Genomic DNA, 55383 nt, shown 5'->3' on the forward strand with positions numbered 1-55383 from the left:
ACAAGCCCTTGAATTGACCGGCCAGCGCCGATTCGAACATGTTGGGAATGCGCAGGCCCGGGTCGGGTTGCAGCGTGACGTTCCAGGCATTCTCGAACTGAGTGCGCACAACTTCGTTGGAGATGTGGCGATAGCCCGGCAGTTCGTGGGGGAATGAGCCCATGTCGCAGGAGCCTTGCACGTTATTCTGCCCACGCAGCGGATTGACGCCGACGCCTTCACGGCCAATGTTGCCGGTGGCCATGGCCAGGTTGGCGATGCCCATGACGGCGGTGCTGCCCTGACTGTGTTCGGTGACGCCCAGCCCGTAATAAATGGCGGCGTTGTTGGCGCTGGCGTAGAGGCGGGCGGCGGCGCGAATGTCGGCGGCGTTCACACCGCAGATGAGGCCCAGTACTTCCGGCGAATTCTCTGCGCGGCTGACGAATTCGCTCCAGCGGGCAAAGTCATTGCCTTCGCAGCGGGCGTCAATGAACGCCTGATCGAGCAAGCCTTCGGTGACGATCACGTGAGCCAAGGCGTTGAGCATGGCGACGTTGGTGCCCGGACGCAGCGCGAGGTGAATCTTGGCCCGGCCATGAACCGAATCCACCAGATCGATGCGCCGTGGGTCGATGACGATCAGTTGAGCGCCTTCGCGCAGGCGGCGCTTGAGTTGGGAACCGAACACCGGGTGGGCGTCGCTCGGATTGGCGCCCATGACCAGAATCACATCGGCTTTCATCACCGAGTCGAAGCTCTGGGTGCCTGCCGATTCGCCCAGCGTCTGTTTAAGGCCATAGCCGGTTGGCGAGTGGCAAACCCGCGCACAGGTGTCGACGTTGTTGTTGCCGAACGCCGCGCGCACCAGTTTCTGTACCAGGTAGGTTTCTTCGTTGGTGCAGCGGCTGGAGGTGATGCCGCCAATGGAATCGCGGCCGTACTTCTGTTGCAGGCGACGCATTTCGCTGGCGGCGTAGGTCACGGCCTCGTCCCAGCTGACCTCCTGCCACGGGTCGCTGATGTGCTTGCGGATCATCGGTTTGGTGATGCGATCCGGGTGGGTCGCATAGCCCCAGGCGAAACGGCCCTTGACGCAGGAGTGGCCATGGTTGGCATGGCCGTTCTTGTCCGGGACCATGCGCACCAGTTCATCGCCTTTCATCTCGGCGCGGAACGAGCAGCCCACGCCGCAATAGGCGCAGGTGGTGATGACGCTGTGCTCCGGCTGGCCTTTCTCCACCACGCTTTTTTCCATGAGGGTCGCGGTGGGGCAGGCTTGCACGCAGGCGCCGCAGGACACGCACTCCGATTCGAGGAAGTTGTCGCCACCGGCGGCGGACACGCGGGATTCGAAGCCGCGTCCAGTGATCGTCAGCGCGAAAGTGCCCTGGGTTTCTTCACAGGCGCGCACGCAGCGGCTGCAGACAATGCACTTGCTCGGATCGTAATCAAAGTACGGGTTGGACACGTCTTTCTTGTCAGCGAGATGGTTTTCGCCTTCGTAGCCGTAGCGCACTTCCCGCAGGCCCACCTGGCCAGCGACGGTTTGCAGTTCGCAGTTGCCGTTGGCCGAGCAGGTCAGGCAATCCAGCGGGTGATCGGAGATGTACAGCTCCATGACGTTGCGGCGCAGCGTCGCGAGTTTCGGCGTCTGGGTGTGGACGGTCATGCCTTCGGTGACCGGCGTGGTGCACGAGGCCGGATAGCCGCGCATGCCTTCGATTTCCACCAGGCACATGCGGCAGGAGCCGAACGCTTCGAGGCTGTCGGTGGCGCACAGTTTGGGAATGGTGGTGCCCATCAGCGCGGCGGCACGCATGACGGAGGTGCCTTCAGGCACGCTGATACGTTGGCCGTCGATGTTCAGGGTGACCTGCACGCCGCTGTGGCGGGCGGGCGTGCCTAAGTCGGCGTCGGTTTTCGGGTCGAATATCGTGATCATTGCTCGGCCTCCGAGAGTTGCAGACCAAAGTCGGCAGGGAAGTGCTTGAGCGCGCTGGCGACGGGGTAGGCGGTCATGCCGCCGAGCGCGCAGAGCGAACCGAATTGCAGGGTGTCGCACAGGTCTTTGAGGATGATGGCCTGTTGATCCCGCCCGTTCTGGTCGGGCGCGGCCAGCAGCCGGTCGATCACCTCGACACCGCGGGTCGAACCGATACGGCAGGGCGTGCATTTCCCGCAGGATTCTTCGGCGCAGAATTCCAGGGCGAAACGGGCCATGTGGGCCATGTCCAGGGTGTCGTCGGCCACCACCACGCCGCCGTGACCGAGCATCGCGCCGATGGCAGCGAACGCCTCGTAGTCCAGCGGCGTATCGAACTGTGAGGGCGGCACCCAGGCGCCCAGCGGGCCGCCAATCTGTGCGGCTTTCAGCGGACGACCACTGGCGGTCCCGCCGCCATAGACTTCCACCAATTCCCGCAAGGTCAGGCCAAACGCCCGCTCTACAAGGCCGCCGTGGCGAATGTTGCCCGCCAGTTGAAACGGCATGGTGCCGGTAGATCGGCCCATGCCGTAATCGCGGTAGAACTGCGCGCCCTTGGCCAGAATCAGCGGCACCGACGCCAGGGTCAGCACGTTATGAACCAGGGTCGGCTGGCCGAACAGCCCTTTCAGTGCGGGGATCGGCGGCTTGGCACGCACCAGCCCACGTTTGCCTTCCAGTGAGTCCAGCAGCGCGGTTTCTTCACCGCAGATGTACGCGCCTGCACCGACCCGCACTTCCAGATCGAACGCCAGGCCGCTGCCCGCGACGTCGTCGCCGAGGAAGCCAGCGGAGCGGGCAATCGTGATGGCTTCGCGCAGGGTGGCGATGGCTTGGGGGTATTCCGAGCGCACGTAGATATAACCGAAATTTGCGCCCACCGTGATGCCGGCGATGGCCATGCCTTCTACTAATAAGAAGGGGTCGCCTTCCATCAGCATGCGGTCGGCGAACGTGCCAGAGTCGCCTTCGTCGGCGTTGCACACCACGTATTTCTGCGCGGCTTGCGTGCCCCGGACGGTGCGCCATTTGATCCCGGCAGGGAAGGCCGCGCCGCCGCGACCGCGCAGGCCGGAGTCGAACACGGCCGTTGCCGTTTCGTCGCCACCCACGGCAATGGCGCGGGTCAGACCTTCGAAACCGCCGTGGGCCTTGTAATCCTCCAGCGACAACGGCTGAGTGATCCCGGCGCGGGCGAACAGCAGGCGTTGTTGGGTCTTCAGATAGGGCAACTCTTCCACCAATCCCAGAGACAACGGATGGCTGGAGGGATCGCCGAGCAGCGCGTCGAGCACGCCGGGGACGTCATCTTCCGTCAGCGGGCCGAAACCGAGGCGGCCTTGCGGGCAGTCCACTTCAAGCAGCGGTTCCAGCCAGTAAAGGCCCCGGGAGCTGGTGTGGTGTAAGTCCAGCGGCAGGTTGCGTTCGCGCGCTTCGCTGGCGAGGGCCACGGCAACGGCGTCCGCCCCCACGGCGCGGGCCACGGAGTCGGCGGGCAGGTATAGACGCGTCATTGTGCGTCCTCCCGGCACGTGTCGAGCAGGGCATCCAGACGTTCGGCACTGAGCCGCGCGTGCAGTTTTCCGTCCAGCTCCAGCGCGGGTGAGCACGCGCAGGCGCCCAGGCAATACACGGGACGCAAGCTGATATTGCCGTCGGCGCTGCTGCCGTGATCGTCCAGTTGCAGACGGTCGCGCAACTGCGCCGCCAATTGCTCGGCCCCCCGGCTTTTGCAGGACTCGGCCCGGCACAGGCGCAAGATATGGCGCGCAGGCGGAACGGTGCGGAAGTCATGATAGAAACTGATCACGCCACGCACTTCCGCCTGGCTTTGGTTGAGGGCGTGGGCTATGTCGGGGATGGCGGCGTCGGGGATGTAACCGATGCCTTCCTGAATCTCGTGGAGAATGGGCAACAGTGCACCCGGAGAGCCTCTATGGCGCTCCAGCAGGCTGTTGACCATGGGCAGAATCGACATCTGGTCAGGCATACAGCATTCCTCACGGTCACGGACGAACCAGATGGTTGTCGGTTGTCCGAAAGTGTGGGCTGCGGCGCATGTACCACGTCACGGGCACGTGGATTTTCAGGCCGAAGCCAGGGCACCCTTGTCGGGCATCTTGTTGTACCCGGCGCGATCTTTGTCACGCCCTTGGTCGGGTATGGAACGCAGCTTGGCATGCCGTTTTTGAATTTTTCTTACAAAAGCGACGCGGCCCGTTCTTTTTGCGACTGGATGGAGTTTAGACGCTGCCGGTCAATCCGGAGGGCCTTTCTGTGACCGCGCTCAGCGTGGCTTCCAACCGTTCCAGCAACAGATCGGCATGGTTGCGCTGGAACACCAGTGGCGGACGGATCTTGAGGACGTTGGCGGCGGGGCCGGTAGCGCTGATCAGCACCTGCCTGCGGCGCATGCCATTCACCGTCGCTGCCGCAATGCGGGTGGCGGGGGATTGGGTAGTGCGGTCTTCCACCAGTTCGACGCCGAGAAACAGGCCCTCGCCACGCACATCGCCGATCACTTCGAAGCGCTCGGCCAAGGCTTGCAACCCGCGTTTGAGGTAGCCGCCCACGTCATGGGCATTGGCCTGCAGATTCTCGTCGCGCAGCACGCCGAGCACCGCGTGCGCGGCTTTGCAAGACACGGGATTGCCGCCGTACGTATTGAAATAGCGCTGCTGACGGCCGAACTGGTCGAACAGCGCCGAGCGGCCCACCACGCCTGCAACCGGGTGGCCATTGCCCATGGGCTTGCCCAGGGTCACGAGGTCCGGAATCACGGCGTCGTGCTGAAATCCCCAGCGCTGCGCGCCGGTGCGGCCGAATCCGGGCTGGACTTCATCGGCGATGTACAGGCCGCCAGCTTCGCGCACGCACTGAGCGGCAGCGGCCAGTTCGCCGTTGGACGGAGAAAACACACCGTCGCTGGAAAAAATGCTGTCCACCATCAACGCCGCTGGCTGGATGCCGCGAGCCCGCATGTCCGCGAGGGCGGCTTTGACGCTGGCCACGAAATGGTTGCCGCGATACGAATCCGGCGGATCGAGCAAGCGCACATGGTTGGCGGTAGGCAGTCCCGTGGCCAATGACGGCGAAATTTCTGCCAGCGCGCTGGTGACGCCGTGATAGGCCCAGCGTGTCACGAGAATCCCCGTGCCGCCGCTGTGACAGCGGGCGATGCGCAGCGCGAGGTCATTGGCCTCGCTGCCGGTGCAGGTCATGGTCAGGTTGTTCAGGGACTCGGGAAACTCGCTGAGCAAATCTTCGGCGTAGTCGACGATCGCCGGGTGCAGGTAACGCGTATGGGTGTTGAGCTGCGCGCTCTGTTCGGCAATCGCCCGCACCACCGCCGGGTGGCAGTGGCCCACGGAAGCCACGTTGTTGTAGGCGTCCAGAAAGGGCGTGCCGTTCTGGTCGAACAGCCAGACGCCTTCGCCCCGCACCGGTGCGAAGGGTTCTTCGTAAAACAGGCGGTAGCTGGCGCCGAGGGCATGCTCGCGGCGGGAAAGCAGGTCGGGACTCATGCGGCCTCCGGTGTGCAGGCATTGATCAGCGCTTGGGTCAGTTGCCCAGAGGGCAGGGCGACCAGCGATTGCAGGTTGCGCCAAGTGGTGCTGAGGTTGCGCAGCACGTAGGCGCGGTTGTCCGGGTACAGGCTTGCTCGCCATTGGGCGATGGTGATCGCCATGGCCATGCGCATGGCGATCAGGTCGCCGAGGACTTCAAGCTCTTCGTGCAGCAACGGAATGCGTCTGGAGTAGGCAGCAGTAAAGGCCTTGATTTGCCAGAGCGGGTCGGCGGCGTCGGCGTCGAACTGGTACGACAGCGCGGTGCCCAGATCATTGATAAGGGGGGCGTACAGGGCGTCACCAAAATCGATGATGGCCGTCACTCGGGTGCCGGTCGCGGCATCGAGCATGACATTGTGCGGGTTCAGGTCGTTATGAATAACTTGCGCGCGCAGCTTCGCCAGTCGAGGCTTCACGTGGGTTTCGTGGCGGTCCATCAGCGCGGTCACCAGCGGTTGTTGCGCGGCGTCCAAGCAGTGCAAGTGAGGGCGGGTGCGTTCGGCGTGGCCCACGTCCCACAGCAGATTGCGCTGCGCACCGGGGTGCTGGAAGTTCTTCAACGCCAGATTGACGTCCGCCAGGATCGTGCCCAGCTGATGCATCAGCGCAATACTGGGCGTGCCCTGATTCTGCGAAACGCCTTCCAGGTAGCTCACCGTGCGTACGGTGAAATGCTGTTCACCGACCCGCACGCAGGGCTCGAACTCACCGTTCAATGCCGCCAGCACGCGAGGCACCGGAAGGTGGGCGCCATGGCGCTCGATGTGCAACAGGGCCTGCGTCTGGAAGTGGGTGACGCTGGAGCTTTCCGCTGGATTGATGACTTTCAGCACGTACGCGCCCCGATCGGAGCGCACGAGAAAATTCGCGTCCCGTTCCCCGTTCAGCGGCTGAATCGTCCCGTTCAGGCCGTAGACCTGCGCGGCCATTTCCAGCGTTCTGCGTTCGTCCACCTCGGGCGCTTGGGTCGTCATGAGCTTCGCGCAGGAGACGTCAGTCATCACTCCTTCAGACATGCTGGCCACCGTTGACGTGGATTTCCGAGCCGTTCACGTACGACGCGCCGCTGGTGCAGAGGAAATACACCAGCGACGCGACTTCTTCGGGCTTGCCCAGGCGGTGCATCGGCACCAGCCGCTCGACGATGTCAGCGGTGCCGGGGGAGAGGATCGACGTGTCGATCTCTCCCGGCGCAATGGCGTTGACCCGTACGCCGTGACGACCGAAGTCGTAAGCCATTTCCCGGGTCAGGGCCGAGAGGGCGGCTTTCGACGTGGAATAGCAGACCCCGGCGAACGGGTGCACTTTCGAGCCGGCAATCGAGGTGACGTTGATGATGCTGCCTTTCGCGGCTTTCAGCTCATCGAACAGGCCCCGCGCCAGCAACGCGGTGGAGAACAGGTTGACGTTGAACACCTTGACCCAGGTCGCGTAGTCGGATTCCAGAACGCCCATTCGCGCACCTTCCGGGCCTTTGGGTGAAATGCCGGCGTTATTGACCAGCGCGTCCAGGCGTCCACCGAGCTTGTCCTTGATCATCGCCATGCTGTCGCTGACGCTGTCGATGTCTTCCAGATCGAGGTGAATGTGGTTAAGCAGGCCTTCTGCCCACGGGCATTCCGCGACCCAATCCTGCCGGGATGCGGTGAAGATTTCCCAGCCAGCGGCGTGGAAATGCTTGACGGTGGCGTGACCAATACCGCGGCTGGCGCCGGTCAACAGAAGCGTCTTCTTGGCAGTCATGATGGTCTCTCCGTGGCTATGAAGTTTGATGCATCATGTTTTTTCGCCGAGTGGCGTGTCAATAGGTCTTCGAAAATGATGTTACTCGTCGAGCGCTTCCTGACTGACGGCGATGAATTCCAGCATCTTCTGGTTGCCGTCCATGATGTCGGTCTGAATCGCATGTCTGGCGGCCGCTGCATCCCTCTGGCGAAGAGCGCCGAGCACTTCCACGTGATGTTCGATGGCCATGGTCAGGGAAAAGTGGGCGTACGCCTGGGCGATCAAAGGGCCTGCGCGCATCCACAGGCTGTCCAGATAACCCCGCAGCAGGGGCATTCGCGCCGCTTCGGCGATCAAAAAGTGAAACTCGCTGTTGAGTCGCAACGCTTCGGGCACGTCATGCCTTTCGATGGCCTGAAGGTTGAGCTGGATGTTGGTGTCGATGCGCGTGATGTCGGCCTCTGTGGCCACGTTGGCAGCGGCCTCGGCGCCGAGGCCTTCGAGGTTGAAGCGCAGGGTGCGGATTTCCAGATACGCCTCGCGATCCAGCACCGGAACCCGAATGTCCTTCGGGGTCTTGAGCACCAACGCCTTCTCCTTCGCCAGTTGCAGGATGGCGTCGCGGACCGGCGTGACACTGGTGCCCAGCTGGGCGGCCAGTTCCCGTATCCGCAGCCGGTCATCCGGCTTGAGCCCGCCGGTGATCAGCGCGTTACGCAACTGCGAGTAGACGTTGGAGCCCAGATAGGTATGGGCGATGGTGTCGAGCGGGTAGGACATGAGTCACCAAGTGCCGAGGCGTATGACGGGCGACTATACAACAGGATGCCCGTGGCTCTCCCGCGTTGAATGGCCCTCAGTGACCGAAAGCGAGGGATTTGTGTCGTTCGTTTTCCTTCAAGCAACGCTTAGGCTTCACAGCCACAGACAGCGCTACGTGTGGCTGTCGCATGACCTGATGAGGATTGAACATGAGCAAATCAGTCGTAGAAATTCCCGAAGGCAACGACGTGTTCGGCGTGAGCACCCAAGCGTTCACCGACTGGCAATATGCCCCGGCGGTCAGGGCCGGTGGGCTGTTGTTTGTCGCAGGATTGGTGGGTGTGAAAGCGGACGGCACCGTGCCGGTTTCCGTTGCCGAACAGACCGAACTGGCCTTTCAGCGCATCGCTGAGGTGTTGCGTCTGGAAGGGTTGGGCATGGGCGATCTGGTGGAGGTCGTCAGTTATCACGTGGACCTGAATCAGCACCTCGACGATTTCCTGCCGGTCAAGAAGCGGCATTTCGTCGAGCCGTACCCGGCCTGGACATTGATCGGTATCGAAGCGCTTGGGTTGCCGGAGCTCAAGATCGAGATCAAGGTCGTCGCGGCCTTGAAGGTTTGATTGACCCTGTCGGATGACGGGTGCCTCAACATCCAGGCTTGCGGCCTCGCGTGAGGCCGCCGGTTATGGCGCGATGGCGAGGGCGTCGTCCACACCCTTCTGATGAGAGAGCCGACGGACGCTTTGTGGTGGATGGCCGGTCACTCTGATGAACGCTCGGCGCATGCGTTCCGGGTCTCTGAACCCGACCGAATGGGCGATCAGCTCGATGGGCTCGGCGCTTCGCTCGACGCGCTGCCTGGCCACTTCAACGCGCAAGCGTTCGACGGCCTTCGCCGGCGTTTCACCCGTTTCCATCAGAAAAGCCCTGCCAAATTGACGCGGACTCAGGCAGGCGATGGCGGCCAGGTGTTCGGTTGACAGCTGCTCGTGCAGATGCTCGCGCATGTAGGTCAGCACCTCGCGCATGCGGTCGGTGGCGGGTTCCATGTCGGCCATGGCAGAGAACTGCGATTGCCCGCCAGGGCGGCGGTGATAAACCACCAGCAGCCTTGCGACTTCGTGGGAAACGGCGCTGCCCAGATCTTCTTCGATCATCGCCAACGCTTGATCGATGCCCGCCGTCACGCCTGCTGACGTCCAGATGCCGCCTTCCTTGACGAAAATCCGGTTCGGCTCGACCTTCACTTTCGGGAATTGACGTTGCAACTGCGCCGTCTGCTTCCAGTGCGTCGTGGCCCGACGTCCGTCCAGCAAACCCGCCTCGGCCAGGAAAAACGCGCCGGTGCACACGCTGGCGACGCGTCGGGTGCCTTTGGCCGCGGCCCTGGCCAAGTGATCCGAGATGTCGGGAAGATCGTACGGCCTGGACAATAAATCGGCGCCCACCACCGTCAACGTGTCGTAAGGCTTGGACCTGATCTTGCTCGCTGTCACCTCCAGACCGGAAGAACTCCTGACTGGACCGCCCGATTGCGACACCACGAAACACCGATAGGGATCAGGCACGCCCACCCCCTTGGCCAGCTCGAACGCCGCCAGCGGACCCGTGAGGTCGAGAATCTGGAAGCCGGGGAAGATCAGGAAGGCGATATCACGCATCTCAGTACCTATTCAAGCATCGTGAATTCCACTCTGTGACGTCTGTGTTCCTTGCGACACACGTCTGTGACCCGCCGATGATCCGCCAGATCCGGAACGGTGCAAAGGGCATAAAACCCGCAAAAACCGTCATCGTCACAGAATCCCCGTATGAGTGAGTTCATTCGCGAAGATGGGACAGGCGATGGAGATGTGTCGGCGGTACTGGCCTCTCGCGAATGAATTCGCTCCTACAGGAGATTGCGGTAGCACTGGGAGACGCGGTGCTCTGTAGGAGCGAATTTATTCGCGAAAAAGGGACAGGCGATGGAGATGTGTCGGCGGTACTGGCCTCTCGCGAATGAATTCGCTCCTACAGGAGATCGCGGTAGCACTGGGAGACGCGGTGCTCTGTAGGAGCGAATTTATTCGCGAAAAAGGGACAGGCGCTGGAGCTGTGTCGGCTGTACAAACGTCTAGCGAATGAAGGGACAGGCGATGGGGATGCGGCGGCTGTACGAACGCCACGTCGGGATGCCGCCCAGAATGAATTCGCTCCTACAGGAGATCGCGTCGCCAACACCCCCTTCATTCTTGCACGAGGGGACGAGACATTGTGTTGCAGTTGGGCGTGAACCAGATGCAGGCTCTCTGTAGGAGCGAATTCATTCCGGGCGGCATCCCGAGGCGCCAGGGCGGGCGACGTTTTTCTCGCCTGCCATACGAAACGCTGCTGACAGGCGTGGGAGCGCTGGGTGATATCCGGATAAACACTCATGCACCGTGCGATGGCTACCGCCACTACGTTTACCCCTCTTGATTCACAAAAAGAGGGATGCACATGACACGAACACCACACGCCCACCGCCTTCGTACCGGTCGATTTTCGGAGTCGGGCAGGGTGTATCTGATTACTTCCGCAACCGAAGATCGTCGCCCATTTTTTTCAGATTTTCACTTGGGACGTCTGGTGGTGGACCAATTCAAGCGCGCCGATGAAAGCGGAATCGCCACCTCCCTGGCGTGGGTCGTCATGCCGGATCACTTTCACTGGCTGCTGGAACTCAGCACCGGCTCTCTGGAGCGGCTCGTCAAACAGGTCAAAGCCAGTAGTGCGGTCGCACTAAACCGCGCAATGCGCCGCCGAGGACACGTATGGCAGCGTGGCTTTTATGACCGGGCGTTGCGTTATGACGAAGATCATAAGGCGGCCGCCCGGTACATCGTCTTGAACCCTGTCAGAGCTGGATTGGTGACGCGGGTCGGGGATTACCCCCTGTGGGATTGCGTCTGGGTCGGAGATTCGGACGCGGGGTAGAACAGCGGTAGCACGGCGCTTCTGTAGGCGCGAATTCATTCGCGAAGAAGGCCCAGGCGCTGGGGAGGGTTGGCTGCGAACGTTTCCTTCATGGCGTTAAAGGAGGGAACTACGTCCTTTTCCCTGTGCGTTGCGGTGACGAAAATGCCCACCGTTTCATGAGCAGGCGTCCTTGAGCGCCTCGACACCCATGGCATCGAACACGTCCCGCGACTGTGCAGCCTCCGTCTGGATACGGCAGAAGGGGGTGGGCGGCCGTTCGATCTGCGGATCATTGACCGACTCGGAGCCCCTATGACAACCCTATTGAAGCCGCGCCTGGCCCTCGTTCTGGCAGGCGGCTGTTTACTTGCCGCTGGCGTGACGTATGGCCTGATGGAACGTACAGAGCAGGCGGTCGCACAGGAAGCGCCACATTTGCCGGTGGTCGATGTGGCGGTGGTGAAGCAGCAGAACGTGACCGACTGGCAGTTCTATTCGGGGCGTTTGAGCGCCGTGGAGCGGGTGGATGTTCGGCCGCAAGTCTCCGGCACGCTGACGTTCGTCAACATCCATGACGGGCAGATGGTGAAACAGGGAGACGTGCTGTTCGTGATCGACCCGCGCCCCTATCAGGCGCAGGTAGACCGGGCAAAAGGCGAGGTCGCAGCGGCCAGGGCGCGGATGGCCTACACGCAGAATGATTGGGCGAGGGCGCAACGGCTCCTGGCTGAAAACGCCATCGCCCGGCGCGACTACGACGAAAAAAACAATGCCGCGCTGGAGGCCGTCGCCCATCTGAAAACCGCCGAGGCCACGTTGAAGGCTGCCGAAATCGACTTGGCTTACACCCAGGTGACTGCGCCGATTTCAGGACGGGTTTCCCGCGCTGAGGTGACGTTGGGCAACCTCGTCCATGCGGGCGCCGGTGCGGAGTCGCTGACCACCGTCATGTCCATGGACCCGATCTACGCCGAGTTCAATGCCGACGAACAGACGTACTTGAAATACATCCGCAGCGTAGGCCGCAACGGCAAGGTGCCGGTCGACCTCGGGCTGGGCAACGAGACCGGCTATTCGCGCCGTGGCGTCATTCAATCCGTCGACAATGCCCTCGACACCTCATCCGGCACCATCCGTGTGCGGGCGCGCTTCGACAACGCCGATGGCGCGTTGCTGCCTGGTCTGTATGCGCGGCTCAAAGTCGGGGGCAGCGAGCCCTATCCGGCGCTGCTGATGGACGACGCCGCGATGGGCACCGATCAGGACAAGCGGTTCGCCTACGTCGTCGGCGAGGACGATCACGTCGTGTACCGCCAGGTCGTTCTCGGCGATCTGCAGGGCAACGAACGCATCGTCAAGTCCGGATTGAAGGAGGGCGAACGGGTGGTCGTCAGCGGGCTGCAACGGGTACGTCCGGGAGACAAAGTATCTGTCGGCACATCGGTGCAATAGCCATGTGTGAACGACATGTCCATCCGCCGCTCGGCCACGCCGGCAACGCTCGATTCCGCAGGCTCACGCAGAAGACTGACTCATGAAAATTTCCAACTTCTTTATCGACCGTCCTATCTTCGCAGGCGTGCTGTCGGTGCTGATTCTGCTGGGCGGGCTGATTGCGATTTTCCGCCTGCCTATCGCCGAATACCCCGAGGTCGTGCCGCCGTCGGTGACGGTCAGCACCCAATACCCCGGCGCCAATCCGAAGGTCATCGCCGAAACGGTCGCCGCGCCCCTGGAAGAAAAGATCAACGGCGTCGAAAACATGCTGTACATGCAGTCCCAGGCGAACAGCGACGGCAACCTGACCCTCACCGTGACCTTTGCCTTGGGCACCGACCCGGACCTGGCGACCCAGTTGGTGCAGAACCGGGTCAATCAGGCCTTGCCCCGGTTGCCTGAAGACGTACAACGCCTGGGTGTCACCACGCAAAAGAGCACGTCCTCGCTGGTGCTGTTTCTGCACTTGGTGTCGCCGAACGGCCGCTACGACAACACCTACCTGCGTAATTACGCGTTGCGCAACGTGAAGACCAGATTCGAGCGCATCCATGGCGTCGGTCGCGTCGACTTGTGGGGCTCGGGTGACTATTCGATGCGGGTCTGGCTGGACCCCGCCAAGGTCGCGCAACGCAACCTCACCGCGCTGGACGTGGTCAACGCGATCAAGGAGCAAAACATTCAGGTGGCGGCGGGGGCCGTGGGCGCAGCGCCTGCGGCACCGGGCACGGCCATGCAATTGACCGTCAACGCACAGGGCCGCCTGAAAACCGTTTCCGAGTTCGAAGACATCGTGCTCAAGACCGGCGCCAACGGGGCCGTCACCCATCTTCGGGATGTGGCGCGGGTGGAGCTGGCCGCAACAGAATACGGCCTGCGCGCTTTGCTCGACAACCAACCGGCGGTGTCCTTGGCGATTTACCAGACGCCGGGGGCCAACGCGCTGGACATCTCCGACGAGATCCGCGCACAGCTGGTGGACCTGAGCGCTGAGTTCCCGACGGACTTGGAATACCGGCTGGTGTACGACCCGACGCGCTTCGTCAAATCCAGCATCCAGGCGGTCATCCACACCCTGCTCGAAGCCATCGCCCTCGTCGTGGTGGTGGTCATCGTGTTCCTGCAATCGTGGCGCACGTCGTTGATTCCCCTGATCGCCGTGCCGGTTTCGATCATCGGCACCTTTGCGTTGCTGCTGGTGTTCGGTTACTCCATCAACGCGTTGTCGCTGTTCGGCATGGTGCTGGCGATCGGTATCGTGGTCGATGACGCGATCGTCGTCGTGGAAAACGTCGAGCGCAACATCGCCAGCGGACTCGCCCCCCGAGAGGCGACGTATCAGGCGATGCAGGAAGTCAGCGGGCCGATCATCGCCATCGCCCTGACCCTGATCGCAGTGTTCGTGCCGCTGGCCTTCATGAGCGGCCTCACCGGCCAGTTTTACAAACAGTTCGCGATGACCATTGCGATCTCCACCGTCATTTCCGCGTTCAACTCCCTGACCCTCTCCCCGGCCTTGACCGCGCTGCTGCTGCGCGGTCATGACGCGCCCGAAGACTGGCTGACACGCGGGATGAACAGGGTGTGCGGACGAGGTTTTCGCGCGTTTAACCACGTCTTTCATCGCGGCTCGGAGCGCTATTCGAAGGGGGTGAACGGCGTTATCCGGCACAAGGGCAGCATGCTGATGATCTATGCAGTGTTGCTGGGGTTGACCGTGCTGATCGCCAAGGTCGTGCCGGGCGGGTTTCTGCCGCAACAGGACAAGGAATACCTGGTCACCATCGCCCAGTTGCCGAACGGCGCGTCCCTCGATCGCACCGAAGAGGTGATTCGCCAGATGAGCGAGATCGTCATGCATCAGCCTGGTGCGGCCCATGCCGTGGGCTATCCGGGGCTGTCAGTGAACGGGTTCATGAACAGTTCGAGCGCCGGCATCGTGTTCGTGCCGCTCAAGCCCTTTGCCGAACGTCAGGGGGCCGACGAAACGGCGGCGGCCATTGTCGCATCCCTGAACCAGAAGTTCGCCAGCATCAAGGGGGCCTACGTCGCGGCCTTCCCGCCACCCCCCATTCTCGGCCTCGGCACCCTCGGCGGGTTCAAGATGCAGCTCGAAGACCGCGCTGACCTGGGTTATGAGGCGTTGGACAAGGCCGCCAAGGCGTTCATGGCCGAAGCCGCCAAAACCCCGGAACTGGGCGGATCACTGAGCAACTACCAGATCAACTTCCCGCAGTTGAACATCGAGCTGGACCGGGTGAAGGCCAAGCAGCTCGGGGTCTCCGTGTCCGATGTGTTCAGCACACTGCAGGTCTACCTCGGATCGCTGTACGCCAATGACTTCAACGCGTTCGGCCGGGTGTATCAGGTGCGGGTCCAGGCCGACGCGCCGTTCCGCCAACGGGCCGACGACATTCTTCAGTTAAAGACGCGTAACGACCGGGGGGAAATGGTGCCGCTGTCCTCGTTGTTGCACGTGACACCGACGTACGGCCCGGACATGGTCGTGCGCTACAACGGCTACACGGCTGCCGATATCAATGGCGGCCCGGCGCCCGGTTATTCCTCGGGCCAAGCGCAAGCAGCGGCTGAGCGTATTGCGTTACGGGTCTTGCCCCAAGGCGTGAAGTTCGAATGGACCGACCTGACCTATCAGCAAGTGCTGGCCGGTAACGCGGGGCTGTGGGTGTTCCCGATCAGCGTGCTGCTGGTATTCCTGGTCCTGGCGGCGTTGTACGAAAGCCTGACCCTGCCGCTGGCGGTGATCATGATCGTGCCGATGAGTGTGCTGTGCGCCTTGACCGGTGTGTGGCTGACCCACGGCGACAACAACATCTTCACCCAGATCGGCTTGATGGTGCTGGTTGCCCTGGCATCAAAAAACGCGATTCTGATGGTCGAGTTCGCGCGAGAGCTGGAACACGACGGCTACACGCCGTTGCGCGCCGCCATCGAAGCCAGTCGGCTGCGTCTGCGCCCGATCCTGATGACCTCCATCGCGTTCGTCATGGGTGTCGTGCCACTGGTGTTCTCCTCCGGGGCAGGCGCTGAAATGCGCCAGGCCATGGGCATTTCCGTGTTCTTCGGGATGCTGGGCGTCACCGGTTTCGGCCTGGCGTTGACCCCGGTTTTCTATGTGGTCCTGCGCACGTTGGCAGGCGGCAAGGTCCATGTGGCGCAGAAAGACGCGCCGTCCCTGTCAACGACTGTCTGAGGAACGCACCATGATCGATAGGCTGATACACGGCCACGCCACACGGTGGGCGGCCGGCGCGCTGCTCTTGTTGCTGGGCGCTTGCTCCGTCGCGCCCTCTTATGAACGGCCACACGTCCACACGCCCGAGCGCTTCAAAGAGGCTGCGGTGACCGATCGCTGGAAAACAGCGGAACCGGCGGACGACCGGCAGCGGGGTGAATGGTGGACCCTCTTCAACGACCCGGTGCTCAACGACCTGGAACGCCAGGCCGCCGAGGCCAACCAGAATCTGAAAGCCGCCGCAGCACGGGTGCTGCAGGCGAGGGCGGAGTCGTCAGCGGCCCGTGCCAGTCGGTTTCCCACCCTCGACGCAGGCTTCGGGCCGACTCGCGAGCGGCTTTCTCCAGCGTCGCAGTTTCAGTCGGACAGCGCTCACGTGCCCACTCAGACCCTATGGCGCGCACAGGCCACGGCCTCTTACGAAGCCGATCTGTTCGGCAGGGTGAGTGAAAGCGTCAACGCTGCGGTAGCGGATCAAGCGCAGCAAGAGGCGCTGTTTCATTCGGTACAACTGGCGCTCCAGGCCGACGTTGCCCGCAACTACTTTGAACTGCGCGAGTACGACAATCAGCTTCGCCTGTATCAACGCACCGTGGCGCTTCGGGAAGACACGTTGAAATTGGTAGAGGCCCGCTTCAAAGAGGGGGACATCAGTGAACTCGACGATGCCCGTGCCCGCCACGAGCTGTTCGCGGCCCGCGCCGACTCATCGGGTGTGGCGCGGCTTCGCGCCGCGTCCGAACACAGCCTCGCGGTATTGCTGGGACAAGCGCCTGCTGAATTCGGATTGGCCCCCTCGCCGCTGGAGCCGGTCCGCATGCAGGTGCCAGACGTCATGCCGTCTGAACTGCTGGAACGTCGGCCTGACATTGCCGCAGCGGAGCGGGCCATGGCCGCCGCCAACGCGCGCATCGGCCTGGCGAAATCCGCGTTTTTTCCTCGGCTGGTGATCAACGGTGCAGGCGGTTTCGAGGCGGGCTCACTGGGCAATCTCTTTGACTGGTCCACGCGTGCCTTTGTCTTGGGGCCGTTGACCGGCACCGCATTGACCTTGCCCCTTTTCGACGGTGGCCGTCGACAGGCCGACCTCGACACGGCCCGCGCCCAGTATGAAGAAGACGTCGCCCGCTACCGCGAACAGGTGCTGATCGCGTTTCGGGAAGTGGAGGACAGCTTGTCCGACCTTCGGTTGCTGGGAGAGCAGACTCGGGACCAAAGCACAGCCGTCAGCGCCTCGCAGCGCACCGAGCGGCTGTCGAAAAAACAGTACGAGGAAGGGCAGATCAGCTACCTGGATGTCATCGATGCGCAACGTCAAGTGTTGCAGACCGAGCTGCAACTGAGCCGCCTGACCGGTGTTCAAGCAGCGGCAACGGTGAATCTGGTCCGCGCACTCGGTGGTGGTTGGGAGCGAGGCGGTGAGAGTCAGGTGGTGAGAGCAAGGTGATGAGAGCAAGGTGATGAGGAGCGAAGCACGCTGAACCGGTCTGCGACCGACGCTCCTCCCGTGCGGTGAAGGGACTTAGCGGTTATGCCGCAAAATCGAGAAATTCAGCGAAGCCGCCACACTCAGCCAGATGAGATAGGGGAACAAAATCAGCCCGGTGATCAGGTCCACCGGCATTGCCACCACGATCAGCGTGGCAACGGTGAGCCAGAGCGCCGCAAGAATGACCATGCCCGCGACGATGCGATGGGCGCCGAAGAACACCGGCGTCCATAACGTGTTGAGGGCGATTTGAGCAGCCCACAAGGCCAACGCGGTTTGGCTGTCGGGGAGCAACGTCAGTCGATAACCGGCCCAGGCCAGCAACAGATAAATGATCGTCCAGACCACCGGGAACGCCCAGTTTGGCGGAGTGAAGCGGGGCTTTTGCAGGCTTTCGTACCAACTGCCGGGTTTGAAGATCACGCCGGTGCTGGCAGCAGCGGCGCAGGCAATCAGAAAGATATAAAAAGTCATCGAGTGTCCTATGGCGTGAGCGATTGGGTGGGGTCGGTTCTTTGGGATTGGACGCGTCCAGCGGTAAAAGGTCCTGATTGATCAAGATTCGGGTGTATTCAGCGCCTCGTACCACTCGGCATACGGCGTGTTCCTGACCATGCGCCGATTCAAATCAGGCGCTCCGTCGTTCCACCAGACCGGCCCGCGCTCTCCCAAACCCACTTTGGCCGCGTTGACCTGCGCCCGCGCCGCTTTCAGTTGCGCTGAGTCCCGCGACGTTTTCGCGGCTTTGACCGCCCGCCGCGCCGCCATCAGTTCATTCACTCGCTGCTGACGTTGCGCTTCGTCGAGGGCCGGATTGGAGCAGCGCCACAGCCGTTCCTTGACGACGAAATACCGGCCATCGGGGGTTGTCGGGTACATGCGCAAAGCTCCATGGGTTGAACACGTAGCCGGATCTGGCCAAGGGATTGAACGGACGACGCCGTACATTTCACTGAACTTGTGCCGCCGCATCAGGGCCTGATGTTGACAGCCAGCACAGGAGAGACCGTGATGAACACCGATCAATTCAATCAGTACGATGCGGAGCGTCTTCACCACCGCGTGGCCCAAGAACTGGGCTTGACCAGCGACGAGCTGAAAACCTGGATGATCAACGACATCGAGCGCGTCACCGAAGGTGGCAAGGACGTTGGGCACATGGTCGTGTTTCGGGAGTCCACGCCGCCTGAGGTCCTCGACAAGTTGCAGCACCGGCAGAGCCAGTTCACCGCCATGACTGGCGTCATTCCTCACGAATGACCGACAGGAGCCCTCCGTGATGAGCCAGGAAAAAACACCCGTGAACGAAACGCCAAAGACACCCAAACAACCTGACGTACCGGCGCACTCGACCGAAGAAGAGAAGGCGCGTCTGAAAGACTTCAATAAGGACGGGATACCGCCCGGCGTGAGCTGAAGCACCGCCGTCAGTCTGCCGAGGCATTGTCGGTTCTGGCCGCTGGAAGACGTGCTCAGCAACGTCCTACAATGCGGCCATCGTTTTCACACAAAAGGCCCGGCCATGCCTGCCGCTCTGACACGTCCGACTGCTGCCCCCCATCTGGCCCCCGGTGAAACCGTCGTGCTGTTCGACGGCGTCTGCAAACTGTGTAACGGCTGGGCGAAATTCCTCATTCGTCACGATCGCCACAAGCGTGTCCGACTCGCCACTGTGCAATCGCGCGAAGGCCAGGATTTGCTGGCCTGGGCGGGTTTGGCGGTGGACGCGTTCGACACCATGGCGGTCATTCGTGATCAGCACTATTGGGTCAGGTCGGAGGCGTTTTTCGAAGTGGCATCGCTGCTGCCCGCGCCTTGGCCCGCACTCGGGTTGCTGCGAGTTTTTCCTCGGGCACTGCGCGACTGGGCGTACGACCGCATCGCGCTCAACCGCTATCGCTTGTTCGGCAAATACGACGTCTGCCTGATGCCGACCCCGGATCATCAGCAGCGCTTTCTCAAGGCACAGTCGTGAGCCCTTTGCGTCAGGCCCATTGGCTGGCGCGAGGTGGTCTGGCGTTCATGTTTGCCTACCACGGGTTGGTGCCGAAACTCATCGCGTTAAGCCCGGGCGAGCAGGTATTGCTGCGCGCCCACGGTCTGGAAGGCGCGCCGTGGTTGTCACACGCCGCAGGTGCTGCGGAGCTAATGCTCGCCGCAGTTTTGCTGCTTGTCCCACGTCTGAACTGGCCTGTGACGCTGGCGGCGTTTGTGCTGCTGGGGCTGCTGGTGGACGTCGCTGTGATGCAACCGTCCATGCTGGTCGATGCGTTCAACCCGGTCACCCTGAACGTGGCCGGGATGGTGCTGTGTGCGGTGGCATGGGTGACGCGGCAGGCTCAACACCCAAACGGTTAGAGAACAGGGGACAGCCCGCCATCGACTCGTAAGTGAGTGCCCGTGATGTAACCCGCGAGAGGCCTGGCAAGGCGCAAGGATGCGCCCGCGCACGTTTCGAGCCGGGTGAGGATTTTTTCTTCGGCGGCCGGAGGCGGCATTGAAACGGCAATGCCTCTGAGGTGCAGGCGGTCCTTTTCCCGAGGCTAGGCGGCCGGGCGTTTGCCCTCAGGCAGTTTGTCGATCATGGCCGCCACTTGCTCATCGATTTCATCGACGGTCCATGGTGAGTCGAGGCACATGACGTTGCTTTCGACGAGGCCATCGTAGTGATCCGCGATGATGAAGGGCAGGGCGGGGTAGGCGCGGGAGAGCGTCGTCGTGAGGTCCGCGCCGTTGAGCACGCCGGGAAGGGTGCCGCTGGCGATGACGACACTGATCGAGGTCTGCGGGTGAGTGATATACGCCCGGGCTTCATTGGCATCGTCAAACGCCTGCACTTCAAGCCCCAGGTTCTGCACCGCTGTCGTAAGGCGCGGCAGCATGGGCGATTCGAAAACGATCACTGCCATGCCGAGGCGGTCTTGCGTGTCCGTAGGCGTTGTCATGTCGCTTCCTCGCTGTGCAGGGTGCGATGAGCATGGCACGTGGAAATGAAAGCCGCCGGATTTTCTCGCTAAAAAAGAGACGTCCTGGCGCGGCGATGGCCGCGTTAAAAAGCGTCTTGAACAGTGCATCGAGGACGAGCGTGCACCCGTCCTCGATGAATCAGGTCAGCGATAGCGTTCCAGCCAGTGAGCGTAAGGCGCAGGCAGGGTCCAGGACGCTTTCTCCGCACCCAGTTCCTTGGCGGCGAAATAGGCCCAATGTGGATCGGCCAAGTGCGCACGCCCCACTGACACAAGGTCCAGATGCCCAGACTCCAGCGCGGTCTGCGCCAGCTGTGGCGTGCCGAAACCCCAGGCGGAGGTCACCGGTAGACCGGCTTCGCGGCGAACCCGCTCGGCGATCGGCCCCATGAAGGCCGGGCCCCAGGGAATGTTGGTTTCCGGAATGGTGAAGCCTACGCTGACGCTCAGCAGGTCAAGACCTCCCGCCTTGAAGCGGCGAGCGAGTTCGATGGATTCGGTCAGGGTCTGCTCGTCCCGGTCGTCGTATTCGATCACGCCAAAACGTGCCGTGAGGGGCAGGTTTTCTGGCCACACTTCACGCACCGCAGCCAGGGTTTCCAGCAGGAAGCGGCTGCGATTGTCGAAGCTACCGCCGTAAGCGTCGGTGCGTTTGTTGGAATGTTCGGAGAAAAAGCTCTGGGAGAGGTAGCCGTGAGCGAAGTGCAGTTCGATCCATTCGAAACCGGCTTCGCGGGCACGGCGGGCGGCGTTCACGAAATCCTCGCGGACACGGGCGATGTCTGCCAGGGTCATTTCCTGAGGCACTTTTGGCAAGTTGGCACCGAAGGCGACCGGGGAGGGGCCAAGGGTTTTCCAGCCCCGTGGATCGTTTTCGGCCATGTGATCATCGCCTTCCCATGGGCGGTTTGCACTGGCCTTACGGCCAGCGTGGGCAATCTGAATACCGGGTACGGCGCCCGCGGCCTTGATGGCCTTGACCATCGGAACAAAGGCTTGCGCGTGCTCATCGCTCCAGATCCCGGCGCAGCCAGGGGTGATGCGACCTTCCGGGGACACCGCGGTCGCTTCGACCACCACCAGCCCCGCGCCGCCGCGAGCCATACTCGCCAAGTGCACATGGTGCCAATCGTTGACTACACCGTCGTCGGCCATGTACTGACACATCGGTGGAATCGCGATGCGGTTACGCAGAGTGACGTCCTTCAGGGTGAACGGCTCAAACAGAGCTGACATGGGCATTTTCCTCGTGAGTGCTTTTTCGCTTGTTCGATAGTATTCGAAATATGGCGTTAGATGAAACCCCTCGATATCATGCGCACATGCGCGCCCTCAAACATCCCATCCCGTCCGAATTCGCCCTTGAACGCCTGCTTTACGCGTTGAGCGACCCTGTGCGCCTGGACATCGTCCGCTGCCTTGCGGGCGTGAACGAAGCCTCCTGTGGCGATCTGGACGGCGGGCGTCCGAAGTCCAGCATGTCACACCATTTTCGGGTGCTGCGCGATGCAGGCCTGATTCACACCCGCAACGTCGGTACGACCCACATGAACTCGCTGCGCAGTGACGAACTCGATGCGCGTTTTCCGGGGTTGTTGAAGAGTATTCTGGCGCAGGATTGAGACGCCTGAACAAGGCAAAGCCCCGACGGGCGGGGCTTTTTTTGGGGAGAGCGAAGATCGATGGCGGGGTTTCAGGTCATCTGAACAACTCGGCATGAGTGCCCATGTCCACGAATATCACTTCCCGTTCAGTTGCTTGGTAGATCAGTAAGAAGTCACCGCCAACATGACATTCGCGGGTGCCCTCCCATTCGCCTCTGAGTTCGTGATCAAGGTATTCGGCTGGCAGTGGGTCGCCGATCCAGATCAACTTCATCACCTCCCGCATCGCTTTCATGTTGCTTCGACCTGCCCGGTTATGGCGGTCCCAAGACTTTTTGAATTCTGTTGTGTAGTCGACCCGTTTAGGGAGTGGGGCGCGCTTTGAGTGGGCGGCTTTGCTTCCTGCGTGTTTTGGGGGCTTCGTTGCCATCCAGGTCCTCTAACAACTTGTCCATCGAATCGAAACGGCTTTGCATTTCACGTGCTTGAGTCAGTGCCCGCGCGGTTTTTTCCGAAGGCGCACGTATGTCGAACGGCAGCCCTTGGGTTTCGACCACCTGAAGCAGAAACAGCCGCATGGCCTCGCTGATGGTCAACCCGCACGCGCTCAATACGGCGGTTACCCGTTCTTTCAACTCCTCGTCAATGCGGCAGCGCACATCGGTGTTCTTTAGTAATGCGGCCATAGTGATTACCTTGTAGAAAAATGTAGCTACGTTGTTGCTACGCGTTCGCAGATTATTCGCTCCTTGGCCTTGCCGTGCAACCGAACTTTAGATTTCAAGTGACGACGTTGCTGCAAAATGAGAACTCGACCGTGATCGCGGCGTGTCGCTCGTCCGCCGATTAACCGTTGGTCATGGCAATATGATTTCACCGCTCTGAAAACCCGCCCCAAACGCTTACAATCGCGCCCTCACACAGCACCCCTTCAGACCAGGCAGTTTATGGCGCTCGATCCCATCACGATGTTGACCCTTTCGATCGCCCTCGCTGCGGCGGCGGCGCTTTACCTGGCGGTGGAGTGGCGGCATGTACGGGAGCCGTCGTTGCTGTTCTGGAGTGCCGGATTCGCGACGATCACGATTGGCTCGACCCTGGCCTTGCTGCGCAGCAGCGGCATTCTCCTGATCGGCATCTGGTTCGCCAACGGCTTGTTGGTGACGGCGCACTGGCTGTTTTTGCTGGGCGTCGTGCGTTTTACGGAGGGCCGACTGTCGCGGGGCTGGTACGCGATATTCGCCGTGTGGGTGGCGATGTTGCTGCTGCCGGAAGGGCCGTGGTGGTCGAAAACCATGCTCTCGGTGAACTCGTCGCTGGTGGCGCTGATGATGTTCAAGGCCAGCGCCTTGCTTCGGCCCCACGGCAAATCCCTGAGCGTCGGCGCCGGGCAATTGCGGTACGTGCTGCTGGGGCATGGCTTGTTTTATCTGGCCAAGGCGATCACCGGGGCGGTGCCAGGCACGTTGATCGACCTCGCGGCGTTTCGTGGGGAAATCATCCAGATTTCGTTGGTGGAAGGGGCGATGGCGATCATGCTGATCGCGCTGTCGATGACCGGCTCCGAGCGCTATCGCCGGGAGAAACGCATCGAGCGCCTGGCCGCCCGCGACCCGCTGACGGCCCTGTACAACCGGCGCGCGCTCGAAGTCCGGGCGCCGCGTCTGCTGGAAGATGTGTCGCCATCAAGACCGGGCGCGCTGCTGCTGATCGACATCGACCACTTCAAGTCAGTCAATGACCAGTTTGGTCACATGGCGGGCGACCGTTTGCTGATCGTGCTCAGCGAGATGATTCGCTCAGTCCTGCCTAACGGTGCGCTGGCGGCCCGGTTGGGCGGCGACGAGTTCGTGATCCTGTTGAGCGACACGTCCCCCGAGCGGATCGTCGAACTCGGCAATACGCTGCGCGGGCGCTTTCACGAGGCAGCGGCGCAGTCGTTCGCGACCCCGGAAGCCGTGACCTTGAGCATCGGCGCCAGCCTGTTCGACCACCCCCCGGCGAGCCTCGCGGCCTTGATCGAGCAGGGCGATGCGGCGCTGTACGAATCCAAGCGTGGAGGGCGCGACAGCCTTCGCCTGGTGAACCGGACCCAGCCGGGTGAAGCCCCGTTGCAGACGCTCTGACGCGCACTTGAGCGCAAAAATGTCTCCTGTCTGAATCTTGAGCGCTGCCCCCTGCTTGTGGTCTGAACATTGCTGTAGAGAGGGAGCAGGGCGTCGCGACATCCGAATTTTGACGTTGTGACCGTCTGCGCCCATCCCGCACTTAATGTATCGACGCGCTCCCCGATGAGCGTGTCATGGAGCCAGCCTTGAGTACCCTCTCGGAAATTGCAGCAAATCTGTTGAAGCGTGAACGTATGACTGAGGGTTCCAGCGCGCAGGGTGTGGCGCAGGACGCGATGGGTTGGGAGCAATTGATGGCGCCTTCCAAGGAAAAAGACGTCCACAAGTGGCAAGCCGCGCTGAATGAAATGATCAGTCATGCGCCGGGAAAGCGTCGCGTGACGGTACTGCGTGTGATTGAAGGCGGTTTGTCCTGATCATCCACGCTGTCCGTTGAGCGCTATTCATGGGCTTATTGGCGTTAGCTGGCACTGAAGCAAGGGCGTAGAGTCGCAACACTGTCCTTGCCATGACCGGATTTCGCCCATGAGCCGCCCCCGTTTCCTACCCGACAACTTCACCCTGACCCTCGTGGCGGTGGTGATCATTGCCAGTTTTCTCCCCGCCACCGGCCAGGTTGCGGTGGGGTTTGGCTGGCTCACCAACATCGCCATCGCGCTGTTGTTCTTCCTGCACGGCGCCAAGCTGTCCCGAGAGTCGATCATTGCGGGCGCCGGGCATTGGCGCTTGCACCTGCTGGTGTTCAGCCTGACCTTCGTGGTGTTTCCCCTGCTCGGTCTGGCGCTCAAGCCAGTGCTGTCGCCGCTGATTGGCAAAGACCTGTACATGGGCATCCTGTATCTCTGTGCGCTGCCGGCCACCGTGCAATCGGCGATTGCCTTCACCTCCCTGGCGCGGGGCAATGTCCCCGCGGCGATCTGCAGCGCAGCGGCGTCCAGCCTCTTCGGGATTTTCATCACACCGTTGTTGGTCACGTTGCTGCTGAACGTGCACGGCGATGGCGGTTCCACCGTCGATGCGATTGTGAAGATCAGCATTCAGTTGCTGCTGCCGTTCGTGGCCGGTCAGATCGCTCGTCGCTGGATCGGCGAATGGGTCGGGCGCAACAAGGCCTGGCTGAAATACGTCGATCAGGGTTCGATTCTGTTGGTGGTGTACGGCGCATTCAGTGAGGCCGTGAACGAAGGCATCTGGCACAAGATCCCGGTCTGGGACTTGGCGGGATTAGTGATCGTGTGCTGCGTGGTGCTGGCACTGGTGCTGATGATCTCGACGCTGCTGGGCAAACTCTTCGGTTTCAGCATCGAAGACCGCATCACCATTCTGTTCTGTGGCTCGAAGAAGAGTTTGGCCACGGGCGTGCCGATGGCCCAGGTGCTGTTTGCGGGCAGCACCATTGGCGTGTTGATTCTGCCGTTGATGTTATTCCACCAGATTCAGTTGATGGTCTGCGCGGTGCTCGCCCAGCGTTATGCCAAGCGCCACGAGTCGGTGCCAGAGATGATGGCGCGGGTCGATCCTTGAATCTGTCATGAACGATGAAAGCAGGATGCTTTGTTGCGTCCTGTTACACCCCCGTATCTGCGCTGAAACATTTTGGTAAACCTCAGTTGTTAACGTCCCGGTTCATTTTGATATCACTGCGGACGTCTTCTCATGGCTACCACCCTCGAAACGATTACTTCCTTCTATAAAAATATTCTCGGCCGCGACGGCTCCAGCAGCGAAGTCGCTTATTGGGTCGGGCGTATCGAGAGCGGAGCAGAAACCGTGGCTGACGTGGTATCAGCCTTCACACTGTCCAACGAAGCCGCCACCAACGTCGCGCCGATCGTCAATTTGTATTTCACGGCGTTTGGTCGCGCGCCGGATGCAGCGGGCCTGCAATATTGGGTGAGCGCTCAGAAAAGTGGATTGAGCCTGGGCAACATTGCCCAAGCGTTCACGCAGTCCCAGGAATTCGCCCAGACAGCCAGCGCCGACAACACCGCATTTGTCACCTCACTCTACCAACACGCGCTTGGCCGCACCCCGGATGCAGCCGGTCTGAACTACTGGGCCGAGCAACTCGCCAACGGCTTGAGCCGTGACCAACTGCTGGCGTCGGTGAGCGGTTCCCAGGAAAGCCAGACCACCACAGGCGTGAAAGCCCAGATCGTCTTGACCTACAACGGCCTGCTGGGCCGCTCGCCGTCGGAAGCCGAAGTGCAGAGCATCGTCCAGAATCAGAGCGGCAAGTCGCCGATCGAGTTGATCAAAGACACGGCCAACACGCTGATCACCACCGGCGGTACGGCGCCGACTCCCCCTACGACGCCAACAACACCGACCGAGGCCATCTTCACGCCTAAAAGCGGTAGCCAGCTCGGTTCCTCCGATGCGTCCGGCGCCGTCGCGCTGGACAGCAAATACATGATCGTGGGCGATGACGAGTCCAACGTGCTGCGGGTTTACGACCGTGCAGGTGGCGACGCCCTGGTGGAGTGGGATTACAGCCAGGTCACCGGCAGCACCGATGAAGTCGACATGGAAGCGTTGACGATGGTCGGCGATATCCTTTATGTCACCGGTTCCCACAGCAACACCAAGAAAGGGCTCGATGCCGACAGCCGTGAAATCTTGTTCAGTGTGAAAGTAACCGGCACGGGCGCGGCGACGAAATTCGAATACCAAGGCAAGTACACTGGCTTCGAAGCCGATTTGGTGGCATGGGACAACGATGGTGCGAACGGCAAAACCCCAGGTTATTTCGGGTTCGCCGCATCGTCGGGCGCAGGTCTTGCGCCGGAAAACACCAACGGATTCTCGATCGAAGGCATGACCACCTCGATAGACGATTCCGAGCTGTGGCTGGGTTTCCGAGCGCCACAAACCGACACCGTCACCCGCGACAAAGCGTTGATCGTGCCTGTAACCAACTACAAGGCCTTGCTGGTCGATCCCAACGTCACGCCAACGTTCGGTGAGGCCATTGAACTCAACCTTGGCGGTCGCGGCATTCGTTCCATCGACAAGGCGAAAGATGGCAGCGGCTACCTGATCATCGCAGGCCCGTCGGGCGGTGCGACTGACGCGGTGACCAACGATTTCCGGTTATACACCTGGGACGGCAAGGCTGAGGATGCACCGGTCGAGCTAGACAACAACCTTGATGCGCTGTTGAAGGCAACAGGCGGCAGCTTCGAATCCATCGTTTCGCCTGCCAGCATCAAGCCCGGCACCCAGATTCAACTGCTGCAAGACAACGGCGACACGATCTGGGCAGGGCAAACTGCTGTGTCGAAGGACCTGGACCCGGCGGATCAGCAGTTCAAGGGCAACATCATCACCCTCGGTTCGCCCGTGGTGGACCACACCCCGCCGACGCTGGTCACGGCCTCTCCGGCTGACGACAGCACCGGCGTGGCGGTGAGCAGCACGCTGTCGCTGACTTTCGACGAAGGCGTGGCGTTCGGCACGGGCACCATCGAGTTGAAAGATGCGAACGATGTCGTGGTGCAGACCTTCAAGGCGGGCGATGCGGGTGTCAAGGTCGACTACAACACCATCACCCTGCAGCCGACCAACAAGCTGAGCTATACGACCGGATACAAACTGGTGCTCAACGACAACGCGGTCACCGACCATTCCGGCAATGAACTGCCCGCCAAGACCATCGACTTCACCACCGGCACAGTGCCGCATTACGACGTCCTGATCTCAGAAGTGAACTCTAATGCCGTGGGCGGCGATTTCTTCGAAATCTATAACTACGGCACGACGACCATCGACCTCAGCGGCTGGAAGATGACCGACGATGCACACCTGTTTAGCAGTGCAAAAGCGCTGCCCGCCAACCTGACGCTGGAGGCAGGCAAAACGTTGGTGGTGTCGGTGGATGCAACCCAGTTCGATAACTTCAAAACGGTGTGGAACCTGACCACTGCAAGCAATGTGATCGGGATCGATGGCCCAGGTCTGGGCAAGCAGGATGCGGTGATTCTGTTCGACGCCAACGGTAACGTGGCGACGGCGTTCAACTACAGCCCGAATGCGATTACGGCCAGCGATGGAACGGTCATCGCGACCTCCACCGCGACCAACACCTACACCGCGAATCAGCACGCAGGTGCAGCGTACGGCAGTACCGCCACGGCTTCCGCGGTGTGGGACGGCGTCTCGACGTCCAATCCGCATTACTTCGGTGCAGTCGCAGGCCAGCTCGGTTCGGTCCCGGAAGCCAACAGCGCTTCTTCCGTCGGTTCACCAGGCTATGTGCCTATCGTCCAGACCGGAACACTGGGCGTTCAGTCCGACGCATCGGCTTTGTGATTCACACAGGAGCCTGATTGGCACTGAACCTGTGGGAGATTCCGGAGGTCATGATCTCCGGCGTTTCCCACAGGAATGGCATGGGATGGAATACCGGCGTCAGCCCTGTTCCTCTTCCAGCTGAGTCTTATATTCCTTCTGATATTTCCCCGCCAACGACTCTTTCTGCTTGTCGTCCAGCAGCTTGCCCGCGATCTGGAAGAACTTGTGTTCTTCCTCCTTGAGATGATGGTGCACCTTCTCCGCGAGCTTTTTGGCGGTGACCAGCCAGGCCGGACTGGCCATGTCGGTTTCGTCCAGCTCCTCCATCATTTCATCCATCTCGTGATGCTCGGAGATGGCGTGGCGGCTTGGATCGACGCCGTTCTCCTCCTGCATGAGCGGTATATAGAAGAAGCGCTCTTCGGCTGTTTCGTGGGCATGCAGTTCGGCCTTGAGCTTCTCATAGGCTTCCACACGCTCTTTGCTGTCACCGTGAGTCTTGATCAGGGCGTCCGCATAGCCGCGTTGGCGGTCGTGGCTTTCTCTCAGGGCTTCGAAGATGTTCACGGTGTCGTCCTCAATGGATACGGGGGTCAGTACTTAGTGCTAGACCTCCGTCCATGAACGAGCGTTCAACCGAGGTGATCCGGTGCGCGGGGCATAAGCTTAGATCCATACGTTTCTTTCATAATTCTCAGCATTTTTTATAATCAAAACGACTTTATTCCGCTGCGCTCATGCTTTTCAGATCTGAGCGTCCCGATCACCGCCTCTCAAGGATCGCCATGTCCGTTCGCACACTTTTCGTTGCCGCCGCTTTGCTGCTGGCGACTGTCACAGCCCATGCCGATCAAGTCATCAGCATCGGCTACCAGCGTTCCTCGACACTCTGGCTGTTACTGAAGAACGACGGCCAGCTCGAACAGCGTCTCAAGCCGCTGGGTTTTACCGTCGACTGGCATGAGTTCAGCAGCGGGTTGTTGAGCGCGATGAACGCGGGGAGTGTCGATCTGCACGCCGACGTCGCCGATGCCTTCGCCTTGTTCACGCAAGCGGCGAACACGCCGTTGACCTATTACGCGCGTGAGAATCCTTCGCCGACTGCGCAGGCAATCATCGTTCAGGACAGTTCGCCGATTCATAGCGTCGCTGACCTGAAGGGCAAAAGCGTGGCGGTTTCGAAAGGGTCGGGCAGTAATTTTCTGCTGATCTCGGCGTTGAAGAAAGCCGGTTTGACCCTGGCGGATATCAAGCCGGTCTACCTGGAAGCGCCGGATGGCGTGGCGGCATTCTCCAGCGGCAACGTCGATGCGTGGGCCATCTGGGACCCGTTCCTGGCGACGCAACAACGTGAACACCATGTTCGGGTGCTCGCCGACGGGACCCACGATGTCGCCAACTACAACCGTTTCTATGTCGCCAATACGAGTTTTGCCAAGGCTCATCCGGAGGTGTTGCAAGTGGTGTTCGACACGCTTCACGACGCCGGGCAGTGGGTCAAAGGCCATCCCCAGGAAGCCGCGAAAAACCTCGCGCCGCTGTGGGGCAACATCCCGACGGAAACCGTGGAACTGGCCAACAGCCGCCGCAGTTACGACATCGTGCCCGTCAAGATCGACCAGTTGGCCGAGCAGCAGCGCATCGCCGATTACTACTACGAAGCCAAGCTGATCCCGAAACCGCTGAAGATTTCCGACATCGCGGTGTGGGTTCCGAAAGCCAAATCCGAATAAGACAGGAGCGCGTTCATGAGTCGCCACATTCACCTCTCTGCGTTCCTGCTGACCGGGCCGGTCATTCACAGCCACGCGGCCTGGCGTCATCCGGAAACCCTTGGCAATTACCTCGACCCTGAGTACTACGCACGCACCGCTCGCGTCGTAGAGGAAGGCCTGTTCGACTTCCTGTTCTTCGCCGACCGGCTGGCAGTGGGCGATCAAATGGGCGGGTCGCGCGACTTGGCGCTGCGTTACGGCGCACAGGACGCCACGCGCCTCGATCCGTTGCCGATCCTGTCTTATCTGGTCGGGCAGACGAGCAAGCTGGGCTTGGGCGCCACGCGTTCGACCACTTACTTCGAACCCGCGCACATCGCCCGAGAGTTCGCGACCCTTGATCACCTGTCCAAAGGCCGGGCGGCGTGGAACATTGTGACCTCGATGAACGACAGCGAAGGGCGCCTGTTCGGCAAGGACAAGCACCTGGAACACGACCTGCGCTACGACCGTGCCGACGAGTTCGTGGAGGTCGCGCTGAAGCTCTGGCGCAGCTGGGCGCCGGGTGCATTGAAGCTGGACCGGGAAAACGGCGTGTTGGCCGATCCGGACAAAATCACGTCAGTGCAGCATCACGGCGAGTGGTTCAAGGTCGAAGGTCCGCTCAATATTCCGCGCACGCCTCAAGGTCGGCCGGTGCTGATTCAGGCGGGGTCGTCGGGGCGAGGACGTCGTTTCGGTGCCCGTTGGGCCGAGGCGATTTTTACTATCCATCCGCACCTCAAGGCCATGCAGGCGTTCCGCGAAGACGTGCGCGGGCAAGTCGTGCAGCAGGGGCGCAGCGCCGACAGCTGCAAGGTGCTGACGGCGGTGATGCCGTTCATTGGCGGCACCGAGGCCGAAGCGCGGGCCAAACGCGACAAACACAATGCGTTGGCGCGGCCGGAACTGGGGCTGGTGACCCTCGCGTCGCAGTTGAACGTTGATCTGTCGCCGTTTCCACTGTCGGCCACCCTGGCGGAAATCGCCAAAGCGCCGTCGATTCACCCGGCAGCGGCGGAAAAACTGCTGATGCAGGGCGCCGACACCACGCTCGAAGAACTGGGCCGAATTTTTGCCAGCAGCGTGCGGGTACCGCAACTGGTAGGCACGGGGGCGCAGATTGCCGATCAACTGGCCGAGATGTTCACCCAAGGCGGTTGCGACGGCTTCGTGATTTCCCCGGCCTACCTGCCGGGGTCATTCAGCGAATTCGTCGAAAGCGTGATCCCGCATTTGCAGCGCAAAGGGTTGTTCCGCACCGCGTACGAAGGTTCGACGTTGCGTGAGCATCTGGGGCTCTCCGCGCTGGAGGATTGACGTCTGGAGTCTCCCTGGTGATGCAACCCTCGACTCTAGGAGCGAATTCATTCGCGAAAGGTGGGTCAGGCGACAGAGATGTATCGGCTGACCCACCAATTCGCCGACTGGCGACTTGACACAAAAAGGTCACTCGAAGCGAAGCCGGATCACTGCACGACAGGCTGATCCGGCCAGCCCATCATCGCGCGTCGGGCGTCGGCTTCCAGTTCTTCCCGAGAACTGCCGGCAGCGGCCTGCACGCATAGCCCGTTGAAGATCATCAACATGTAACGCGCCAGCGCCTGTACATCCGCCTCTTTCGACAGGTTGCCCTTGAGCTGGCCCTGCTCGAAGCGCTCACTCATGAACGCCACGATGCGACCCCGGCGACAGGCCAGCGTGGCCGGAATGTCGCTGGCCGCGCTGGTGGCCAGTCCTGCCTGTACCAGCAAACACCCCGGCGGCTCGTCGCTGGCGGTCAGCCACTCGATCCCACCGAACAGAAACCGTTCAGCCGCTTCCCGCGCCGTCGCTGCGTCGAGGATACTGTCCCGGTAATGCTCGCGATGCAGGTCGTAGTGTTCGAGCACCGCATCGAACAACCCGCGTTTGCTGCCGAACGCAAAATAAATACTGGGTGCGTTCAGGTTCATCGCCTTGGTCAACTCGGCCATCGAGGCGCCGTCGTAGCCCAGTTGCCAGAACACCTCCATGGCCCGATCCAGCACCTCGTGTTCGTCGAATTTTCGCGGTCTGGCCATTAGAGGGCCTCCTGTAATTTAGCGATCATTCTATTTAAAGCTTGACCCTGAATGCAAAGCCCTCGTAATTTATCGATCACTACATTACGACGACGAGGTGCAGCATGGGTCAATCAATGGCAGGCAAGGTGGCGATCATTACTGGCGGCAGTTCCGGTCTGGGGCTGGCGACTGCCAAGCGTTTCGCGGGGGAGGGCGCCAGCGTGTTCATTACCGGACGGCGTCAGGAAGAACTGGACAAGGCAGTGGCCGAAATCGGCGGCGACGTGGTGGCCGTGCAGGCCGACTCTTCGAAGCTCGGCGATCTGGATCGCGTGTTTGCCGAGATCAAATCGCGCAAGGGCAAGCTCGACGTGGTGTTCGCCAACGCGGGGATTCTCGAACGCGGCGCATTGGGCGAAATCACCGAAGGTTCGGCAGACCGACTGTTCGACATCAATGTCAAAGGCCTGGTCTTCACCGTGCAAAAAGCCTTGCCGCTGTTGGTCGATGGCGGCGTGATCCTGCTGACCTCCTCGGTCGTGGCGAGCAAAGGCATGGCCGGTAACAGCCTGTACGCGGCGACCAAGGCCGCCATTCGCAACCTGGCGCGTAGCTGGATGATGGACCTCAAGGATCGTCATATTCGCGTTAACGCCATCAGCCCCGGCGCTATTGAAACCCCGGGCCTTGCCGGTGCGGCGCCAGATGCTGCCGGAGCGAAGGCGATGTTCGAACACTTCGGCTCGCTGATTCCTGCCGGTCGCGTCGGGCAGCCGGACGAAATCGCCAAGGTCGCGCTGTTCCTGGCCTCGGACGGTGCCAGCTACATCAACGGTGCGGACATCCCGGTCGACGGTGGTTGGGGCCAGATATGACGTCATTCCTTCGTTCACTCACAGGCGTTCACTCATGAGCAAGATATTGGTCACCGGCGCTACCGGTGCTTTGGGCGGTTTGACAGTGCAGGCCTTGTTGCACAGGGTCAGCGCTGACCGGGTGGTTGCGCTGGTGCGGGACGGGTCCAGGGTGGCCCATCTGCGGGATCAGGGCGTCGAAGTGCGCCAGGGCGATTATCAGGACCGCGCCTCGCTGCTGTCGGCATTCCAGGGCATCGATGCGCTGCTGTTGGTCTCTGCGGTGGCGTTCACCGACCGCCTTGCCCAGCATGTGAATGTGATCGAGGCCGCGAAAGCAGCGGGCGTCAGGCACGTGGTCTACACCTCCATCCAGCGCAAGCCCGGATCGTCGTTCAACATCGACGGCGTCACCGAATCTGACATCGCGACGGAGCAAGCGTTGAAGGACAGCGGTCTGAACTACACGATCTTGCGTAACGGGCTGTACTTTGAAGCGCTGGGCTTTTTGTTGGGTGAAGACGTGCTGAGCAAGGGCGTGCACGTTGTCGAAGGCGAAGGCAAAGGCGCACTGGTGACTCGTGGGGACTTGGCCGAGGCCAACGCGGTTGTGCTGACTCAGGCGGGACATGAGAACGCGATCTACACCCTCGGCGCCTCCGAAGCCGTGTCTTTTCGTGAGATAGCCACGGAGTTGTCGGCGCTTCACGATGAGCCGGTGGTTTATTCGCCGGTGTCAGCCGATCAGTTCGTGGCCGATCTGATCGACGCGGGTCTTCCGCCTGCGGTCGCCGAGTTTCAGGCGCAGTGGGAAATGGCCGTGGCTCACGGTGAGTTCGCGGAGGTGAGCGGCGATCTGGAGCGTCTGATCGGGCGCAAGCCTGTGGGCTACCGGGAATACCTGCGCGCCGCGTATGGCGTGAACTGACGCCCTGTTTGTCAGCCCGAATTCCACAGGGATTTGCCGTTCAGACAGCAACCCGACAGCTTCTCCCCGTCGATGACGGGCTGACATCTCGATCATGCTGCGTATGATGGGCCCGACGTTTTTCTGAAAGGGCCCGTTTTCAATGATGAAGTTTTTCGCCGCGTTGCTCTGTGTGTTCACAGGCTTCGCCCATGCCGAACCCGCGTTGCTCACCGACCTGGCCCTGCCGTACCTCGCAGCGGCCCCCGCCGATTCCAAAGACAAACCCCTGATCATCTTCCTGCACGGCTACGGTAGCGACGAACGCGACCTGTTCGGGATCAAGGACGACCTGTCGGCGGACTGCACCTACCTGTCAGTGCGTGCGCCGGGGGAGGTTGATGGCGGTGGCTACAAGTGGTTCACCCAGGACACCGATCAGGCCGAGTACGAAGGCGTGACCAGCGACGTGGACAAGAGCACTGACTCGCTCCGGACGTTCATCGAGCAGGCGACCAAAAAATACGGTACGCAGCCGAACAAAGTGATTCTGGTGGGCTTCAGCCAGGGCGCGATGATGAGTTATCAAATCGGCTTGCAACACCCTGAACTGGTGCGGGGCATCGCGCCGTTGAGCGGCAAGATACTTTCCGCACTCAATGCACGGCTCAAACCCGACGACCGCCTCAAGCCGCTGAAAGTGTTCATCGGCCACGGCGCTGCCGACACCCGCGTGCCGTACTCGGGCGCCACTGAAGCGCAGACGGTGCTGGAGAATCTGCTGATCAATCCGGAGTTTCATGCCTACGCCGGGGCAGGGCACACCATCACCTCGGCTGAGGTGGCGGATTTGAAACGGTGGATTGAGGGGGTGTTGACCGCCCATTGATGACATCTGTAGCAGCACGGCTTGCCGGCGGTGGCGATCTTGAATTGCATGCTACCTGTAGGAGTGAGGTGAGCTTGCTCGCGATGGCGTACAGTCAGTCACAGTTGATGTGTCAGACACTCAGCCATCGCGAGCAGGCTCACTCCCACAGGCACGCTGTGGATAATTTGGCTACAACCCCTGACTCCCCCGAATCAACTCATAGGCCCGCCGCGCCAGCGGGTTCACGGTGTTGGGCCGAATCCACAGGTGATACGTCACGTCGGGCATTCTCGGCAGCCCGTCGGCTTCCCCCAGCACACGCATGTCCGGGCCGAGCATTTCCATGCTGCGCGCCGTCACCCCCAGCCCTGCGCGGGTTGCGGCCTTGATGCCGATCAGATTCGACGCCAGGTACGCCTGTCGCCACGCGATGTTTGCGCGCTCCAGTGCTTCAATGGCGTAGCGCCTATAGATGCTCGGCTCATCCACCAGAATCAGCGGAATCGGCTCGCTCGGCACATGCTGGTACTGCGCCGAACAGATCCACCACACCGGCGAAGTCCTGAGCGCAAAGCCTTCCAGGGCGGGGTCTTCGCGGGTCGAGATCACCATGTCCACCTTGCCGCGATGCAAGTCGTCCATCAGAAACGGACTGCGGCCCACGTCGATTTCCAGCCGCAGTTTCGGCGCGGAACGGGCGATGTGGCTGAGGATCGGCGGCAGAATGGTGTCGGCGATGTCGTGGGGCGAGCCGATGCGCAGCACGCCACTGAGGCTGCTTTCACGCAGTGAATTGAGGGCGTCGTCGTTGAGCGAGAGCATCTGCCGGGCATGACGAAGCAACTGGCGACCGGGTTCGGTCAGTTGCTTTTGCCGACCCTGCTTCTGAAACAGATTGACGCCGATCTGCTGCTCCAGCCGTTGCATGTGTTGGGTCACCGACGATTGCGTGCGCGACAACTGCGCACCGGCCCCGGCGAAGCTGTGGTGATCGACCACCGCGACGAAAGTGCGCAGCAGTTCGAGGTCGAGGGTGTCGGACATGGGCATTCTCGGTAATCGGGTCGAAGTGCGATCCCTTGTGGGAGCCGGCTTGCTGGCGAAGGCGGTGTGTCATTCAACGGTGATGAGATTGACATGACGTCTTCGCCAGCAAGCCGGCTCCCACAACGGCCTGTGTTACATCAATCGGAATGCGTAATACATTACGTTCTTTTATGACTTTTGAAAGTCTTCATCGCGAAACACCTCGCTACGCTCAATGAATACGTGCTTATGCCGTTCCTGGTTAACAACCAAAACCAGAAAGTTATAACCATATTTGATATTTGAATTTCCGTTGCGGCGTTCCCCTCCCTAGGATGCAGCCCATGACGAGGCGCTGACACAAGTGCCCAGCCGCTGACCATCTTGAGGGGACATCCATGCCGTACACGCGCTCGCCCATTACCCGTTTGCTTCCCTTGTTCGTCGGTGCGGTCGCCGCCCTCGGCGCCAGTTTTGCCGTTCACGCCGACGCCACGCTGGACAAGATCGAGCAGCGCCACCGGGTGGTGGTCGGGGTGTTGCTGTCGGGCGGCCCGTTCGGCTCCATTGACCCGAGTAACCAGAAACCCAAGGGCTTGAACGTCGACATGGCCGAAGACATTGGGCGTCAACTGGGCGTTGAGGTCGAGCTGGTGCCGGTGCTGCCTGCCAACCGCGTGCAGTTTCTGCAGCAGGGCAAGGTCGATTTGCTGATCGCCAACATGGAATGGACCGCCGAGCGCGGCCAGCAACTGGGTTTCGTGCCAACGCCGTTCTACCGCGTTGGCGGCACGGCTGCGGTGCTCAAAGACAGCAAGATCACCCGCTGGGAAGACCTCAAGGGCCAGCCGGTCTGCACCTCTCAAGGCAGCAGCTACGTCAAGCCGCTGACCGAATACGGCGCTGAACTCAAAGCGTTCAAAAGCTCCTCCGAATCCCTGCTGGCCCTGCGCGGCAACAATTGCGTCGCCGCTGTGCACGACGCCACGCTGATCAATCCACTGATCGCCGACAGCCCTGAATGGAAGGACTACCGCGCCATCGCCCCGGAGTTGAACCCGGCCCCGTCAGTGATCTGGACCCGCCCGGGCGAGACCGATACCCAGGCCAAACTCGACACCTTCGTCAAAGGGTGGCACCGCACGGGCTGGCTGATCGAAGGCGAGAAGCGCCACCACATCACCCCGGCCTCGCCAGCACTGGTCGAGCTGCATGACAAGTTCCAGGCCACAGGCGCCTGAGTCGTTTCCCTTTCAAGGCATTGGTTATGAGCACGCGTACTTTCGGCAAGACCCTGACCGCCCTCGGCCTCTCGATCGGCATGGCGATGGCGGCCACCCTGGCCCACGCCGATGCGACGCTGGACAAGATCCAGCAGCGCCACAAAATCAGCATCGGCGTGATCCTCAGCGGCCCGCCGTTCGGCACCATCGACCCGAAAACCGGCGAACACCTGGGCTATAACGTCGAGCTGGCCAAGGGCATCGCTCAGAAGCTGGGCGTGGACCTGGAAACCGTGTCCGTCCTGGCGCCCAACCGCGTGCAGTTCTTGCAACAGGGCAAGGTCGACATCCTGATCGCCAACATGCAGTACACCGACGAGCGCGCCGGGATTCTCGACTACGCCCCGACGCCGTACGAAGAAGTCGGCGGCGCCGCGCTGATCCGCAAAGGCGCGGGCATCGCCACGTGGGAAGACCTCAAGGGCAAGCCGGTCTGCGTGTCCCAAGGCAGCAACTTCATCAAGCCGTTGCAGGAGACCTACGGCGCCGAGATCAAGGCGTTCCGCAGCCAGTCCGAATCGCTGCTGTCCCTGCGCGGCAACGGTTGCGTCGCTGCCGTTCACGTCAGCCCGACCATGCACGCGCTGCTGGATGACCCGGAATGGGCCGATTACAACATCCCGCTCGCCAACGACCTGATCCCGTCGAAATCGGTGATCTGGGTGCGCAAGGGCGAGCACGACACCCAGGCGAAAATCGACGCGATCATCCGCGACTGGCACCGCAGCGGCTGGCTGATCGACGTCGGTCAACGCACCGGCATGGCCCCGTCCCAAGCCCTGCGCGACATGCATGAGCAATTCCGCAATGCCGCGCCACTGGCTGCGCAATAACCGAGGCTTGCCATGAGCAGCGACCTGTTCCAGACCTTGCAAAGACTGATCGGCGCCGACTACGTGCAGCCGGGCACCGACTCGACCACGCAACTGACCGACAAACAGGGCACGTACGTCGGCAAGGCACTGGCCGTGGTGCGCCCGGCCAATACCGAAGAAGTGGCGGCGGTGGTGCGGGCCTGTGTCGCCCGTACAGCGCCGATTGTGGTGCAGGGCGGCAACACCGGGCTGATGGGCGCTGCAACGCCCGATGCCAGTGGCCGTTCGGTGCTGCTGCTTCTGGACCGGCTCAATCGCGTACGTGACATCGACACTGACAACGACACCCTGACGGTCGAGGCAGGCTGTATTCTGCAAAACGTCCAGGACGTGGCGCGCAAGGCCGGGCGGTTGTTCCCGTTGAGCCTCGGCGCGGAAGGCAGTTGCACCCTTGGCGGCAACCTGGGGACCAACGCGGGCGGCACAGCGGTGCTGCGCTACGGCAACACCCGCGAGCTGACCCTGGGGCTGGAGGTGGTGACCGCCGAGGGCGAAATCTGGAACGGTCTGCGCGGCCTGCGCAAAGACAACACCGGCTATGACCTGCGCGATCTGTACATCGGCAGCGAAGGCACACTCGGCATCATTACTGCTGCGACCCTGAAACTGTTCCCGCTGCCCAAGGCCCAGTCCACGGCGTTTCTGGCGTTCGATTCACTGGCTCAGGCGGTGAGTTTTCTCTCTCACGCCCGTGCCGGTTTTGGCGCAAGCCTGACGGCGTTCGAATTGCTGACCGCCGATTGCCTGACGCTGTTGCGCGAGCAGTTCCCCGACGGCCCGCAAGCCTTCGTCGATGCGCCGCAGCCCTGGTTCGCCTTGCTGGAGCTGTCGGATAACCACAGTGAAGCCCATGCGCGGCAAGCGTTTGAAGAAGTGTTGGGCAGCGCCTTCGAAGAAGGGCTGCTGGCCGATGCGCTGATCGCTGAAAGCCTGGCCCAAAGCGAGGCGTTGTGGCTGCTGCGCGAGAACATGAGCGATGCGCAACGTCGGGCTGGTCGCAACATGAAGCACGACATCTCGATCCCGATCTCGCGCATCGTTGAGTTCGTCGAGCACACCGACGCCTTGCTGCAACAGCATTTTCCTGGCGTGCGCAACTTCACCTTCGGCCATCTGGGTGACGGCAACCTGCATTACAACGTCGCCCATCCCTTGAACTCCACGGTGGAGGCGCACATGGCGCGTTACGCCGAACTGAGCGAACTGGTGCACGACAGCGCCCACGCCTTCGGCGGCTCGATCAGCGCCGAGCACGGCATTGGCCAGCGCAAGCGGGCGATGCTGCCGCGCTACAAAAGCAGCGTCGAACTGGACCTGATGCGCCGCGTCAAGCAGGCCCTCGACCCCCTCAATTTGCTCAACCCGGGCAAGGTTCTGATCCCCATCGACAGCGAGAGTAATCCTTCATGAGCGTTCGTCTGTCCCGACGCGTGCAGCGCGTTTCCCTGTCTGCCAACGCCGCCGCTAAGTCCCGCGCCACCGAGCTGCGTGATGCCGGTCGCGACATCCTCGACCTGACCACCGGCGAGCCGGATTTCGACACCCCCGAGCACATCAAACAGGCGGCTTACAAAGCCATCGACGGCGGCGCCACCAAGTACACCCCGACCCCCGGCGTGAAGAAACTGCGTGAGGCCATTCAGCGCAAACTTCAGCGCGAGAACCGTCTGGATTATGCACTGCCCTCGATCGTGGTCGGCAACGGCGCCAAACAGATCATCTTCAACGCTTTCGCTTCGACCCTGGATGAAGGCGATGAAGTGCTGGTACCGGTGCCGTACTGGCCGTCATTTCCGGACATCGTGCGGGTCAACGGTGGCGAGCCGCTGTTCATCGAATGCGGCCTTGAACAGGGCTGCAAACTGACCCCGCAACAGCTGGAAAACAGCATCAATGCGCGCACCCGCTGGCTGATTCTCAACGGCCCCGGCAACCCCAGCGGCGCGGTGTACAGCGAGGCGGAACTGCTGGCGCTGGCCGAGGTGCTGCGCCGTTATCCCCAGGTGCTGGTGTTGCTGGATGAGCTTTACGAACACATTCGCTTCGACGGCAATCCAGCGCTGAGCCTGCTTAACGTCGCGCCCGATCTGCAATCCCGTACCTTGCTGGTGGGCGGGGTTTCGAAGACCTACGCCATGACCGGCTGGCGCATCGGCTTTGGTGCCGGTCCCAAGGAACTGACCAGCGCCATGACGGTGATTCAGTCGCAATCGACGTCCGGCGCCTCGTCGGTCGGCCAGGCGGCTGCGCTGGCGGCGTTCGAAGGCGGGCTGGCGTTTCTGCCGGAGCAGGTGCAGGCCTATCAGCAGCGTCGTGATCTCTTGGTCGCGTCGCTGAGCGAGGGGGACGGGCTGGAGGTGCTCACGCCGGAAGGCGGCTTTTTCGTCTTCGTGCGCTGCGCCGGTTTGCTGGGGCGCATTCGTCCTGATGGCCAGCGCCTGAAGGATGACGGCGACGTGGTGGATTACCTGCTGGAGCAGGGCGTCGCAGGCGTGGCGGGCAGCGCGTACGGGCTGTCGCCGTGGTTCCGCCTGTCCATCGCCACCGCCACCAGCAGCGTGATCGAAGCCGGGCGCCGGATCGCCGATGCCTGCGCACAGCTGCGTGTCGAGGCCCTTGCATGAGTCATTGGCTGGAGCTCTTCGTGCAGTGGGCAGCGAAGTTCGGCCTGAACTACAGCTTTCTGCTGGACGCGTATCAGCGCGGTTCGATGGTGAACGGCGCGCTGACCACCGTGCTGCTGTGCCTGTTCACCATCATCGGCAGCCTGCTGGCCGGTGTCGGTCTGGCGGCCATGCTGACCAGCGGCAAGCCGTATCTGGCCAAGCCTGCGCGAGTGTTCATCGAAATCACTCGCAACACGCCGACGCTGGTGCAGCTGTACTGCGCGTTCTTGGTGTTGAACATGCTCTTGACCCAGGCCGTGGGCGCGGCCAACCCGCTGACGCCGTTCGCCTGGGTGGTGATCGTGATCTCGCTGCACAAGGGCGCGTTTCACGCCGAAGCCCTGCGCGCCGGGATCGAAGCGGTGCCCGCCGTGACGCTGGAGGCCGCGAGCTCCCTGGCGTTCAGCAGTCGTCAGTTGCTGTGGAATGTACAACTGCCGCTGGCCCTGCGCTTCGCTTTGCCGTCGCTGATCAACAACCTGATCGATCTGGTGAAGATGACCGCCGTGGCTTCGGCCATTGCTGTGGGCGACATCACCTACGCCTCGATCATGATCTGGACCCAGAGCGACAACGTGCTGGAACTGATGATCCTGCTGCTGACGTTTTTCGGCCTGCTCAGCTTCATCGTCAACTGTGTGGGCCGTGCCCTCGAAGCCAAATTGAGGATGCCCGGTTATGGCCATTGAATCGTCCGCAAGCCTGCCGTTGTCCTGGCCCCGTCGTCATCCGGGCACGCTCGTTATCGTTGCTGCGCTCTTGGCGTTCCTGATCTTCGGCGCACCCGAAAGCCCGGTGTTCGCCGCGCTATACGAGTGGTCGCCCGCACTGGCCGTGGGCTTCGGGCAGAACATTTTGATTAGCCTGTTGGCCATTGCCATCGGCTCGGTATTGGGCTTGTTGATCGGCGCGCTGGGCGCGTCGCCGCTGTGGATCACGCGGCTGCCTGCGCGGATCTGGGTGCAGCTCTTTCGTAACGCGCCGTGGCTGGTGCTGATCTATTTCACCACCTACGTGTTCCCGTTCGAGCTGCACATCGGCAAATCGTGGATCGCCTTTCCTGACTGGGTGAAAGTCACCATCGGCCTGGCGTTGCCTGCCAGCGCCAACGTCGCGGAAATCTTTCGCGGGGCCATCGGCTCGATCCCCAGCACCCAGTGGGAAGCCTCGCGTTCGCTGGCCTTCACCCGTGGGCAGATCTTCCGCTCGATCATCCTGCCGCAGTGCTTCAAGCGCATGCTGCCGCCGTGGATGAACCTCTACGCGGTGATCACCATGGGCACCGCGCTCGCTTCTCTGGTCGGTGTCCATGACCTGATCGACACCGCACAGATCGCCAGCAACACGGTCAACCGCACGGGCTTTACGGTGCTGATTTACTTCAGTGTGCTGGCGCTGTTCTTCGCCTATTGCTACCCGATTTCCCGACTCACTCAATTCCTGGAGCGACGTTATGCCTTCTCCTGAAACGCGCGCCGAGCAACCCTTGATCAGCCTGCGCGACATCCATCTGTCGTTCGGCAGCAACCGCGTGCTCAAGGGCATCGACCTCGACGTGCAGCGCGGCCAGGCGGTGTCGATCATCGGCCCGTCGGGCTCGGGCAAGTCGACGATCCTGCGCTGCATCACCGGCTTGTTGCAGCCCCAGCGCGGCACGATCCGGGTCGGCGACACCGAGGTGCACACGCTGGCCAACGAGGCGCAGCGCATCGAATTGCGCAAGCGCGTGGGGTTCGTGTTTCAGCAGTACAACCTGTTCCCGCACCTGTCGGTGTTAGAGAACCTCGTCATTGCGCCGCGCAAAGTGCTAGGACGCAACTCGGTAGACGCCGAAAAAGAAGCCCGCGCCTTGCTTGCTAAAGTGCGCATGGAGCATAAGGCCGATGCGTATCCGGGGCAGTTGTCCGGCGGCCAGCAGCAGCGGGTGGCGATCGCCCGCGCACTGGCGATGCGACCCGAACTGATTCTGTTCGATGAAGTAACGTCCGCGCTGGACCCGGAAACCGTGGGCGAAGTGTTAACGGTGATTCGCGAGCTGACCGAAGAGGGCATGACGTGCGTGCTGGTGACCCACGAGATGCGCTTCGCCGAGGACATCAGCGACGTGGTGTATTTCACCGAGAACGGTCTGATCGTCGAGCACGGCAGCGCCGAACAGATTTTCCAGCGCCCCACCAGCGAGCGCACCCAGACCTTTTTGCGCCATGCCCTGGGCGATGCCGGACGTCGTCCGGTGGCCAGCGGGGACCCGTTTCTGTTGAGCAATATCAGCCGGTACAGCCTGTCGGTTTAGCAAGGTACGCATCACCTCTAAGGCCACCGTATACCCTGTAGGAGTGAGCTTGCTCGCGATAGCAGTGTGTCAGATGGCACCGATGTGACAGGCCGATAGCAATCGTCGGATTGCCGCCCAGACCAAGCTCACTCCTACAGGAGGAGCGCGTTTAATGACTAATAAAAGGAGCACCTGATGAGCATCGAAACCCGCAGCCCCGTGATCGAAGATTTCCTTCAGAAAATCCGCGTCATTCACCAACGCGGCGTAGACCGCGCAGCGCTGAAAGAAATCGTCAGCCTGCTGGAAGGCCTGGCCGAACGTCACGACCTGTTCAACTTCGACACCTTCCCGGCGCCGGTTCCGGGGGAGGGCGACACTGCGTTTCGTTATCGCCTGAACGACGACGGCGAGACGCCGACGCTGTACATGAACTCGCTGCTGCCCGGCAAAAGCACGTTGCCGCACAACCACGAAACCTGGGCGGTGATCGTGGCGGTGCAGGGTCAGGAGATCAACTACGTCTGGGCCCGCACCGACGATGGCAGCGACCCGACGTTCGCCAGGCTGGAGCTGGAAAAGGAAGTCGTGGTGCAACCGGGCACGTCGATCAGCTTCCTCGGCGAGGACCTGCACGGCATCAAAGTCGATGGCGAAACCCCGACCCTGCATTTCCACCTGTACGGTCGCCCGCTGGAATCGCTGAACGGGCGTTACGGCGTCAACACCGAAGGCAAGGTTCTCAACTACAACGCTTCGCAAATGGCGCCGTCCATCAAGGCCTTCGCATGATCGACCTCTACTACTGGCCCACCGGCAACGGCCTGAAAGTCGGCATTCTCCTCGAAGAGCTCGGGCAAGAATATCGACTGTTGCCCATCAATATTCGCACCGGCGAGCAGAAGCAGGATTTCTTCCAGAAGATCAGCGCCAACGGGCGGATTCCGGCGATTGTCGATCACGCGGCTTTTGCGAACAGCCCACGTGATGCTGAGCCGCTGAGCCTCTTCGAATCCGGGGCTATTCTCAATTATCTGGCGAACAAGGCCGGGCGTTTTCTGCCGCCAGAAGGCACCGCCGAACGCCAGCGCGTGCAGGAGTGGCTGTTCTGGCAGGTGGGGCATGTCACGCCGTACCTGAGTCAGTGGCAGGTGTTCAGGGAAAAGGCGCCGGAGCCGATTCCATTCGCCCTCGACCTGCTTGGCGCTGAAGCCGCGCGGCTGTATGGCGTGCTGGAAAAACGCCTGGGTGAAGTGCCGTATGTGGCGGGCGATTATTCGATTGCCGACATCGCGATCTTCCCGTGGATTCAGCCGCTGCGTCAGGGCCAGGACCTGGCGGATTACCCGAACATCCACGCGTGGCGCGAACGCATCAAGGCCCGACCAGCCGTACAACGTGCGTACGAGAAGGGCCGGGAAGTGGCGGCGGGCGAGAAGTCGTTGGTGTTGCAGTAACCCCAGTCCCCGTCTCTGTAGGAGCGCGCTTGCCCGCGATAGCGTGGTGTCATGCAACACGTTCGGCACAGATACCCCCTTCGCGGGCAAGCGCGCTCCTACACAAAAACGGTCGATAGTATTCGTTGATTCACGAGAACCCCCATGAGCCAAAACGTCACCCCGCACCACCTGCAAACCTGGCTGTTCGACGGTCAGGAAATCGCCCTGTTTGATGTGCGAGAGCACGGCCAGTACGGCGAAGCGCATCTGTTTCACGGGGTGAACGTGCCCTACAGCCGCCTTGAACTCGAAGCCCGCCGTCTGGCGCCCAACCCCAACGTGCGTCTGGTGATCTACGACCAGACCGGCAATGACATTTCGCGCAAGGCCGCGCAGCGTCTGGAGACGTTGGGCTACCGTCGCGTGCACGTGCTTGAGGGCGGCGCCGACGGTTGGCAGGCGGCGGGTTTGCAATTGTTCGCCGGGGTGCATGTGCCGTCCAAGGCGTTTGGTGAGTTGGTGGAAGAGGCCAGTCACACGCCGCACATCAGTGCCAACGAACTGGCGGAGTGGCAGGCCAAAGGTGAGCCGCTGGTGGTCCTCGATGGCCGCCCGTTCGACGAATACCGCAAGATGACCATTCCCGGTTCCATCTGCTGCCCGAACGGCGAACTGGGCTATCGCCTGAAGGAACTGGTGGCGGATGACACCACCCCCATCGTCGTCAATTGCGCCGGTCGCACCCGCAGCATCATCGGCGCACAGACCCTCATCGACCTCGGCGTGAAGAACCCGGTCTACGCGCTGGAAAACGGCACGCAGGGCTGGTACCTCGCCGATCTGCCGCTTGAACACGGCAGCGCGCGGCGCTATCCGGACGTATCGCCCACCCCGTCGTTGGCCCCGCAACGTGACGCCGCGCAACAGCTGGCAAAACGTGCCGGTGTGCAGACGGTCAAGGCCGACCAGGTCATCGCGTGGTCGCAGGACCCGTCACGCAGCCTGTTTCTGGGCGACGTGCGTACGCCGGAAGAATTTGCCCTTGGCAGTTTGCCGGGTGCACAACACACGCCTGGCGGGCAGCTGATTCAGTCCACTGATCTTTATGTCGGGGTGCGCGGGGCGCGTCTGGTGCTGCTCGACAACGACGGCGTCCGTGCCCCCATCGTTGCCAGTTGGCTGCGTCAGTTGGGGCATGAGGCCTATGTGCTGGAAGGCGGTTTGCAGAGTGGCCTGGCGTTGCCGGTCAGGGCTGAGTCGTATGCGTCGGCGTTGCCTGACATCAGCGCCGCCGCTTTGCAAGATGCGCTGCGGGACGACACCGTTGCGCTGATCGATCTGCGCAGCAGCATGGCGTATCGCAAGGCACACATTGCCGGGTCGGAGTGGTCGATTCGCACGCGCCTGGCGGATGATCTTGCTGCTCAGACCCGGCCGATCGTCCTCGTCGCAGACGATGCAAACCTTGCCGCCATCGCCGCCCTTGAACTGCCGGAATCGCAACGTCAGCACGTCCGCTGGCTGGATTTCAAAACCTGGCAGGCAGCGGGTTTTGCGCTGGCCGAAGATGCCAGCAATCCAGCCGACGAGCAGTGTATCGATTTCCTGTTCTTCACCCATGATCGCCACTCGGGCAACAAAGACGCCGCACGCCAATACCTGGCGTGGGAAATCGGCTTGCTTGGGCAGATGACAACGCAGGAAATTGCCAGCCTCAAGCCCTTGGCATCCAGCGCAAACGAGAACCGGGTGCGCACGCGCCTGATCCACGCGGCCCGCGCGGAAAAGGGCAGCGGCGTGCGCTGGGTCAACCCGTCCGTGTCGCGCATGAGCACGGTGTTGTTCGACAGCCTCGGCGACATGCGCGACGCGCGCAAACGCCGCGACACCGAACGCGTGCTGACTTACGGCGCGCGGGGCAATCCGACGGCGTTCGAACTGGAAGACCTGGTCACGGAACTGGAAGGCGGCTATCGCACGCGCCTGTTCAGCACCGGACTGGCAGCCGTCGCTCAGACCTTTCTGGCGTACCTGCGCCCTGGCGATCACGTGCTGATCACCGACGCGGTGTATTCGCCGGTGCGGCAAGTGGCCGAGGAATTTCTCAAGCCGTTCGGCATTCAGTACAGCTATTTCAATGCCGACGGCAGCGGGCTGGAAGACAAACTGCAAACCAACACCCGAATGGTCTACGCCGAGGTGCCCGGTTCACTGCTCTACGAACTCGCTGACCTGCCTGCGATGGCCACGCTGTGCAAGGCGCGAGGGATTCTGCTGGCGGTGGACAACACCTACGGCTCGGGCTACCAGTACCGACCGCTCACACTGGGCGCGGACATTTCCATCATGGCCCTGACCAAATACCTGTCAGGGCACAGCGACGTAGTGATGGGCAGCGTCTGCACCACCCAAGCCGTCTGGCAACCGCTGGCCGTCATGACCGACACCTTCGGCAGCGTCGTCAGCCCCGACGACGCTTACCTCGTGCTGCGCGGCGCCCGTACCCTCGCCACGCGGCTGGACGCCCATCAGCGCCAGGCCCTGGAGGTCGCGCGCTGGCTTCAGCAACACCCGCAGGTCAAACGCGTCTTCCACCCGGCGCTGCCCGATCACCCGAACCACGCCCTGTGGAAACGCGACTTCACCGGCAGCAACGGCCTGCTCACCTTCGAACTGGCTGACAACGATCCCACCTTGCAGGCGCCGTTCATCGAAGCCCTCAACCTGTTCGGCCTAGGCGCGTCGTGGGGCGGTTTTGAAAGCCTGATCATCCCCGCCAACGTCCACGACCGACAGAACGCTACCGACAAGACCCTCAACCCGCTGCTGAGATTGCACATCGGGCTGGAGGACGTCAGCGCGTTGATCGAAGACCTGGAAAGAGGGTTTGCGGCGATTCGGTGAGGTTGAGCGGTCGCGCCAGGCTCAGATTGGAGCGCACACCGATCCTGTGGGAGATGTCGGAGTCACGATGGCAGCGAAGCGGTGGGTCAGTTGCACATGGGTTGTCTGACACGCCCTCGTCGCTGCCGTCGTGCCTCCGGCGTCTCCCACACGGTTTTCGTCGTACCCGAATTCAACGTGCCCGCGATCCACTGTAGGAGCCGGCTTGCTGGCGAACGCGGTCGGTCATTCACCCTTGTAGTGACTGGCAATGCGCATTCGTCCGATCGCGGCCCGCAGCAAGCCGGCTCTTACAACGCAATGTGGATATTTGCAGAATCTATGGCTCCTGGAGGTTTCGACCGTAGCGAAATCGATCGGCCAGGCGCAGACCCGTTGTCTGATACACCGTGTTCGCTGCCGTCGTGCCTCCGGCGTCTCCCACACGGTTTTCGTCGTACCCGAATTCAACGTGCACCCGCGATCCACTGTAGGAGCCGGCTTGCTGGCGATGGCGATGTTGAGGTCGCCGCCGCCGGCAAGCCGTGCTGCTAGAGGGACACGTAAGGCCGAAATGTTCGCTTAAAAACCGGCCTTACCCACCGACGCTCCGCCATCCACGAACAACGTTTGCCCGGTGATAAACCCGCTCTGCTCCGACAGCAGGAAGGCGATCGCCGAAGCGATTTCGTCCGGTTGGCCGAAGCGGCCCATGGGCACGCCGGAGAGGTAGCGTTTTTCGCCTTCGCTGCCCGGTGGGTTGTTCTGGCGGAACAGTTCGGTTTCGGTCGGGCCGGGGGCGATGGCGTTGACGGTGATGCCCGTCTGGGCCAGTTCCAGTGCCCAAGAGCGGGTGAAGCTGATCAGCGCGGCCTTGGCGGCAGCGTAGGCCGTGCGTTGGGTGATGCCGAGCACCGTCAGGCTGGAGATGTTGACGATGCGGCCCCAACCCTGTTCGCGCATGTTCGGCAGCAGGGCCTGGGTGGCGAGGAGGGCGGAGTGAAGGTTGACGCTCATCACGGCGTCGAAGTCTTCCAGTTCGATTTCACCCAAAGGCTGTGGGCGCACCAGCCCTACGTTGTTGACCAGCCCGTCGAAGCGGTAATGCTGCGCGAGTTCGGTCAGGCCGCAGCGGGTCTGCGCCTTGTCGCTGAGGTCCAGTTCGATCAGCACACCGGGGAAAGTCGGGTCATCGGCGTTACGGGCGATGCCCACCACCTGATGCCCTGAGGCCGCCAGGGATTCGGACAGGGCGCGGCCAATGCCTTTGCTGGCGCCAGTGATGAGGAAGGTGCGGGAGGTCATGGAATCACTCCTTGGGAGTTGGACAATAAATCATGAATGGGGTGGGGACCTCTACGGGAGCGAATTCATTCGCGAATGATCTTCCAGTCGACAGAGCGGCGTCGGCTGTACCTTTTTCGCGAATGAATTCGCTCCCACAGGTCTTGCGTTCGTCGTGCTCTCAACGGTTCAGGCTGCGCGTGATCCCGTCGAGTTTTTCAAAAACATCAGCAGCGCCACCAGCGGAAACGCACTGCCCGCGATCACGATCCAGCCCCAGCCGCCGTGGTCGTAGAGCGCACTGGCGATTACCGACCCTGTGGCGCCGCCGAGGAAAATACTGGTCATGTACAGCGCATTCAGGCGGCTGCGGCTTTTCGCATCGAGGGCGTAAACGGCGCGCTGGCCGACGACCATGTTCATCTGCACGCAGAAATCCAGCACCACGCCGGTCACGGCCATGCCGATGACGGCGTACGCGGGTTGCACCAGGCTGGGCAGAAAGCTCAGGGCGGCGAACAGCATCGCGAACAGACTCGCCTGACGGCTATGCCCGGCGTCCGCCAGCCGACCGGCAAAGGGCGCGGCAATGGCGCCAATCGCCCCGACCAGCGCAAACAGCGCAATCTGGCTTTGCGAGAGGCCGTGGTTGTTGGCCAGCTCCAGCGGTACGGCGGTCCAGAACAGGCTGAACGTCGCAAACATACAGGCCTGATAAAACGCCCGCTGGCGCAGCACCGGCTGCTTGACCAACAGCGTCCACAGCGATTTCAGCAACTGTCCGTAACTGGCGTTATGCGCGGGTTGGTGCTTGGGAATGGTCGTGGCCAGCACAACGCTGATCAGCAGCATCATTACGGCAGCGGTGCCAAACACCGCGCGCCAGCCGAAGTGGTCGGCAATCAGGCTGGACGCCGGACGGGCCAGCAGAATGCCCAACAGCAGGCCACCCATGATGCTGCCGACGACCCGTCCACGGGTTTCTTCGGGGGCGAGATGCGCGGCCAACGGAATCAGAATCTGCACCGCCACCGAGCTGAATCCCACCAGCAGCGAGGCGAGCAGGAACAGATTGGGCGTCTCGGCGAACGCAGCGCTCAACAGGCTCAGAATCGCCACCGCCGTCGTCGCCATCATCAGCTTGCGGTTTTCCAGCAAATCGCCCAGCGGCACCAGGAAAAACAGGCCCACGGCATAGCCAATCTGCGTCAGCGACACAATCAGGCTGGCCAGCGTGCTCGACAGCCCGATGTCCGGGGCAATCAGGCCAATGATCGGTTGAGCGTAATAAATGTTCGCAACGATGGCGCCGCAGCAAAACGCAAACAGCATCGCCAGCCCTTTGGTCATGGTTGCACCGAGGGCAGCGGTCTGGGACGTGGAAGTCATGACGGGTTCTCAAAAGACGTTGCACCGATGCCGGAAACGCTCTGGCACGGGCATGGATGAAGAATGGTGAGCAGGCTAACGCTTTTTCATTGCGTTAAGAAGGTCTGTTGGATTGATATGACCTATGCCTGACAGGAATGGTACGACGCACCCCAGATGTGGTTCCGTCATCCGCCCGAAACTTTTCCCCTCGCGCCCCGGTCATTCCCTTACACACCCCTTGGGAATTAACGCGATGGCTCGGGCAATCTGGAAGGGCGCGATCAGTTTTGGGCTGGTGCACATCCCTGTGGCGCTGGTGTCGGCGACGTCGCAGCAGGGCGTGGATTTCGACTGGCTGGACAAGCGCAGCATGGACCCGGTCGGTTATAAGCGGATCAACAAGGTCACCGGCAAGGAGATGACCAAGGAAAATATCGTCAAGGGCGTGCAGTACGAGAAGGGCCGCTACGTGGTGATCAGCGAGGACGAGATTCGCGCCGCGCACCCCAAGTCGACGCAAACCATCGACATCTTCGGTTTTGTCGACAGCGCGCAGATTCCGCTGCAAAACATCGACACGCCGTACTTCCTTGCACCCGACAAGCGCGGCGAGAAGGTCTACGCTCTCTTACGGCAGACGCTGGTGGACACCGGCAAGGTCGCGCTGGCCCATGTGGTGATCCGTACCAGTCAGCACTTGGCGGCGGTGATGCCGCTGGAGTCGGCGATCATTCTGGTGTTGCTGCGCTGGCCCGCTGAAGTGCGCGGGCTGGACAGTCTGGACCTGCCCAAGGAAGCCACCGACGTGAAGCTCAGCAAGAGCGAGCTGGACATGGCCAAGCGGCTGGTCAAAGACATGAGTACCGACTGGACCCCGGACGCCGAAGAATACCGTGACACGTTCCAGGACCAGATCATGACGCTGGTCGAGACCAAGGCCCGGGAAGGCAAGATTGAAGACGTGGAAACCGACGCCGGGGAGACCGAGCGCAAATCCGCTGATGTCATCGATTTGACTGAATTGCTCAAACGCAGTCTGGGCAGCCGCGGCGGTTCCGCCAAGACCCCAGTGAAAACCAAACCTGCCAGCAAGAGCAAAACCGCAGCCGCTGATGAAGTAGCCCCGGCCAAACGGCGAGCCCCTGCAAGGAAAAAGACGACCAAGGCGTCCTGAGCCCCTCTTTTGAGACGCAGCGCCTTGTGTTGAGAACTGCCCGGCGTATCGAACGTGGGGTGCAGAGGACTGATCGATCATGGCAAAACCCGTGAGTGAGTACACCCGCAAGCGCAATTTCGACATCACTTCCGAGCCCCCCGAAACCTCGGGCCGGGCTCGCAGCAATAAAAGCAAGGCGCTGACGTTCGTCATTCACAAGCACGATGCGCGCAACCTGCATTACGACTTTCGATTGGAACTGGACGGCACGCTCAAGAGTTGGGCCGTGCCAAAAGGCCCGAGTCTGGACCCGAAAAACAAACGCCTGGCGGTGCACGTCGAAGATCACCCGCTGGGCTATGGCAGTTTCGAGGGCAGCATCCCCGAGGGGCAGTATGGCGCCGGAGACGTGATTGTATGGGACCGGGGGGTCTGGCAGCCCCACGGCGACCCTCGCGCCACCTACAAAGCCGGGAAACTCAAATTCACCCTGATCGGCGAGAAGCTGACCGGCGACTGGGCCTTGGTCCGCACCCATTTGCAGGGCAGCGGCGACAAGGAACAGTGGCTGTTGATCAAGGAAAAAGACGAGGCGGTGCGCTCGGCGGACGAATACGACATCGTCGCCGACAAGCCGGAAAGCGTGGTCAGTGGTGCGACGGTGGGCGAGGGCCGAAGCGCTGCCAAAGCCCCGAAACGCAAGGCGGCCTCGGCGCCAGTAGCCGAGAAGAAGCCAGCGGCCTCAAAACCTGCAAGTAAGAAAGCGGCGACGAAGAAATCCAGCGTCCCGGACAAGCTTTCCCCTCAACTCGCCACCTTGATGGACACACCGCCGGCGGGTGATTGGCTGTACGAGATCAAGTTCGACGGCTACCGGATCATGGCCCGGATTCGCGACGGCGAGGTGCGCATGATCACCCGCAATGGCCATGACTGGACCGACCGTCTGCCGTTGCAGGCCAAGGCCATCGCCGATCTGAACCTGGGCGATGGCTGGCTCGACGGCGAAGTGGTGGTGCTCAACGACGCCGGGCTGCCGGATTTTCAGGCATTGCAGAATGCGTTCGAGATCGGCCGCAGCAAGGACATCGTGTACTACCTGTTCGACGTGCCGTTTCTCAACGGCGAAGACATCCGCGAAAAGCCCGTGGAAGAGCGTCGGGCTGCGCTGAAAAAACTGCTCGGTCGGCAAGCCAAGGGGCTGCTGCGTTTTTCCGATGCCTTCTCGGCCAACCATCGCGACATCATCGAGAGCGCGTGTTCGTTGTCCCTTGAAGGCGTGATCGGCAAACGGGCGGGGAGCGTATACCAGTCCCGCCGCAGCCCGGACTGGATCAAACTCAAGTGCAAGTTGCGGCAGGAGTTCGTCATCGTCGGTTTCACCAAGCCTCAGGGCACGCGCAGCGGGTTTGGCGCGTTGCTGTTGGCGGTGAACGAGGAGGGCGCCGGTTTGGTATACGCCGGGCGGGTCGGCACGGGTTTCAATCAGAAAATGCTCGACGACATGTTCGGGCAGATGAAGGCGCTTGAACAGGACGCCTCGCCTTTGGCGAAAAAACTCACCAGCGCCCAGGCCCGAGGGGTGCACTGGATCGAGCCGACGCTGGTGGGTGAGGTGGAGTTTGGCGAATGGACCCGCGAAGGCATCATCCGTCACTCATCCTTTATTGCCTTGCGCAGCGACAAACCGGCTGAGGAAGTGGTCCACGAATACCCGAGGACCCCGAAAGACATCAAAGCGCCGTTCAAGCCCAAGGCCTCTAAATCAGGGGCCTCCAAGACTGAAGAACCGCCCTCCAAGCCTGCCCGCACACGTTCGGGCAAGGACAGGATCGAAGTGGCGGGCGTGCTGATCAGTCACCCGGAGCGGGTGATCGACAAGGAAAGCGGCTTGCACAAGATTGACCTCGCGCACTTCTACGAGTCGATTTCCGATTGGATTCTGCCGCATCTCGACCATCGCCCCGTGGCGCTGCTGCGCTGTCCGGAAGGCGTCGAGGGCGAGCAGTTCTTTCAGAAGCACTCTGAGCGGCTGGCGATTCCCAACATCAAACAGCTCGACCCTGAGCTCGATCCCGGTCATGCGCGGCTGATGGAAATCGACACCGTGCAGGCGCTGGTCGGGGCGGCGCAAATGGGCACTATTGAGCTGCACACCTGGGGTTCGACGTACGACCAGATTGAACTGCCCGATCACTTCGTCCTCGACCTCGACCCGGACACGGATCTGCCATGGCGCAGCATGGTCGAGGCGACGCAATTGACCCTGTCGGTGCTCGACGAACTGGGGCTGGATGCGTACATCAAGACCAGCGGCGGCAAGGGCATGCACATCCTCGTGCCGCTGGCGCGCAAGGCCGATTGGGACACTGTGAAAGCCTTCGCCAAAGCGCTGGCGCAGTTCATCTCGCAGCAGTTGCCGGAACGGTTCACCGCGACGTCCGGCCCGAAGAATCGCATTGGAAAGATTTTCATCGATTACCTGCGCAACACCCGAGGCGCCAGCACCGTCGCGGCCTACTCGGTTCGCGCCCGACCTGGATTGCCGGTCTCAGTGCCCATTGCCCGGGATGAGCTCACCAGCCTCAAATCCTCGGCCCAATGGAACATCGCCAACCTGCAAAAACGCCTGCGCAAGCTCAAGGCCGATCCGTGGGCGGGGTACAAGAATACCCAGCGCATTACCAAGCCGATGTGGAAACGGTTGGGGGTGAAAGCGCCGGGGTGAGGGAGAGCGTGGGGGAGATGCCAAAGATTACGACGGTGCAAGCCGCGATGGGACGGAGCGGTGGACCCCCTATTGATAAGGTGTCTGACACGCCGCAGTCGCTGCCGTCGTGCCTCCGGCGTCTCCCACGAGTGGCTCACAGTGTCTGAACGCTGTGAACGACACAAGCGGCTTGTAGCAGCACGGTTTGCCGACGGAGGCGCCCTCAAGATCGCCAACTCCGGCAAGCCGAACTGCTACAGGCGCGAGTGGACGCACGAGGGTGGCTTCATCCCGATCTCGTGGGAGACGCCGGAGGTACGACGGCAGCGACAGCGGGATGGCAGACAACCGAATCGCAGCTCAGTGACATTTACCCGTTCAGGACTCCCGGGAATCGAGACGTCGCCGCAATTGTCCCGGCGCCATGCCATAGGTGTCCTTGAACACCTTGCTGAATGCCGCTTGTGACTGATACCCCACCTGCGCGGCGATATCGCTCAGGCCACTCTGCGACCGGCTCAACAACCCGTAGGCCATTTGCATGCGCACTTGGGTGAGCAGGGTCCAGGGCGAGCTGCCGCTGAGTTTGCCGAACGCGCGCACGAACGTGGCGCGGGACATGCTGGCCCGTTCTGCGAGGGTGTCGACGGTCCATTCGTGGGCGGGGTCGTCGAGCATGGCTTGCCACGCGCGTCCTAAACGTTTGTCGCCCAGCAACGCCAAGCTGCCTTCGCTTTGCGGCGACTGTTGCAGATGTGCGCGCAGCACCAAAGTGAACAGCGCCGAAGTCAGCGCGTTGACCATGAACTGGCCGCCCGGTCGATTGGCGTCCGCTTCGCTGCGCAGCAATGCGACGAGGGCGGGCAGGGGATCGCAGGCGTCCAGGGCTTGGGTCGAAATCAGCAGATAATCCGGCAGGGCAGAAAACAGCATCGAATGACGCTGATAGAGAAATCGCCCGCAAAGCAGGTCCGGCTCGGCACCGTGACCAAACCGCTGCACCGTCAACAGGCCTCCGGTCTCCAGCTGCGGTCTGGACGCCGGCACACGTGGGCCGGGACTGATCAACAGATGGCTCATGCCATCGGGCAATACGAGGATGTCCCCCGCGACCAGCTTCAAGCGGCGGCCATCGGAGAGTTCGACCTGGCACTGCCCCGCCAGCACGATGTGATAGGGCGCAACGCCGTCCGCTTCCTGTTCGTGGTCCAGCGCCCAGTCGCCTTGAAACTGGCAGCGCAGATCGAGGCGTCCGCGGACGTCGGCCAGAGTGATGAGTGTGTCGATGGCGTGCATATGCGACTTTCTGACAAAGAAATGAGCCAAACGAGCAAGTTACCGATACCCGGTTGGCGGAGACTGTGCGTGTTCCCGGCGCAGTCTAGTCGCCGCTCTCAGGAGATACCACCATGTTCAGCAATTGGCCCGACCTCGTTTCCACCATCAAGCAATCCTTTGGCTCGTTGTCCAAATCCAACCCGAAAATGGTCAAGGCCTACATGGCCCTTGGCGATGCCTCGGCGGAAAACAACGTGCTCGACGCCAAGACCCGCGAATTGATTTCACTCGCCGTGGCCATCACCACCCGCTGCGACGGTTGTCTCGGGGCTCACGCCGAAGCCGCCATTGCCGCCGGTGCGACCCGTGAAGAAGTGGCGGCCGCCGCCGCGACCGCCATCTCGCTGAATGCCGGGGCGGCGTACATCTACTCGATGCATGCGCTTGAAGCGTTTGATGCGTTGAAGAAATGAGGGGGAGCGGTCGTTCTGTGACCCTTTCGCTTGT

At 61.7% G+C, this 55383-nt stretch carries 52 protein-coding genes (1 of these 52 only partly in view); 32 read left to right on the forward strand and 20 right to left on the reverse strand.

Annotated elements, in window-relative coordinates; genetic code table 11:
- The 7 genes from fdhF to AAEO81_RS10885 all read right to left on the reverse strand — a co-directional run.
- A protein-coding gene (gene fdhF, locus AAEO81_RS10855; RefSeq protein ID WP_341963564.1) for a formate dehydrogenase subunit alpha crosses the window boundary here: on the reverse strand, positions 1–1924 show its 5' portion. Its footprint begins 962 nt before the window's first position; only the first 1924 of its 2886 coding nucleotides appear in the window; it begins with the start codon at positions 1922–1924; its stop codon lies beyond the left edge, outside the window.
- Positions 1921–3480, reverse strand: coding sequence for an NADH-ubiquinone oxidoreductase-F iron-sulfur binding region domain-containing protein (locus tag AAEO81_RS10860; protein WP_341963565.1), 1560 nt, complete (start codon positions 3478–3480; stop codon positions 1921–1923). Before AAEO81_RS10860 ends, fdhF begins: the two co-directional genes overlap by 4 nt.
- On the reverse strand, positions 3477–3956 hold the full coding sequence (locus AAEO81_RS10865; RefSeq protein ID WP_341963567.1) for a formate dehydrogenase subunit gamma: 480 nt from the start codon (positions 3954–3956) through the stop codon (positions 3477–3479). Before AAEO81_RS10865 ends, AAEO81_RS10860 begins: the two co-directional genes overlap by 4 nt.
- Positions 3957–4209: 253 nt before the next feature.
- The gene (locus AAEO81_RS10870) at positions 4210–5490 is read right to left on the reverse strand and encodes an aminotransferase class III-fold pyridoxal phosphate-dependent enzyme (RefSeq protein ID WP_341963569.1); all 1281 of its coding nucleotides are present in this window, start codon (positions 5488–5490) and stop codon (positions 4210–4212) included.
- On the reverse strand, positions 5487–6551 hold the full coding sequence (locus tag AAEO81_RS10875) for a phosphotransferase (protein ID WP_341963570.1): 1065 nt from the start codon (positions 6549–6551) through the stop codon (positions 5487–5489). Before AAEO81_RS10875 ends, AAEO81_RS10870 begins: the two co-directional genes overlap by 4 nt.
- Entirely contained in the window at positions 6544–7278 is a 735-nt protein-coding gene (locus AAEO81_RS10880) for an SDR family oxidoreductase (RefSeq protein ID WP_341963572.1), read from the reverse strand. Before AAEO81_RS10880 ends, AAEO81_RS10875 begins: the two co-directional genes overlap by 8 nt.
- An 81-nt stretch (positions 7279–7359) precedes the next feature.
- Positions 7360–8040 (reverse strand): GntR family transcriptional regulator, encoded by a 681-nt coding sequence (locus AAEO81_RS10885; protein ID WP_341963574.1) that lies wholly within the window; start codon positions 8038–8040, stop codon positions 7360–7362.
- A gap of 191 nt (positions 8041–8231) precedes the next feature.
- Here AAEO81_RS10885 and AAEO81_RS10890 point away from each other — a divergent pair, with 191 nt between their 5' ends.
- Entirely contained in the window at positions 8232–8645 is a 414-nt protein-coding gene (locus AAEO81_RS10890; RefSeq protein WP_341963576.1) for a Rid family hydrolase, read from the forward strand.
- A gap of 63 nt (positions 8646–8708) precedes the next feature.
- Here AAEO81_RS10890 and AAEO81_RS10895 read toward each other — a convergent pair whose 3' ends face one another.
- Positions 8709–9686, reverse strand: coding sequence for a GlxA family transcriptional regulator (locus AAEO81_RS10895; RefSeq protein WP_166594862.1), 978 nt, complete (start codon positions 9684–9686; stop codon positions 8709–8711).
- An 820-nt stretch (positions 9687–10506) separates the two neighbouring features.
- Here AAEO81_RS10895 and AAEO81_RS10900 point away from each other — a divergent pair.
- The 4 genes from AAEO81_RS10900 (at position 10507) to AAEO81_RS10915 (ending at position 17165) form a co-directional block, all read left to right on the forward strand.
- Positions 10507–10983, forward strand: coding sequence for a transposase (locus AAEO81_RS10900; RefSeq protein WP_341963578.1), 477 nt, complete (start codon positions 10507–10509; stop codon positions 10981–10983).
- A gap of 294 nt (positions 10984–11277) precedes the next feature.
- Positions 11278–12417 (forward strand): efflux RND transporter periplasmic adaptor subunit, encoded by a 1140-nt coding sequence (locus AAEO81_RS10905; RefSeq protein ID WP_341963580.1) that lies wholly within the window; start codon positions 11278–11280, stop codon positions 12415–12417.
- Positions 12418–12499: 82 nt separating this feature from the next.
- Entirely contained in the window at positions 12500–15676 is a 3177-nt protein-coding gene (locus AAEO81_RS10910; RefSeq protein ID WP_341963582.1) for a multidrug efflux RND transporter permease subunit, read from the forward strand.
- 10 nt (positions 15677–15686) lie between these two features.
- Positions 15687–17165, forward strand: a complete 1479-nt coding sequence (locus AAEO81_RS10915; RefSeq protein ID WP_341963584.1) for an efflux transporter outer membrane subunit — start codon at positions 15687–15689, stop codon at positions 17163–17165.
- A 75-nt stretch (positions 17166–17240) separates the two neighbouring features.
- Here the strand turns inward: AAEO81_RS10915 and AAEO81_RS10920 are convergent, their stop codons facing one another.
- Entirely contained in the window at positions 17241–17681 is a 441-nt protein-coding gene (locus AAEO81_RS10920) for a TspO/MBR family protein (protein ID WP_341963586.1), read from the reverse strand.
- Between the two features lie 81 nt (positions 17682–17762).
- Complete coding sequence (locus AAEO81_RS10925; protein ID WP_341963588.1) at positions 17763–18086, reverse strand: hypothetical protein; 324 nt, start codon at positions 18084–18086, stop codon at positions 17763–17765.
- Between the two features lie 132 nt (positions 18087–18218).
- On the opposite strand from AAEO81_RS10925, the gene AAEO81_RS10930 reads away from it, so the two are divergent.
- From AAEO81_RS10930 to AAEO81_RS10945, 4 genes are all read left to right on the forward strand, one after another.
- Positions 18219–18467 carry a hypothetical protein gene (locus AAEO81_RS10930; protein ID WP_341963590.1) on the forward strand — a complete coding sequence of 83 codons (249 nt, stop codon included), beginning with the start codon at positions 18219–18221 and terminating at the stop codon, positions 18465–18467.
- A 19-nt stretch (positions 18468–18486) separates the two neighbouring features.
- Positions 18487–18624, forward strand: coding sequence for a hypothetical protein (locus AAEO81_RS10935; RefSeq protein ID WP_341963592.1), 138 nt, complete (start codon positions 18487–18489; stop codon positions 18622–18624).
- Between the two features lie 105 nt (positions 18625–18729).
- Positions 18730–19182, forward strand: coding sequence for a thiol-disulfide oxidoreductase DCC family protein (locus AAEO81_RS10940; RefSeq protein ID WP_341963594.1), 453 nt, complete (start codon positions 18730–18732; stop codon positions 19180–19182).
- Positions 19179–19565 carry a DoxX-like family protein gene (locus tag AAEO81_RS10945; RefSeq protein ID WP_341963595.1) on the forward strand — a complete coding sequence of 129 codons (387 nt, stop codon included), beginning with the start codon at positions 19179–19181 and terminating at the stop codon, positions 19563–19565. Before AAEO81_RS10940 ends, AAEO81_RS10945 begins: the two co-directional genes overlap by 4 nt.
- A gap of 185 nt (positions 19566–19750) precedes the next feature.
- Here the strand turns inward: AAEO81_RS10945 and AAEO81_RS10950 are convergent, their stop codons facing one another.
- Positions 19751–20152, reverse strand: a complete 402-nt coding sequence (locus AAEO81_RS10950) for a hypothetical protein (RefSeq protein ID WP_341963597.1) — start codon at positions 20150–20152, stop codon at positions 19751–19753.
- A gap of 165 nt (positions 20153–20317) precedes the next feature.
- Positions 20318–21409 carry an NADH:flavin oxidoreductase/NADH oxidase gene (locus tag AAEO81_RS10955; RefSeq protein WP_341963599.1) on the reverse strand — a complete coding sequence of 364 codons (1092 nt, stop codon included), beginning with the start codon at positions 21407–21409 and terminating at the stop codon, positions 20318–20320.
- 50 nt (positions 21410–21459) lie between these two features.
- Here AAEO81_RS10955 and AAEO81_RS10960 point away from each other — a divergent pair, with 50 nt between their 5' ends.
- Positions 21460–21795 carry a helix-turn-helix domain-containing protein gene (locus tag AAEO81_RS10960; protein ID WP_178115712.1) on the forward strand — a complete coding sequence of 112 codons (336 nt, stop codon included), beginning with the start codon at positions 21460–21462 and terminating at the stop codon, positions 21793–21795.
- A 76-nt stretch (positions 21796–21871) separates the two neighbouring features.
- Here the strand turns inward: AAEO81_RS10960 and AAEO81_RS10965 are convergent, their stop codons facing one another.
- A complete protein-coding gene (locus AAEO81_RS10965; RefSeq protein ID WP_341963602.1) occupies positions 21872–22207 on the reverse strand; it encodes a type II toxin-antitoxin system YafQ family toxin in 336 nt (111 codons plus the stop codon).
- Positions 22140–22463, reverse strand: coding sequence for a type II toxin-antitoxin system RelB/DinJ family antitoxin (locus AAEO81_RS10970; RefSeq protein WP_341963604.1), 324 nt, complete (start codon positions 22461–22463; stop codon positions 22140–22142). Before AAEO81_RS10970 ends, AAEO81_RS10965 begins: the two co-directional genes overlap by 68 nt.
- A 261-nt stretch (positions 22464–22724) precedes the next feature.
- On the opposite strand from AAEO81_RS10970, the gene AAEO81_RS10975 reads away from it, so the two are divergent.
- From AAEO81_RS10975 to AAEO81_RS10990, 4 genes are all read left to right on the forward strand, one after another.
- The gene (locus AAEO81_RS10975; protein WP_341963606.1) at positions 22725–23903 is read left to right on the forward strand and encodes a diguanylate cyclase; all 1179 of its coding nucleotides are present in this window, start codon (positions 22725–22727) and stop codon (positions 23901–23903) included.
- Positions 23904–24079: 176 nt separating this feature from the next.
- Positions 24080–24322 carry a hypothetical protein gene (locus AAEO81_RS10980; RefSeq protein ID WP_341963608.1) on the forward strand — a complete coding sequence of 81 codons (243 nt, stop codon included), beginning with the start codon at positions 24080–24082 and terminating at the stop codon, positions 24320–24322.
- Between the two features lie 109 nt (positions 24323–24431).
- Positions 24432–25430, forward strand: a complete 999-nt coding sequence (locus AAEO81_RS10985; RefSeq protein WP_166594877.1) for a bile acid:sodium symporter family protein — start codon at positions 24432–24434, stop codon at positions 25428–25430.
- 132 nt (positions 25431–25562) lie between these two features.
- Positions 25563–28217 (forward strand): DUF3616 domain-containing protein, encoded by a 2655-nt coding sequence (locus AAEO81_RS10990; RefSeq protein ID WP_341963611.1) that lies wholly within the window; start codon positions 25563–25565, stop codon positions 28215–28217.
- 99 nt (positions 28218–28316) lie between these two features.
- Here the strand turns inward: AAEO81_RS10990 and AAEO81_RS10995 are convergent, their stop codons facing one another.
- Entirely contained in the window at positions 28317–28766 is a 450-nt protein-coding gene (locus tag AAEO81_RS10995) for a hemerythrin domain-containing protein (protein WP_341963613.1), read from the reverse strand.
- Positions 28767–28984: 218 nt separating this feature from the next.
- On the opposite strand from AAEO81_RS10995, the gene AAEO81_RS11000 reads away from it, so the two are divergent.
- Both AAEO81_RS11000 and AAEO81_RS11005 read left to right on the forward strand, forming a co-directional pair.
- Positions 28985–29932: an aliphatic sulfonate ABC transporter substrate-binding protein gene (locus AAEO81_RS11000; protein WP_341963615.1), complete on the forward strand. Its 948-nt coding sequence runs from the start codon at positions 28985–28987 to the stop codon at positions 29930–29932.
- A gap of 15 nt (positions 29933–29947) precedes the next feature.
- Positions 29948–31273, forward strand: coding sequence for an LLM class flavin-dependent oxidoreductase (locus tag AAEO81_RS11005; RefSeq protein WP_341963617.1), 1326 nt, complete (start codon positions 29948–29950; stop codon positions 31271–31273).
- A gap of 149 nt (positions 31274–31422) precedes the next feature.
- Here the strand turns inward: AAEO81_RS11005 and AAEO81_RS11010 are convergent, their stop codons facing one another.
- Positions 31423–32016 (reverse strand): TetR/AcrR family transcriptional regulator, encoded by a 594-nt coding sequence (locus AAEO81_RS11010; protein ID WP_341963619.1) that lies wholly within the window; start codon positions 32014–32016, stop codon positions 31423–31425.
- A gap of 104 nt (positions 32017–32120) precedes the next feature.
- Here AAEO81_RS11010 and AAEO81_RS11015 point away from each other — a divergent pair, with 104 nt between their 5' ends.
- The 3 genes from AAEO81_RS11015 to AAEO81_RS11025 all read left to right on the forward strand — a co-directional run bounded on the left by AAEO81_RS11015 (position 32121) and on the right by AAEO81_RS11025 (position 34648).
- A complete protein-coding gene (locus tag AAEO81_RS11015) occupies positions 32121–32873 on the forward strand; it encodes an SDR family oxidoreductase (protein WP_341963620.1) in 753 nt (250 codons plus the stop codon).
- Between the two features lie 34 nt (positions 32874–32907).
- On the forward strand, positions 32908–33780 hold the full coding sequence (locus tag AAEO81_RS11020) for an SDR family oxidoreductase (RefSeq protein WP_341963622.1): 873 nt from the start codon (positions 32908–32910) through the stop codon (positions 33778–33780).
- Positions 33781–33922: 142 nt separating this feature from the next.
- Complete coding sequence (locus AAEO81_RS11025) at positions 33923–34648, forward strand: alpha/beta fold hydrolase (protein ID WP_341963625.1); 726 nt, start codon at positions 33923–33925, stop codon at positions 34646–34648.
- Between the two features lie 171 nt (positions 34649–34819).
- Here AAEO81_RS11025 and AAEO81_RS11030 read toward each other — a convergent pair whose 3' ends face one another.
- Positions 34820–35680: a LysR substrate-binding domain-containing protein gene (locus AAEO81_RS11030; protein WP_341963627.1), complete on the reverse strand. Its 861-nt coding sequence runs from the start codon at positions 35678–35680 to the stop codon at positions 34820–34822.
- Positions 35681–36054: 374 nt separating this feature from the next.
- Between AAEO81_RS11030 and AAEO81_RS11035 the strand changes: the two genes are divergently transcribed.
- The 10 genes from AAEO81_RS11035 (at position 36055) to metC (ending at position 47098) form a co-directional block, all read left to right on the forward strand.
- The gene (locus AAEO81_RS11035; protein ID WP_341963628.1) at positions 36055–36897 is read left to right on the forward strand and encodes a transporter substrate-binding domain-containing protein; all 843 of its coding nucleotides are present in this window, start codon (positions 36055–36057) and stop codon (positions 36895–36897) included.
- Between the two features lie 80 nt (positions 36898–36977).
- The gene (locus AAEO81_RS11040; RefSeq protein ID WP_256665170.1) at positions 36978–37772 is read left to right on the forward strand and encodes a transporter substrate-binding domain-containing protein; all 795 of its coding nucleotides are present in this window, start codon (positions 36978–36980) and stop codon (positions 37770–37772) included.
- A gap of 12 nt (positions 37773–37784) precedes the next feature.
- Positions 37785–39224: an FAD-binding oxidoreductase gene (locus AAEO81_RS11045; protein ID WP_341963630.1), complete on the forward strand. Its 1440-nt coding sequence runs from the start codon at positions 37785–37787 to the stop codon at positions 39222–39224.
- On the forward strand, positions 39221–40438 hold the full coding sequence (locus AAEO81_RS11050) for an aminotransferase class I/II-fold pyridoxal phosphate-dependent enzyme (RefSeq protein WP_341963631.1): 1218 nt from the start codon (positions 39221–39223) through the stop codon (positions 40436–40438). The genes AAEO81_RS11045 and AAEO81_RS11050 overlap by 4 nt, the downstream gene beginning before the upstream one ends.
- Positions 40435–41169: an amino acid ABC transporter permease gene (locus tag AAEO81_RS11055; protein WP_341963632.1), complete on the forward strand. Its 735-nt coding sequence runs from the start codon at positions 40435–40437 to the stop codon at positions 41167–41169. The genes AAEO81_RS11050 and AAEO81_RS11055 overlap by 4 nt, the downstream gene beginning before the upstream one ends.
- On the forward strand, positions 41159–41947 hold the full coding sequence (locus AAEO81_RS11060) for an amino acid ABC transporter permease (protein WP_341963634.1): 789 nt from the start codon (positions 41159–41161) through the stop codon (positions 41945–41947). Before AAEO81_RS11055 ends, AAEO81_RS11060 begins: the two co-directional genes overlap by 11 nt.
- Entirely contained in the window at positions 41934–42773 is an 840-nt protein-coding gene (locus tag AAEO81_RS11065) for an amino acid ABC transporter ATP-binding protein (RefSeq protein ID WP_341963635.1), read from the forward strand. The genes AAEO81_RS11060 and AAEO81_RS11065 overlap by 14 nt, the downstream gene beginning before the upstream one ends.
- Positions 42774–42950: 177 nt before the next feature.
- Positions 42951–43547, forward strand: coding sequence for a cysteine dioxygenase (locus tag AAEO81_RS11070; RefSeq protein WP_166594894.1), 597 nt, complete (start codon positions 42951–42953; stop codon positions 43545–43547).
- On the forward strand, positions 43544–44212 hold the full coding sequence (locus tag AAEO81_RS11075) for a glutathione binding-like protein (RefSeq protein WP_341963640.1): 669 nt from the start codon (positions 43544–43546) through the stop codon (positions 44210–44212). The genes AAEO81_RS11070 and AAEO81_RS11075 overlap by 4 nt, the downstream gene beginning before the upstream one ends.
- 144 nt (positions 44213–44356) lie before the next feature.
- A complete protein-coding gene (gene metC, locus AAEO81_RS11080) occupies positions 44357–47098 on the forward strand; it encodes a cystathionine beta-lyase (RefSeq protein ID WP_341963642.1) in 2742 nt (913 codons plus the stop codon).
- Between the two features lie 561 nt (positions 47099–47659).
- Here metC and AAEO81_RS11085 read toward each other — a convergent pair.
- The gene (locus AAEO81_RS11085) at positions 47660–48382 is read right to left on the reverse strand and encodes an SDR family oxidoreductase (protein WP_341963643.1); all 723 of its coding nucleotides are present in this window, start codon (positions 48380–48382) and stop codon (positions 47660–47662) included.
- 168 nt (positions 48383–48550) lie between these two features.
- On the reverse strand, positions 48551–49750 hold the full coding sequence (locus tag AAEO81_RS11090) for an MFS transporter (RefSeq protein ID WP_341963645.1): 1200 nt from the start codon (positions 49748–49750) through the stop codon (positions 48551–48553).
- Between the two features lie 235 nt (positions 49751–49985).
- Between AAEO81_RS11090 and AAEO81_RS11095 the strand changes: the two genes are divergently transcribed.
- Positions 49986–50906: a Ku protein gene (locus AAEO81_RS11095; protein ID WP_341963647.1), complete on the forward strand. Its 921-nt coding sequence runs from the start codon at positions 49986–49988 to the stop codon at positions 50904–50906.
- A 79-nt stretch (positions 50907–50985) separates the two neighbouring features.
- A complete protein-coding gene (gene ligD / locus AAEO81_RS11100) occupies positions 50986–53616 on the forward strand; it encodes a DNA ligase D (RefSeq protein WP_341963648.1) in 2631 nt (876 codons plus the stop codon).
- A 360-nt stretch (positions 53617–53976) separates the two neighbouring features.
- On the opposite strand, the gene AAEO81_RS11105 is transcribed toward ligD, so the two are convergent.
- Entirely contained in the window at positions 53977–54894 is a 918-nt protein-coding gene (locus AAEO81_RS11105) for an AraC family transcriptional regulator (protein WP_341963650.1), read from the reverse strand.
- A gap of 113 nt (positions 54895–55007) precedes the next feature.
- Between AAEO81_RS11105 and AAEO81_RS11110 the strand changes: the two genes are divergently transcribed.
- The gene (locus AAEO81_RS11110; RefSeq protein ID WP_166594903.1) at positions 55008–55349 is read left to right on the forward strand and encodes a carboxymuconolactone decarboxylase family protein; all 342 of its coding nucleotides are present in this window, start codon (positions 55008–55010) and stop codon (positions 55347–55349) included.
- The last annotated feature ends 34 nt before the right edge of the window (positions 55350–55383 follow it).

It is taken from the genome of Pseudomonas sp. RC10, from assembly GCF_038397775.1.
In the GTDB taxonomy this organism is placed as follows: domain Bacteria; phylum Pseudomonadota; class Gammaproteobacteria; order Pseudomonadales; family Pseudomonadaceae; genus Aquipseudomonas; species Aquipseudomonas bambusae.

What these genes read in the sequence shown, in the direction of transcription:
- AAEO81_RS10860 (WP_341963565.1), bottom strand. Translation starts at nt 3,480, where the DNA reads ATGACGCGTCTATACCTGCCCGCCGACTCCGTGGCCCGCGCCGTGGGG.
- AAEO81_RS10865 (WP_341963567.1), bottom strand. Translation starts at nt 3,956, where the DNA reads ATGCCTGACCAGATGTCGATTCTGCCCATGGTCAACAGCCTGCTGGAG.
- AAEO81_RS10870 (WP_341963569.1), bottom strand. Translation starts at nt 5,490, where the DNA reads ATGAGTCCCGACCTGCTTTCCCGCCGCGAGCATGCCCTCGGCGCCAGC.
- AAEO81_RS10875 (WP_341963570.1), bottom strand. Translation starts at nt 6,551, where the DNA reads ATGTCTGAAGGAGTGATGACTGACGTCTCCTGCGCGAAGCTCATGACG.
- AAEO81_RS10880 (WP_341963572.1), bottom strand. Translation starts at nt 7,278, where the DNA reads ATGACTGCCAAGAAGACGCTTCTGTTGACCGGCGCCAGCCGCGGTATT.
- AAEO81_RS10885 (WP_341963574.1), bottom strand. Translation starts at nt 8,040, where the DNA reads ATGTCCTACCCGCTCGACACCATCGCCCATACCTATCTGGGCTCCAAC.
- AAEO81_RS10890 (WP_341963576.1), top strand. Translation starts at nt 8,232, where the DNA reads ATGAGCAAATCAGTCGTAGAAATTCCCGAAGGCAACGACGTGTTCGGC.
- AAEO81_RS10895 (WP_166594862.1), bottom strand. Translation starts at nt 9,686, where the DNA reads ATGCGTGATATCGCCTTCCTGATCTTCCCCGGCTTCCAGATTCTCGAC.
- AAEO81_RS10900 (WP_341963578.1), top strand. Translation starts at nt 10,507, where the DNA reads ATGACACGAACACCACACGCCCACCGCCTTCGTACCGGTCGATTTTCG.
- AAEO81_RS10905 (WP_341963580.1), top strand. Translation starts at nt 11,278, where the DNA reads ATGACAACCCTATTGAAGCCGCGCCTGGCCCTCGTTCTGGCAGGCGGC.
- AAEO81_RS10910 (WP_341963582.1), top strand. Translation starts at nt 12,500, where the DNA reads ATGAAAATTTCCAACTTCTTTATCGACCGTCCTATCTTCGCAGGCGTG.
- AAEO81_RS10915 (WP_341963584.1), top strand. Translation starts at nt 15,687, where the DNA reads ATGATCGATAGGCTGATACACGGCCACGCCACACGGTGGGCGGCCGGC.
- AAEO81_RS10920 (WP_341963586.1), bottom strand. Translation starts at nt 17,681, where the DNA reads ATGACTTTTTATATCTTTCTGATTGCCTGCGCCGCTGCTGCCAGCACC.
- AAEO81_RS10925 (WP_341963588.1), bottom strand. Translation starts at nt 18,086, where the DNA reads ATGTACCCGACAACCCCCGATGGCCGGTATTTCGTCGTCAAGGAACGG.
- AAEO81_RS10930 (WP_341963590.1), top strand. Translation starts at nt 18,219, where the DNA reads ATGAACACCGATCAATTCAATCAGTACGATGCGGAGCGTCTTCACCAC.
- AAEO81_RS10935 (WP_341963592.1), top strand. Translation starts at nt 18,487, where the DNA reads ATGAGCCAGGAAAAAACACCCGTGAACGAAACGCCAAAGACACCCAAA.
- AAEO81_RS10940 (WP_341963594.1), top strand. Translation starts at nt 18,730, where the DNA reads ATGCCTGCCGCTCTGACACGTCCGACTGCTGCCCCCCATCTGGCCCCC.
- AAEO81_RS10950 (WP_341963597.1), bottom strand. Translation starts at nt 20,152, where the DNA reads ATGACAACGCCTACGGACACGCAAGACCGCCTCGGCATGGCAGTGATC.
- AAEO81_RS10955 (WP_341963599.1), bottom strand. Translation starts at nt 21,409, where the DNA reads ATGTCAGCTCTGTTTGAGCCGTTCACCCTGAAGGACGTCACTCTGCGT.
- AAEO81_RS10960 (WP_178115712.1), top strand. Translation starts at nt 21,460, where the DNA reads ATGGCGTTAGATGAAACCCCTCGATATCATGCGCACATGCGCGCCCTC.
- AAEO81_RS10965 (WP_341963602.1), bottom strand. Translation starts at nt 22,207, where the DNA reads ATGGCAACGAAGCCCCCAAAACACGCAGGAAGCAAAGCCGCCCACTCA.
- AAEO81_RS10970 (WP_341963604.1), bottom strand. Translation starts at nt 22,463, where the DNA reads ATGGCCGCATTACTAAAGAACACCGATGTGCGCTGCCGCATTGACGAG.
- AAEO81_RS10975 (WP_341963606.1), top strand. Translation starts at nt 22,725, where the DNA reads ATGGCGCTCGATCCCATCACGATGTTGACCCTTTCGATCGCCCTCGCT.
- AAEO81_RS10980 (WP_341963608.1), top strand. Translation starts at nt 24,080, where the DNA reads ATGGAGCCAGCCTTGAGTACCCTCTCGGAAATTGCAGCAAATCTGTTG.
- AAEO81_RS10985 (WP_166594877.1), top strand. Translation starts at nt 24,432, where the DNA reads ATGAGCCGCCCCCGTTTCCTACCCGACAACTTCACCCTGACCCTCGTG.
- AAEO81_RS10990 (WP_341963611.1), top strand. Translation starts at nt 25,563, where the DNA reads ATGGCTACCACCCTCGAAACGATTACTTCCTTCTATAAAAATATTCTC.
- AAEO81_RS11000 (WP_341963615.1), top strand. Translation starts at nt 28,985, where the DNA reads ATGTCCGTTCGCACACTTTTCGTTGCCGCCGCTTTGCTGCTGGCGACT.
- AAEO81_RS11005 (WP_341963617.1), top strand. Translation starts at nt 29,948, where the DNA reads ATGAGTCGCCACATTCACCTCTCTGCGTTCCTGCTGACCGGGCCGGTC.
- AAEO81_RS11010 (WP_341963619.1), bottom strand. Translation starts at nt 32,016, where the DNA reads ATGGCCAGACCGCGAAAATTCGACGAACACGAGGTGCTGGATCGGGCC.
- AAEO81_RS11015 (WP_341963620.1), top strand. Translation starts at nt 32,121, where the DNA reads ATGGGTCAATCAATGGCAGGCAAGGTGGCGATCATTACTGGCGGCAGT.
- AAEO81_RS11020 (WP_341963622.1), top strand. Translation starts at nt 32,908, where the DNA reads ATGAGCAAGATATTGGTCACCGGCGCTACCGGTGCTTTGGGCGGTTTG.
- AAEO81_RS11025 (WP_341963625.1), top strand. Translation starts at nt 33,923, where the DNA reads ATGATGAAGTTTTTCGCCGCGTTGCTCTGTGTGTTCACAGGCTTCGCC.
- AAEO81_RS11030 (WP_341963627.1), bottom strand. Translation starts at nt 35,680, where the DNA reads ATGCCCATGTCCGACACCCTCGACCTCGAACTGCTGCGCACTTTCGTC.
- AAEO81_RS11035 (WP_341963628.1), top strand. Translation starts at nt 36,055, where the DNA reads ATGCCGTACACGCGCTCGCCCATTACCCGTTTGCTTCCCTTGTTCGTC.
- AAEO81_RS11040 (WP_256665170.1), top strand. Translation starts at nt 36,978, where the DNA reads ATGGCGATGGCGGCCACCCTGGCCCACGCCGATGCGACGCTGGACAAG.
- AAEO81_RS11045 (WP_341963630.1), top strand. Translation starts at nt 37,785, where the DNA reads ATGAGCAGCGACCTGTTCCAGACCTTGCAAAGACTGATCGGCGCCGAC.
- AAEO81_RS11050 (WP_341963631.1), top strand. Translation starts at nt 39,221, where the DNA reads ATGAGCGTTCGTCTGTCCCGACGCGTGCAGCGCGTTTCCCTGTCTGCC.
- AAEO81_RS11055 (WP_341963632.1), top strand. Translation starts at nt 40,435, where the DNA reads ATGAGTCATTGGCTGGAGCTCTTCGTGCAGTGGGCAGCGAAGTTCGGC.
- AAEO81_RS11060 (WP_341963634.1), top strand. Translation starts at nt 41,159, where the DNA reads ATGGCCATTGAATCGTCCGCAAGCCTGCCGTTGTCCTGGCCCCGTCGT.
- AAEO81_RS11065 (WP_341963635.1), top strand. Translation starts at nt 41,934, where the DNA reads ATGCCTTCTCCTGAAACGCGCGCCGAGCAACCCTTGATCAGCCTGCGC.
- AAEO81_RS11070 (WP_166594894.1), top strand. Translation starts at nt 42,951, where the DNA reads ATGAGCATCGAAACCCGCAGCCCCGTGATCGAAGATTTCCTTCAGAAA.
- AAEO81_RS11075 (WP_341963640.1), top strand. Translation starts at nt 43,544, where the DNA reads ATGATCGACCTCTACTACTGGCCCACCGGCAACGGCCTGAAAGTCGGC.
- metC (WP_341963642.1), top strand. Translation starts at nt 44,357, where the DNA reads ATGAGCCAAAACGTCACCCCGCACCACCTGCAAACCTGGCTGTTCGAC.
- AAEO81_RS11085 (WP_341963643.1), bottom strand. Translation starts at nt 48,382, where the DNA reads ATGACCTCCCGCACCTTCCTCATCACTGGCGCCAGCAAAGGCATTGGC.
- AAEO81_RS11090 (WP_341963645.1), bottom strand. Translation starts at nt 49,750, where the DNA reads ATGACTTCCACGTCCCAGACCGCTGCCCTCGGTGCAACCATGACCAAA.
- AAEO81_RS11095 (WP_341963647.1), top strand. Translation starts at nt 49,986, where the DNA reads ATGGCTCGGGCAATCTGGAAGGGCGCGATCAGTTTTGGGCTGGTGCAC.
- ligD (WP_341963648.1), top strand. Translation starts at nt 50,986, where the DNA reads ATGGCAAAACCCGTGAGTGAGTACACCCGCAAGCGCAATTTCGACATC.
- AAEO81_RS11105 (WP_341963650.1), bottom strand. Translation starts at nt 54,894, where the DNA reads ATGCACGCCATCGACACACTCATCACTCTGGCCGACGTCCGCGGACGC.
- AAEO81_RS11110 (WP_166594903.1), top strand. Translation starts at nt 55,008, where the DNA reads ATGTTCAGCAATTGGCCCGACCTCGTTTCCACCATCAAGCAATCCTTT.